The sequence below is a fragment of the Candidatus Nomurabacteria bacterium genome (genome assembly GCA_023898625.1).
In the GTDB taxonomy this organism is placed as follows: domain Bacteria; phylum Patescibacteriota; class Saccharimonadia; order Saccharimonadales; family JAGQNJ01; genus HK-STAS-PATE-36.
On the sequence record CP060231.1, the window covers coordinates 403,701 to 461,371 of the forward strand.

The 57,671-nt window shown below is 40.0% G+C and carries 56 protein-coding genes, 3 tRNA genes and 2 pseudogenes (2 of these 61 cut by a window edge); 50 read left to right on the plus strand and 11 right to left on the minus strand.

From position 1 onward, the window contains the following. A protein-coding gene (locus H6793_02095) for a DsbA family protein (GenBank protein USN95934.1) crosses the window boundary here: on the minus strand, positions 1-150 show its start. It extends 468 nt beyond the left edge of the window; 150 of the gene's 618 nt are visible here — the first part of the coding sequence; the start codon lies at positions 148-150; the stop codon falls past the left edge of the window. Positions 151-268: 118 nt separating this feature from the next. Between H6793_02095 and H6793_02100 the strand changes: the two genes are divergently transcribed. The 7 genes from H6793_02100 (at position 269) to H6793_02130 (ending at position 7,078) form a co-directional block, all read left to right on the plus strand. Then, positions 269-1,324 carry a CBS domain-containing protein gene (locus H6793_02100; protein USN95935.1) on the plus strand — a complete coding sequence of 352 codons (1,056 nt, stop codon included), beginning with the start codon at positions 269-271 and terminating at the stop codon, positions 1,322-1,324. Between the two features lie 176 nt (positions 1,325-1,500). Beyond that, positions 1,501-2,811: an aspartate--tRNA(Asn) ligase gene (gene aspS, locus H6793_02105; protein USN95936.1), complete on the plus strand. Its 1,311-nt coding sequence runs from the start codon at positions 1,501-1,503 to the stop codon at positions 2,809-2,811. Next, the gene (locus H6793_02110; protein ID USN95937.1) at positions 2,811-3,434 is read left to right on the plus strand and encodes a Type 1 glutamine amidotransferase-like domain-containing protein; all 624 of its coding nucleotides are present in this window, start codon (positions 2,811-2,813) and stop codon (positions 3,432-3,434) included. Before aspS ends, H6793_02110 begins: the two co-directional genes overlap by 1 nt. Before the next feature lie 52 nt (positions 3,435-3,486). Continuing rightward, entirely contained in the window at positions 3,487-5,226 is a 1,740-nt protein-coding gene (locus tag H6793_02115; protein ID USN95938.1) for a hypothetical protein, read from the plus strand. Between the two features lie 63 nt (positions 5,227-5,289). After that, positions 5,290-5,961 (plus strand): hypothetical protein, encoded by a 672-nt coding sequence (locus tag H6793_02120; protein ID USN95939.1) that lies wholly within the window; start codon positions 5,290-5,292, stop codon positions 5,959-5,961. After that, positions 5,948-6,466: a hypothetical protein gene (locus H6793_02125; GenBank protein USN95940.1), complete on the plus strand. Its 519-nt coding sequence runs from the start codon at positions 5,948-5,950 to the stop codon at positions 6,464-6,466. The genes H6793_02120 and H6793_02125 overlap by 14 nt, the downstream gene beginning before the upstream one ends. Positions 6,467-6,517: 51 nt before the next feature. Continuing rightward, entirely contained in the window at positions 6,518-7,078 is a 561-nt protein-coding gene (locus tag H6793_02130) for a hypothetical protein (protein USN95941.1), read from the plus strand. A 6-nt stretch (positions 7,079-7,084) separates the two neighbouring features. Here H6793_02130 and H6793_02135 read toward each other — a convergent pair whose 3' ends face one another. Further along, on the minus strand, positions 7,085-7,975 hold the full coding sequence (locus H6793_02135; GenBank protein USN95942.1) for a mechanosensitive ion channel family protein: 891 nt from the start codon (positions 7,973-7,975) through the stop codon (positions 7,085-7,087). 25 nt (positions 7,976-8,000) lie between these two features. Here H6793_02135 and H6793_02140 point away from each other — a divergent pair, with 25 nt between their 5' ends. Continuing rightward, positions 8,001-8,600 carry a threonylcarbamoyl-AMP synthase gene (locus tag H6793_02140; protein ID USN95943.1) on the plus strand — a complete coding sequence of 200 codons (600 nt, stop codon included), beginning with the start codon at positions 8,001-8,003 and terminating at the stop codon, positions 8,598-8,600. Beyond that, entirely contained in the window at positions 8,590-8,922 is a 333-nt protein-coding gene (locus H6793_02145) for a nucleoside triphosphate pyrophosphohydrolase family protein (GenBank protein ID USN95944.1), read from the plus strand. Before H6793_02140 ends, H6793_02145 begins: the two co-directional genes overlap by 11 nt. A 12-nt stretch (positions 8,923-8,934) precedes the next feature. Here H6793_02145 and H6793_02150 read toward each other — a convergent pair whose 3' ends face one another. Beyond that, a complete protein-coding gene (locus H6793_02150; GenBank protein ID USN95945.1) occupies positions 8,935-10,218 on the minus strand; it encodes a hypothetical protein in 1,284 nt (427 codons plus the stop codon). Between the two features lie 46 nt (positions 10,219-10,264). Between H6793_02150 and H6793_02155 the strand changes: the two genes are divergently transcribed. The 14 genes and pseudogenes from H6793_02155 (at position 10,265) to H6793_02220 (ending at position 30,472) form a co-directional block, all read left to right on the plus strand. Further along, positions 10,265-10,873: a hypothetical protein gene (locus H6793_02155; GenBank protein ID USN95946.1), complete on the plus strand. Its 609-nt coding sequence runs from the start codon at positions 10,265-10,267 to the stop codon at positions 10,871-10,873. A 200-nt stretch (positions 10,874-11,073) separates the two neighbouring features. After that, positions 11,074-11,268 (plus strand): hypothetical protein, encoded by a 195-nt coding sequence (locus tag H6793_02160; protein USN95947.1) that lies wholly within the window; start codon positions 11,074-11,076, stop codon positions 11,266-11,268. A 95-nt stretch (positions 11,269-11,363) separates the two neighbouring features. Further along, positions 11,364-11,663: a hypothetical protein gene (locus H6793_02165; GenBank protein USN95948.1), complete on the plus strand. Its 300-nt coding sequence runs from the start codon at positions 11,364-11,366 to the stop codon at positions 11,661-11,663. 24 nt (positions 11,664-11,687) lie between these two features. Continuing rightward, positions 11,688-12,503, plus strand: a complete 816-nt coding sequence (locus H6793_02170; GenBank protein ID USN95949.1) for a hypothetical protein — start codon at positions 11,688-11,690, stop codon at positions 12,501-12,503. Then, the gene (locus tag H6793_02175; protein USN95950.1) at positions 12,490-13,464 is read left to right on the plus strand and encodes a tRNA-dihydrouridine synthase; all 975 of its coding nucleotides are present in this window, start codon (positions 12,490-12,492) and stop codon (positions 13,462-13,464) included. The genes H6793_02170 and H6793_02175 overlap by 14 nt, the downstream gene beginning before the upstream one ends. Before the next feature lie 25 nt (positions 13,465-13,489). Beyond that, on the plus strand, positions 13,490-13,753 hold the full coding sequence (locus H6793_02180) for a hypothetical protein (GenBank protein ID USN95951.1): 264 nt from the start codon (positions 13,490-13,492) through the stop codon (positions 13,751-13,753). Positions 13,754-13,956: 203 nt separating this feature from the next. Then, a complete protein-coding gene (locus H6793_02185; GenBank protein ID USN95952.1) occupies positions 13,957-16,869 on the plus strand; it encodes a BspA family leucine-rich repeat surface protein in 2,913 nt (970 codons plus the stop codon). A 9-nt stretch (positions 16,870-16,878) separates the two neighbouring features. Next, a complete protein-coding gene (locus H6793_02190) occupies positions 16,879-24,006 on the plus strand; it encodes a BspA family leucine-rich repeat surface protein (GenBank protein ID USN95953.1) in 7,128 nt (2,375 codons plus the stop codon). An 86-nt stretch (positions 24,007-24,092) separates the two neighbouring features. Further along, positions 24,093-24,563, plus strand: a complete 471-nt coding sequence (locus H6793_02195; GenBank protein ID USN95954.1) for a hypothetical protein — start codon at positions 24,093-24,095, stop codon at positions 24,561-24,563. 46 nt (positions 24,564-24,609) lie between these two features. Next, positions 24,610-25,260 (plus strand): class F sortase, encoded by a 651-nt coding sequence (locus H6793_02200; protein ID USN95955.1) that lies wholly within the window; start codon positions 24,610-24,612, stop codon positions 25,258-25,260. A 203-nt stretch (positions 25,261-25,463) separates the two neighbouring features. Further along, positions 25,464-25,910: pseudogene (locus tag H6793_02205) on the plus strand (collagen-like protein). Positions 25,911-26,006: 96 nt separating this feature from the next. Then, complete coding sequence (locus tag H6793_02210) at positions 26,007-26,462, plus strand: hypothetical protein (protein USN95956.1); 456 nt, start codon at positions 26,007-26,009, stop codon at positions 26,460-26,462. After that, complete coding sequence (locus tag H6793_02215) at positions 26,463-29,255, plus strand: alpha/beta hydrolase (protein ID USN95957.1); 2,793 nt, start codon at positions 26,463-26,465, stop codon at positions 29,253-29,255. A 53-nt stretch (positions 29,256-29,308) separates the two neighbouring features. Then, on the plus strand, positions 29,309-30,472 hold the full coding sequence (locus H6793_02220) for a glycosyltransferase (GenBank protein USN95958.1): 1,164 nt from the start codon (positions 29,309-29,311) through the stop codon (positions 30,470-30,472). Positions 30,473-30,507: 35 nt separating this feature from the next. On the opposite strand, the gene H6793_02225 is transcribed toward H6793_02220, so the two are convergent. Further along, complete coding sequence (locus tag H6793_02225; GenBank protein ID USN95959.1) at positions 30,508-32,343, minus strand: leucine-rich repeat protein; 1,836 nt, start codon at positions 32,341-32,343, stop codon at positions 30,508-30,510. A gap of 170 nt (positions 32,344-32,513) precedes the next feature. Here H6793_02225 and H6793_02230 point away from each other — a divergent pair, with 170 nt between their 5' ends. Then, a complete protein-coding gene (locus H6793_02230) occupies positions 32,514-32,945 on the plus strand; it encodes a hypothetical protein (protein ID USN95960.1) in 432 nt (143 codons plus the stop codon). A gap of 16 nt (positions 32,946-32,961) precedes the next feature. Here H6793_02230 and H6793_02235 read toward each other — a convergent pair. After that, positions 32,962-33,037, minus strand: a tRNA-Ile gene (locus tag H6793_02235). 81 nt (positions 33,038-33,118) lie between these two features. Here H6793_02235 and H6793_02240 point away from each other — a divergent pair. Next, on the plus strand, positions 33,119-33,562 hold the full coding sequence (locus H6793_02240; protein ID USN95961.1) for a septum formation initiator family protein: 444 nt from the start codon (positions 33,119-33,121) through the stop codon (positions 33,560-33,562). A 357-nt stretch (positions 33,563-33,919) separates the two neighbouring features. Here the strand turns inward: H6793_02240 and H6793_02245 are convergent. Next, positions 33,920-33,994: transfer RNA gene (locus tag H6793_02245), tRNA-Met, on the minus strand. Positions 33,995-34,141: 147 nt separating this feature from the next. Between H6793_02245 and tatC the strand changes: the two genes are divergently transcribed. Together tatC and tatA are read left to right on the plus strand one after the other, a co-directional pair. After that, complete coding sequence (tatC, locus tag H6793_02250; GenBank protein USN95962.1) at positions 34,142-35,176, plus strand: twin-arginine translocase subunit TatC; 1,035 nt, start codon at positions 34,142-34,144, stop codon at positions 35,174-35,176. A gap of 117 nt (positions 35,177-35,293) precedes the next feature. Continuing rightward, a complete protein-coding gene (gene tatA, locus H6793_02255) occupies positions 35,294-35,467 on the plus strand; it encodes a twin-arginine translocase TatA/TatE family subunit (GenBank protein ID USN95142.1) in 174 nt (57 codons plus the stop codon). Between the two features lie 276 nt (positions 35,468-35,743). Here the strand turns inward: tatA and H6793_02260 are convergent, their stop codons facing one another. Continuing rightward, the gene (locus H6793_02260; GenBank protein ID USN95143.1) at positions 35,744-36,856 is read right to left on the minus strand and encodes an acyl-ACP desaturase; all 1,113 of its coding nucleotides are present in this window, start codon (positions 36,854-36,856) and stop codon (positions 35,744-35,746) included. A 126-nt stretch (positions 36,857-36,982) separates the two neighbouring features. Between H6793_02260 and H6793_02265 the strand changes: the two genes are divergently transcribed. Beyond that, positions 36,983-37,059 (plus strand) — tRNA-Met (locus H6793_02265). 47 nt (positions 37,060-37,106) lie between these two features. Beyond that, positions 37,107-37,697, plus strand: coding sequence for a hypothetical protein (locus H6793_02270; protein ID USN95144.1), 591 nt, complete (start codon positions 37,107-37,109; stop codon positions 37,695-37,697). Here H6793_02270 and H6793_02275 read toward each other — a convergent pair. Next, positions 37,690-38,208: a histidine phosphatase family protein gene (locus H6793_02275; protein ID USN95145.1), complete on the minus strand. Its 519-nt coding sequence runs from the start codon at positions 38,206-38,208 to the stop codon at positions 37,690-37,692. The genes H6793_02270 and H6793_02275 overlap by 8 nt on opposite strands. A gap of 18 nt (positions 38,209-38,226) precedes the next feature. Here H6793_02275 and tilS point away from each other — a divergent pair, with 18 nt between their 5' ends. The 14 genes and pseudogenes from tilS to H6793_02345 all read left to right on the plus strand — a co-directional run bounded on the left by tilS (position 38,227) and on the right by H6793_02345 (position 50,182). Beyond that, on the plus strand, positions 38,227-39,114 hold the full coding sequence (tilS, locus tag H6793_02280; GenBank protein USN95146.1) for a tRNA lysidine(34) synthetase TilS: 888 nt from the start codon (positions 38,227-38,229) through the stop codon (positions 39,112-39,114). A gap of 86 nt (positions 39,115-39,200) precedes the next feature. Next, positions 39,201-39,542, plus strand: coding sequence for a hypothetical protein (locus H6793_02285; GenBank protein ID USN95147.1), 342 nt, complete (start codon positions 39,201-39,203; stop codon positions 39,540-39,542). A 421-nt stretch (positions 39,543-39,963) separates the two neighbouring features. Further along, positions 39,964-40,326 carry a transposase gene (locus tag H6793_02290; GenBank protein ID USN95148.1) on the plus strand — a complete coding sequence of 121 codons (363 nt, stop codon included), beginning with the start codon at positions 39,964-39,966 and terminating at the stop codon, positions 40,324-40,326. 276 nt (positions 40,327-40,602) lie between these two features. Further along, positions 40,603-40,692, plus strand: a pseudogene (locus H6793_02295) (hypothetical protein). A 23-nt stretch (positions 40,693-40,715) separates the two neighbouring features. Then, a complete protein-coding gene (locus H6793_02300) occupies positions 40,716-40,835 on the plus strand; it encodes a hypothetical protein (GenBank protein USN95149.1) in 120 nt (39 codons plus the stop codon). Between the two features lie 50 nt (positions 40,836-40,885). Further along, the gene (locus H6793_02305; protein USN95967.1) at positions 40,886-41,068 is read left to right on the plus strand and encodes a hypothetical protein; all 183 of its coding nucleotides are present in this window, start codon (positions 40,886-40,888) and stop codon (positions 41,066-41,068) included. After that, complete coding sequence (locus tag H6793_02310; GenBank protein ID USN95150.1) at positions 41,001-41,270, plus strand: hypothetical protein; 270 nt, start codon at positions 41,001-41,003, stop codon at positions 41,268-41,270. Before H6793_02305 ends, H6793_02310 begins: the two co-directional genes overlap by 68 nt. After that, positions 41,258-41,374 (plus strand): hypothetical protein, encoded by a 117-nt coding sequence (locus H6793_02315; GenBank protein USN95151.1) that lies wholly within the window; start codon positions 41,258-41,260, stop codon positions 41,372-41,374. The genes H6793_02310 and H6793_02315 overlap by 13 nt, the downstream gene beginning before the upstream one ends. After that, positions 41,334-41,621 carry an SBBP repeat-containing protein gene (locus H6793_02320; GenBank protein USN95152.1) on the plus strand — a complete coding sequence of 96 codons (288 nt, stop codon included), beginning with the start codon at positions 41,334-41,336 and terminating at the stop codon, positions 41,619-41,621. The genes H6793_02315 and H6793_02320 overlap by 41 nt, the downstream gene beginning before the upstream one ends. Before the next feature lie 5 nt (positions 41,622-41,626). Beyond that, on the plus strand, positions 41,627-42,796 hold the full coding sequence (locus H6793_02325) for a hypothetical protein (protein ID USN95153.1): 1,170 nt from the start codon (positions 41,627-41,629) through the stop codon (positions 42,794-42,796). 57 nt (positions 42,797-42,853) lie between these two features. Next, a complete protein-coding gene (gene hflB, locus H6793_02330; protein USN95154.1) occupies positions 42,854-44,725 on the plus strand; it encodes an ATP-dependent zinc metalloprotease FtsH in 1,872 nt (623 codons plus the stop codon). Between the two features lie 52 nt (positions 44,726-44,777). Continuing rightward, positions 44,778-46,361: a hypothetical protein gene (locus H6793_02335; protein USN95155.1), complete on the plus strand. Its 1,584-nt coding sequence runs from the start codon at positions 44,778-44,780 to the stop codon at positions 46,359-46,361. Positions 46,362-46,407: 46 nt separating this feature from the next. Further along, on the plus strand, positions 46,408-48,183 hold the full coding sequence (lepA, locus tag H6793_02340; GenBank protein ID USN95156.1) for an elongation factor 4: 1,776 nt from the start codon (positions 46,408-46,410) through the stop codon (positions 48,181-48,183). 61 nt (positions 48,184-48,244) lie between these two features. After that, positions 48,245-50,182, plus strand: a complete 1,938-nt coding sequence (locus H6793_02345; GenBank protein USN95157.1) for an Ig-like domain-containing protein — start codon at positions 48,245-48,247, stop codon at positions 50,180-50,182. A gap of 6 nt (positions 50,183-50,188) precedes the next feature. Here the strand turns inward: H6793_02345 and bcp are convergent, their stop codons facing one another. Both bcp and H6793_02355 read right to left on the minus strand, forming a co-directional pair. After that, positions 50,189-50,656 carry a thioredoxin-dependent thiol peroxidase gene (bcp, locus tag H6793_02350; protein ID USN95158.1) on the minus strand — a complete coding sequence of 156 codons (468 nt, stop codon included), beginning with the start codon at positions 50,654-50,656 and terminating at the stop codon, positions 50,189-50,191. A gap of 11 nt (positions 50,657-50,667) precedes the next feature. After that, positions 50,668-51,282: a nucleoside monophosphate kinase gene (locus tag H6793_02355; GenBank protein ID USN95159.1), complete on the minus strand. Its 615-nt coding sequence runs from the start codon at positions 51,280-51,282 to the stop codon at positions 50,668-50,670. A gap of 95 nt (positions 51,283-51,377) precedes the next feature. Here H6793_02355 and H6793_02360 point away from each other — a divergent pair, with 95 nt between their 5' ends. The 5 genes from H6793_02360 (at position 51,378) to dnaJ (ending at position 56,011) form a co-directional block, all read left to right on the plus strand. Next, positions 51,378-52,079, plus strand: coding sequence for a transcriptional regulator (locus H6793_02360; protein USN95160.1), 702 nt, complete (start codon positions 51,378-51,380; stop codon positions 52,077-52,079). Further along, positions 52,072-52,548 (plus strand): nucleotide exchange factor GrpE, encoded by a 477-nt coding sequence (locus H6793_02365; GenBank protein ID USN95161.1) that lies wholly within the window; start codon positions 52,072-52,074, stop codon positions 52,546-52,548. Before H6793_02360 ends, H6793_02365 begins: the two co-directional genes overlap by 8 nt. A gap of 91 nt (positions 52,549-52,639) precedes the next feature. Beyond that, the gene (gene dnaK / locus H6793_02370; protein ID USN95162.1) at positions 52,640-54,550 is read left to right on the plus strand and encodes a molecular chaperone DnaK; all 1,911 of its coding nucleotides are present in this window, start codon (positions 52,640-52,642) and stop codon (positions 54,548-54,550) included. Beyond that, positions 54,550-54,888, plus strand: a complete 339-nt coding sequence (locus H6793_02375) for a hypothetical protein (GenBank protein USN95163.1) — start codon at positions 54,550-54,552, stop codon at positions 54,886-54,888. Before dnaK ends, H6793_02375 begins: the two co-directional genes overlap by 1 nt. 7 nt (positions 54,889-54,895) lie before the next feature. Next, complete coding sequence (gene dnaJ, locus H6793_02380; GenBank protein USN95164.1) at positions 54,896-56,011, plus strand: molecular chaperone DnaJ; 1,116 nt, start codon at positions 54,896-54,898, stop codon at positions 56,009-56,011. Here dnaJ and H6793_02385 read toward each other — a convergent pair. After that, positions 56,008-56,505: a hypothetical protein gene (locus H6793_02385; protein USN95165.1), complete on the minus strand. Its 498-nt coding sequence runs from the start codon at positions 56,503-56,505 to the stop codon at positions 56,008-56,010. The genes dnaJ and H6793_02385 overlap by 4 nt on opposite strands. Before the next feature lie 189 nt (positions 56,506-56,694). Here H6793_02385 and H6793_02390 point away from each other — a divergent pair, with 189 nt between their 5' ends. Beyond that, positions 56,695-57,216 (plus strand): sortase, encoded by a 522-nt coding sequence (locus tag H6793_02390; GenBank protein USN95166.1) that lies wholly within the window; start codon positions 56,695-56,697, stop codon positions 57,214-57,216. Between the two features lie 185 nt (positions 57,217-57,401). Further along, a protein-coding gene (locus tag H6793_02395) for an ATP-dependent zinc protease (GenBank protein USN95167.1) crosses the window boundary here: on the plus strand, positions 57,402-57,671 show its 5' portion. It continues 171 nt past the right edge of the window; the window shows 270 of its 441 coding nt (coding positions 1-270); the start codon lies at positions 57,402-57,404; its stop codon lies beyond the right edge, outside the window.

Here is a 57,671-nt window from a genome sequence, read left to right on the forward strand (position 1 = left end):
ATCACCATATTCAAGTAACGTTACCTTTTTTTTGCCGGCACCTGATTTGTGCTCCGTGGGCTGAACGCTAGAAGTACCTTGATTGTTTTGCTTATCCTTCTGCCCTTTAACAACAACAAAACCAACAAATATCAAGATTAAAACTGCCATTACCACCAAAAAACGTTTATTCATACTCGCGACAAATCTCCCATTACTTTTAGTAGTTTAATAATACCCTAATTTGTAGATTTTGAAAAATATCCATAACCACAGTAAGATATTAAGTATGTGGATATTTATTCTTAGCATTTTGCTGGTTATGGTTTTGTTGTATGCGATTATACTATTAAAGACTTATCGGCATATTTCTGCTAAGGAGTTAAAGAGAGAGGCACGATCTGGTGATAAACTTGCTAGTTCCTTGTATAGAGTTACGGGTTTTGGATACAGTTTGGATATTTTTCTATGGTTTGTAATTGGAGTGAGTGGAGGCTTATTGTTTGCGCTACTATCGAGTCATATTAATTTCTGGATATCCGCCGTACTCATTTCCTTAATGATATGGCTAGGATTTGCATGGTTGCCCAAGAGTCATGGATCTTATACGGGTAGACTGATAGCTCGATATAGCGCAAAACCATTACAGATAATTATTGATTTTTTGTATCCTTTGCTTTCAAGAATTGAGCGACAAATAATGAAGTTTACTCCCATTTCTTTACATACTGGATTATATGAGAGACAGGATTTGCTCGATTTACTGAGTCAACAAAAGGGCCAACTTGATAATCGTATCCCAAAAGAAGACTTAATGATTGCTCAGAACGCACTAAGATTTAGCCAGAAAACCATAACAGAAATAATGACACCAAAAAGAGTTATTAAATTTGTGAATATTGAAGAACAAGTTGGCCCTGTTCTAATGGAAGAACTGCACAAAAGTGGGTATTCTAGATTTCCGGTATACGAAGGGAAGAAAGACAATTTTGTAGGAATTTTGTACTTAAGAGATGTAATTAAGGCAAAGGCAGGCGGATCGGTACGAAGTTTGATGGTCAACAAGCTCTATTATGTTCATGACGAGAGTAGCGTTAGTGATGTTTTGCAGGCTTTCATCAAGACTCATTATCACATGTTTTTAGTGGTTAATAATTTTGAAGAAGTAGTTGGATTGGTAACTATGGAAGACGTCATAGAGCAGATTATTGGTAAGCCAATTCTTGATGAGTTTGATGATTATGAGAGTCCGCGGGCGGTCGCTACACGCTTAGCTAGTCAAGACCACAAAGCTAACAATGAAGTTGTTGACACGAAAGACAATAAATCTAGCAAAAGCAAATAACTCATTCACATAGTAACCGGCAGTAGATAATAATCTACAGAGGTGGTATAATAAATATTCTAATGAATTTGGCATTACAAAATAATAGAAATTTATGGGGTGATGGTCGCTTGTGCGGAGCGATTATCGTAGTCCCTAAGTAGCATTATGCAAGAACCTAAAAAACAGGAGGAACTGTGAGGACGTTAAGCAAAAAAATAGCTGAAAAGATAAATAAAGAGGCAACGATTTTTGGTTGGCTCCATAAAAAGCGCGCCATGGGCGGAATTAATTTTATAAACATTCGTGATCGCGCCGGTTTGGTTCAGGTGGTAGTAGAAGACAAACAAGAAGTCGAAAAGCTACGGGGTCTGCAAATAGGTACAGTTTTGGAGGTAACCGGCAAGGTTGTTAAGGAAGAGCGAGCCCCTGGAGGTGCTGAACTACATAATCCCAAGGTGAAAGTTATGGTTCCTGTTACATCAGAACCGCCAATAGAAATCGACAAGCCACTTAGTCATAAATCAGAACATCTCGATACGTTATTTGATAATCGTGAGGTTGGATTACGAAATTTACAGGAACAAGCAGTTTTTAAAATTCAATCACAGATAGCCAAAAGTATTCGCTCATATTTTGAAAAAAATGATTTTACAGAAATAAGAACACCAAAACTATTAGCCGAACCCACAGAAGGTGGTGCGGAGGTTTTTAAGTTAGATTATTTTGGAAAAACTGCCACACTTGCACAGAGTCCGCAGTTTTATAAGCAAATGCTGGTTGGGGTGTTTGAGAGAGTTTATGAAATTGCTCCCGTTTATCGAGCAGAACCTAGCGCAACTACACGACATATGACCGAATACATATCCGTTGACGGAGAGATGGGATTTATCAATCTAAATGATTTACAAGAATTTTTAAGTGGGTTAATTAATTGTGTCGTTGAAGATGTTTGGCAAATTTTTGAAACAGAACTTAAAAGATGGAATGCTAATAAGCCCACGCTAACAAAGAGCTTTCCGTCGTTGACGATGGCTGAAATTCACGAAAAATATTCTAAAGCCACCGGGGAAAACACTGTTGGCGAAAAAGATTTACGTCCTGATGAAGAGCGATGGATATGTGAGTACGCCAAGAAAAACTTAGGAAGTGAAGCGGTCTTTGTGACTGAATGGCCAGCAAACGACATGAAGTTTTATCATAAGGCCAATGAGCAAGATTCAAAAGTTGCCGATCGTGTTGACCTATTATTTAGAGGGATTGAAATTGTAACAGCCAGTATGCGCGAAAATCGTTACGAGGTTGTCGTTGAACAACTCAAGACCCTAGCTGGAGGTGACCCAAACGATCCAGGATTCAAGCCTTTATTGACTGCGATGAAAAATGGAATGCCACCGCATGGTGGATTTGGTATGGGGTTGGAGCGCTTGACGCAAAAGATTATTGGATTCAATAACGTTAAAGAAGCAAGTTTGTTCCCAAGGGATATAAATCGGTTGGCGCCGTAATGAAGCTATATTTGTCATCTTACAGGGTTCCAGTAGAAAAACCGTTATTCGAGCTGTTTGATAAAAAACCCAAAAAACTAAAAGGTGCAATAATTACTAACGCAAAAGACAGGAAAGAACCAAAAGAACGTGAACAAAAGCTTGAAGCTCTTCAGTTAGATTTGGCAAAGACAGGCTTAAAAAATACAGTCTTATTAGATTTATTGGAATATCATAATCCTCGAAAACTAGGGAACCATCTAGCTAGTTTTGATTATCTGTATGTTGCTGGTGGTAACAGTTTTGATTTACTATCGGCCATGCGAAAAAGTGGCTTCGATCATGTAGTCGAAGACCTGTTAGATGTTGGGCAAGTATATATTGGCGAAAGCGCAGGAGCCGTGGTAGCTGGTCCAAGTATGCGTGGTTTTGAGTGCGTCGATGAGGCATTTAAAAAACATCAAAATAAGGGCTTAGGATTAATAGATACAATAATTGTTCCACACAATGACAGCCCTGATCCTGCATATAACGGTATGGCTGAATACATAAAGCTTCAAAATCCCAGCCACACAATACAGCCCCTAGACGATGACCAATGCTTTGTTAAGAATGGCCGTGACGCAAAAACATATACTGCCTAACTACTAGGTTTGTCGTCTAGCAGATTTGGTATAATAAGCGCTAGAGGAATATATGCAAGATCAAAATGACGAAGATAAGATAAATCTAGAAGATGACATTGAAGACATTGAGCTTCAAGAAAATAACGAGTTACTAGATGACCAAGACAGTTTGTCAAGTGAACCAATAGAATCTAAAGATAATATCGAGGATAATACTCCTAACTCTGGCAATAAAATTACGAGGTTAATAAAAGATTTATGGAGAAACCCCAAAAAACGCTGGGGTATAATTATTGGTTCTGCTGTGATTGTTATGGTGGTGGCAATTTTGCCACAATCAAGATACTTTGTACTCAATAATGTTGGAGTACGTAGTTCGGCATCCATAAAGGTGCTGGACAGTAGTACGGGGCAACCTTTAAAAAACGTTAGTGTGAAGATTGGTAGTGTGGAATCTAAGACTGGACAAGAAGGAGTGGCCAAGCTCGATAACTTAAAACTAGGAAATACAAAACTAATAATTCACAAGCGAGCTTTTGCAGAAAGTACTTCTGATATTACTATCGGTTGGGGGAGTAATCCTTTAGGCGAGCAAAATGTAAAACCAGTTGGCCTTCAATATACTTTCGACATTAAGGACTATCTATCAGGTAAACCAATAGAAAAGGCAGAAGCTGTTAGTGGTGAATATAGTGCTTTCTCGGATGAAAATGGCAAAGCGGTATTAACCATTGATCAACCAGGAGAGGATACGATAAAAATCACAATCAATGCCGATGGTCGAAGAAGTGAAGAAATCAATCAACAAACCGAATCTAAAGAAGCCCAAGAAATTTTAATGGTTCCAGCCAGGAAGCATATCTTTGTCAGCAAACGGTCGGGTAAGTATGATGTGTATAAAGTAGATTTAGATGGTAAGAATGAAGAATTATTGCTTAGTGGTACAGGTTATGAAACAGATGACATTAGTTTAGTGCCAAATGCCGATAAAGATATGACAGCACTAGTTAGTACTCGTGAAAATACTAGAAATAAAGATGGTTTTTTGCTTAGCACCTTGACGCTGATTGATGCTACGGGTGATACAGTCTCCACTGAGCCAATTACTAAATCTGAAAAAATACAAGTGATAGGTTGGTCTGGTGATCAACTTGTTTATGTCAAAATTGCCGATGGAGCTAGTGCCTCCACTCCTGGTCGGCACAGACTGATAACTTATAATTCCGACACCGGTCAAAGCAAGGAGATTGCTCAGAGCAATTATTTTAACGATTTATTGATGATAGGTGACGACATATACTATGCCCCTTCATCCGCATTCGAAGGATCCAAAAAGGGATTTTTCAAGGTTAATAGCAAAGGTGAAGACCAGAGGGTGTTATTTGATAATGAGGTCTGGAATATTATTAGAACCGACTACGACACTCTAATGTTTTCTGTAGATAAAGACTGGTACGAGTATGATTTAACTAGTGGTAAGGTTCTTGCCTCTAACGGACCACCCGTAAGCCAAATCACAAGAGTATATATTGATGGGCCAGAGAAAAAGAAAAGTCTTTGGATAGATCAGCGCGATGGGAAGGGTACGTTGCTAACATACGACACAAATTCAAAAGAAGATAAAGTTATAAAAACACAAAGTGGTTTAACGTATCCAATTCTTTGGCTGAGCGATAAAGTTGCCATATATCGCATTAGTACTGATCAGGAATCAGCTGACTATGCTATTAGTTTAGATGGTGGAGAGGCAAAGAAAATCAGAGACGTTACCAAAACCAGTGGTATTGATCGATGGTATTATTACCGTTAAATATTCACTTGGATTTAATTAGTATGTTTGTGATACAATAGTGCTTACGGTAGCTAATATTTAATGAATAGATACTTCAAAGCACTAATTATACTCGTTGTTTTGCCAGTAGTGGTTGTTCTGCCGATGTTTTTGGCACAGACTTTAACTATCGACGCTCAAGTTGTGGCTCAACAAGATACTCTTCAACAAAGGGTTGAGCAGTACAAAGCAAAGTTGCAAACACAACCTACAAAATCAGACTTAACCAAACTAAAACTTCGTTGTGACGTTGCGCAATCTAAGCTCAAGGCTATTAGTGAAAAAGCCGGAAAGGTTCAGGAGCGACGTGTTGCTTCTTATGATAAGATCAATAAAAAACTAGAAAACTTAACAACTGCACTAAAAGCAAAGAATATTACTACTACAGATTTAGAAGCTCAAAGCAAAGAACTAAAAACCAAAACCGATACATTTGCCACAGACCTCCAAGCTTTCAAACAAGCTACAGAAGATGCATCGAATGCTGATTGTGCAAATGACCCTCTTGCAATGAAGGCATCTTTAGAGAGTGCCAGGATAAGCTACACTAAATTAATACAAGAAGTTAGCGACATAAGAGCATATATAAACAATGTAATTAAAACAACCCTCAAGCAAACTAAAGATGATTTACAGACCCAACAAAAGGCGAGCAGTGCAGCCGAGAATAGTCAAACACCTACATCAGGAGGGGCAACAAATGCAACCCAATAAAGAACAGAATAATGTCACGCCAGTAATGGATATTCAGCGACCTACACAAACGCCTCCCTCACCACAAGCCAGGCCCACGTCAGTATTTACACCCAGTAGTCAACAAACTAGACCTGCAACTATGGAGTATACTCGTCCACGCATGGACACAAGTACCGCGTTCGATCAATCTCCACAAATTAGTCAACAAGATATTGCAATGAATAAGCCTAAGAAATCAAAAAAAGGATTGATAATTAGTTTGTTCGTTCTATTATTTGTTGGTTTATCAGGAGCCGGAGCTTATTACTACATGGCTGTTTACAGGAAACCTGCTTCTCAGCCACAGCCACAACCTGTAGCTGAAACTCAACCAACTGAGACAACAACTGATTCATCTACGGTTCAGGCAACACCAGATGGTGTTGATCAAACAGTTGAAGAAATTGATCAACAATTGAATTCACAAAACGACACTCAGGATTTTCCGTCTAACGACGTCAGTGATAGTAATTTAGGATTGTAATATTCACTAAGATTATTCAAAACTTTATAATTAGGTGCTAGTATTAGCATTGTGTCATTTTACGATATAAAAATAGAAACACTCGAAGAATTGCCGTCTTTAGAAGGATCAACAGTTATAAGTGACTGTGATGGAACATTGTTTGAGCACGGTACTAGTAATGCATATCCTGACGTTCTGCCAGCTTTAGAATCAGTAGGAAGTTTAGTTTTAGTATCAGCTTGTCCAGACGCAAAATTAATGGAAGAACGACACGCTACGCTGACTGCAGACATATCAATACATACCCAAAAAGCTCGCTGGTACAAAGGCGATATGTTTAAAAAAGTAGCAGACAATATCGCCAGATCTGTAGATAAAGTGGTAATAATTGGTGATAGACCGGTTGCTGACGTAGGGGTGGCAAAATATGTATTTGGAAGAAAAGGGTATCAAACCTTGGGGGTTAGAGTCGATCGTCTCGATCAGCCTTTGCCACATAAGGTAGATTACGTACTGCATCCAAGTTTTGTTATTGGTTCAGCATTGATCAAAGTCCTTAAACGAGACGAGTTGTTTCGCCCAAGGTTTGAAGACGGACAAATTATCGCTGAAAACTTCTTAAAGCATTAAAAGAGGTCACTTGGGTATATTTTCTGAGGATGCAAGTTTAATATGATTTTTTTCCAGAGCAGGGAGTAGTTTTTTATAGAAGATTCCTCGGATTCTCCATTGTTCACCCGGGGCAGTTTTACCAAATATTTTAACTCGAACTCCGTTTGAATCAATAGCATCAACACGATCAAAATATGGTGGTTGAATAATCTTTGCTCCAATTTTTGTGTCATGAATTAATTCTTCGCCTACGTGATTGATGATGTGTTCAAGTTTGTCTATGTCTGTCTTTTTATCGACAACTATTTCTTCGTTGAATCCTGCATAATGCATAGTCATGTTAGAAGCAATCATGATGCTTCCGTTTGGTATATGATGAATCCTGCCGTCTATATCTCTCAATGTTGTGGTTCTAATAGTTATAGATTCGACAGTGCCAGACACTTTTGCGGCACCAATATTTGTAGTAATTTCGATTGTATCGCCGACTCGATATTGATTTTCTGTGATGATGAAGAATCCACTCATAAAATCTCGAATCAAATTTTGGGCACCAAAACCCAAGGCAACACCAATTACTCCTGCGCTTGCAATAAGTGGAGCAGTATTTATGCCTAGCTCACTAATAATCATAACTGTAGCAATAATAAAGATACCCAACCTTAGGCTGGCGTTGATTAGGCTGTCCAGAGTTTTGAGTCTTTTTTTACGGTCCCCATCTGTTGGGAATAGGTCTGGGCGGTATGTTAGTTTATGAAGAACCTTGCTTACCGCTTTGTTTAAAACGCGCAATAATATTTCAGAACCAATAACAATAATCAATATTTGTATTAAGTGTGCCGAAGCCCAGTCAATTAACAAATGCCAGACTTCATTAATTCTTGTTCCTAAATTATTAATTGCTGTTTCCCACATTGTCTTATATGTATAATACACTAAAGTGTCAAAAGATTTTATATCAATTGAAGAAGCTTATAAAACGATCCTGAATGGAGGTGTGGGAGTGCTACCAACAGACACGTTGTATGGGCTTGTAGCCAAAGCTAATAATGCTGATGCGGTTAGCAGGCTATATAAACTAAAGGACAGAGAAAATAAGCCGGGTACTGTAATAGCTCAAAATATTGATCAGCTGGTTGAATTGGGTCTAAAAAGAAGATATCTACAGGCGGTTAATAAGTATTGGCCGGGGTCGGTGAGTGTGGTCATTCCTACCGGCCCAAATTTGCCGTATTTGCACCAAGGTAAGTTTTCATTGGCTGTAAGAATACCTAACGACCCTAACCTTACAAAACTATTAAGTGTAACAGGGCCTTTATTAACAACAAGCGCCAACGCGCCTGGAAAACCTCCAGCTACTAATATTGACGAGGCGAAACAATATTTTGGTAATAAAGTTGATTTTTATGTCGATGGTGGGCCAAATAATGGCCAACCATCAACGGTGATTCGGGTAGTTGATGACGTCATAGAGATATTGCGCCAAGGCAAGACTAGGATAAATGAACAAACAGGAGAGGTTATAGATCATGACATTTGATGAATATCAAAAGCGAGCACTAACAACAGCAATATTCAATAAAGATCCATTGATGGATAAAACTATATGGGCAATGGGTATTGCTGGCGAGGCGGGTGAGGTTATTGAGAAATGGAAGAAAATAGTTGCTTATAATGATGGCGAGATTACAGATGATGATAGGCTAGAAATAAAAAAGGAGCTTGGTGATGTTGTGTGGTATGTAGCTTTATTGGCTCACAGCTTAGGGCTGTCACTTAACGAAGTTATGGAATTGAACGTTGCTAAACTAGCTGATCGCAAAAAACGTGGAGTGACTAAAGGGTCAGGTGATAATCGATAAGACCACTCAAACTTAAAATTCTCGGCGTAGCCATTCGTCAAGCGATCCACCGCCTCCAGCACTGAGACAAAGTACCAAATCACCATTTTTTGCATGTTGAGAAATCATAGTTTTGAGATCATCATTTAATTCTGAGGGTACTGCATTATCTGGATTTGCTAGATGTTTTGCGAGTTTTTGTGGAGTAAGAAGCTCAAGTGACTCATCTTCTCGTGCTAGGTAACTAGGGACAATGTAGGTAATTTTAGCATCATCAAAAAGATGCTTTAGTTCTTGTTTGATAAAGTGCTGTCTGGTGTTGTGTAACCCTTCGTAAACTACCACAAAGTTATTACCTGCCAATTCTTGAGCTATTTGGATTGCACCTCGTATTTTTTCTGGGGTGTGGGCGTAATCGCTATAAATATTTTGTGATATTTTTTCAAAACGGCGTGATACACCAGGAAACTCATTGAGCACATCAGACAACTGTTTTATGTCATGTGAATCTTCGATGCGAGACAATGCGTTGGCTACAATTTGAGCATCTTCTCGATTAACCTTTCCAGGTAACCTTTGAGCTATACTTGCGCAATTTTCTTTGTTGAGGACAAATAATTTATCTGAAGGATTAATATTTAGTTTTGTTGCATCTTCTTTCCAAATATAAGTGGTAGAAGATTGGTTTATAAATTGCCTGAATGCTTGATAATATTCATCACGCGTAGGATAGATATCAGGATGGTCGTAGTCAATCCCGCTGATAATACTAATATGAGGCTTAAAGTTCAAAAAATTACGATCAAATTCGTCTGCTTCATACACAAAATATTTAGCATCGGGGTTAAATTCACCCATTTCACCAAAGCCTATTTTAGCGCCAACAGAGTAGCTGACTGGGATTTTTAGTTGTTTTAGTACCCAAATAGTCATAGCTGTGGTGGTGGTTTTCCCGTGAGTACCAGCAATAGCAATTAGTTTGAGGTTTTTTTCTTTAATAATATGATTCAATAATTGATCACGCTTAGTAGACTTAATATGTTTTTCTTTTACGAATTGAAATTCTGGTGAATTTGGATTTTCGATAGCTACTGCCGACGAATAAACATACCAATCAATTGGATTTTTTGAGTTAACTTGGTCTATTTGGTCTTTACTTTGTCCGATATTAATATTATCAATGCCATGACTTCTTAGGTATTTAATATAATCAGAATCTTGTTTATCTGACCCAGAAACCTGATAGCCAGCCTGTTTTGCGATTAAGGCTAGTGGGCCAATTGCTGTTCCACCAATAGCAGAAAAGAAAATATGCATACATTTAGTCTACCAGGTTAGACCAAAAAGGTTTAACATAAGAGATATGAATAAACGTCATCTTAAGCAAATCTGGAGACGTATTGAGCTAGTTAATACATGGTATTTTTTTGGTCTGTTTGTGATATTTTTAATAATTGGTGCAACAGCTGTTAGACAAAATAACCTAAAGTCAATTGAGTTAAGAGAAGCAGTTGTCGAGAAAGATAAGCAAAATGGTGATGTCGAGTCTGCTCTTCGCATACTTCGTAAGCATATTTATTCCCATATGAATGCTGGACTTTCAAATGGAGCCACTCAACAGCCTATACAGCTAAAATATCGATACGAGCGGTTAGTAGAAGCAGAGAAGAAAAAGTCTGCCGACAGTAATCAAGTCTATTCTGACGCTCAAGCATACTGCGAACAACGTTTTGGCCAGGGGTCATTGCGAGAAGGTAGAGTGCCGTGCGTTCAGCAATACATAGCTGATCATAGTGCAAACAATGAAGTATCTAAAATTCCTGACGCACTGTTTAAGTTTGATTTTGTGAGCCCTGCATGGTCACCAGATTTAGCTGGCTGGAGCTTACTACTGTCGGGAATATTTTTGGCATTATTTTTGATTCGCTTCTTAACAGAACGCTGGTTTAAGGCCATGGTTAAAGATATTTAGATAAGCGTAAACGTTGTATAAATTATACATAGTACGACTTCATTTTTTAGGGAAAAATTATAGCCACCTCTGTTTATTCCTGATTATGGCCTTTAGTCGCTGTAGTATGTACAGTTTTAGATGAAAAAATAGTTGACAACACCAAAGGTAACAGAGTATGTTAGGGGTACTAATGTAAACCTAAAGAGGGAGAAGAATAAATGGCTTACAAGCACACGAACAGCAAAGGTGTAACATACTACCTAAACACTAAAGAAGTTACATTGCGTGGTGGCAAACAACAACGAATTTACTACTTTAGCAAAGACGAACGACCAGAAGGCACAGATTTGCCAGACGGATACACAGTTAATGAAAACCCACGAAATGGTTTCTTGACTGTTAAAAAAGGCTAAGAAGCAAACTTAAGTGTTACAAATAACACCCTTTTTACTAAGGGTGTTATTTGTATATTGTGCAAAATATTTGAAAGCATGGTATAATATTTGTTATGAGCGAAGAGTATAATGGTGGCCCTGGTTGGGTGGAAAACGAAGACGGTGACGTTGTTGTCCCACAGGGAGAGCCAGAACTAGACCCAAGAGCACCCTATATCAATGAAAGTGACCTGAGAGATACTCATTTACATTTTGATACAGATGAAGTCGATCCACGTGCTCCAATATCCAGAAAAGAAGCCCGGCGATTGAACCAAGAAGCTGAGGATGATAGGGGGTATTCGGTTACACCTAAGCCTAGTGATGTCAGAGAACTGCCTGGCAAAGATGGGCGTCCAACTAATTGGAAATAAAGACGAAGATAAATTGATTAGCTTATGACCCAAATTCCAGGACAAGGTTCGTTTGAGTTCGAACCAACACCACAACCACCAGAAGTAGAAGGACTTGACCTTGAAAGGCGAATTTCTACCAGTGGACTTATAAAGTATTTTGCTGAAGCAAGAAATTTAAGTGAAGCAGGGGTAAACCCAGACTTTATCGAGTATCTAAAACCCTTAACTCTTGAAGCGGGATTGTATGTCCCAGAAGGCAAGACAGATCGTGATATCGATACAGCTCGAGGCCCTGTGATATTCCCGGCTGCGGAGTACAAGGTATTAACAAAGAGTCCGATTCATATCGCCAGTACTGCTTCAGTTGGAGTAAAGAAAGCTCGCCAAAATGATATGGATAAAGAAGCTGTTGATTTGGCATCAAAAAGAGCGTCTGGGCATGCATTGACAAGCCAGCTTAAGAGGGCTAGTGGGTTATTTGACCAACTAAAAACAAAGGAAACAGCACTTAAGATGATAGAGTCTGAGATATATAGTGCTCGTGGCACCGGTTATTATGCTCACTATTCTATTGGGGTAATGTCACCGTTGATACTTACTGCGGAAGAAGCAATTTTTGATGCACTTGATGTTGTAGCTACAACGGGTGGATGGACTGAAGAACAATTTTCCGATGCCCAGAAAGCACTAAAGTATCAACTTTTTGGGCAACACAAAGACCGATATAGTTATTGGCGTGGTTACGTTCCGGTGGCACGACGTTATGCGCGCAAAAGGCGGTTAGTGGTGCAAAGTTCGATAGGATTAATAGAGCGTGAGTTGACAAAGTACCAGCAATTTTTGGATGATGAACAGTAAAATTGCCAACTTACCAAAACCATTCTTTGTTCTTGCCCCCATGGATGATGTTACAGATACTGTTTTTAGGCAGATTGTGGCAGATTTAGCTCCTCCAGATTTATTTTTCACAGAATTTGTCAATGTTGATGGTCTTCAGAGTCCTGGCAGAGGTAAACTATTACCAAAGTTAAGGTTTGCAGATAAAGAACATCCAATCATTGCTCAAATTTGGGGAAAAAACCCTAAAAATTATTACAAAACCACAAAGGATATTATTGCTATGGGGTATGACGGCGTTGATATCAATATGGGGTGCCCTGACAAGGCAGTAGTCAAAAATGGTTGCTGTAGTGCATTGATTGAGAATCGAGAATTGGCAGGGCAGATTATCGAGTCAGTTAAGCAGGCTTCACAAGACTCCTTCCCTGTTTCCGTTAAAACACGTGTAGGATTTACAACGATAGACATGAGCTGGATAGAGTTTCTGCTATCACAAAAACTTAACATGTTAACAGTTCATCTAAGGACTACAAAAGAAATGTCTAAGGTACCAGCACATTGGGAGTTAATGGACGAAATAGTGGCTTTGCGGGATGCAATCTCCCCTTCTACGTTGTTGGTTGGAAACGGAGATGTTTTATCACGGGAACAAGGTCTTGTACTCGCTAAATCACATAAGTTAGATGGAGTAATGATTGGTCGAGGTGTATTTAGCGACCCAAAAGTATTTATGGATAATTCTGATTGGAGTCAAGCAACAAAACAGGTGAGAATAGATTTGTATCGCAAACATGTGGAACTGTTCGCAAGCACTTGGCAAAATAACGAGAGGCGCATTCCTACCCTGAATAAATTTTGTAAAGTATATATTCAAGGTTTTGACGGAGCGAAAGAGTTACGAGAACGGCTAATGAATGCAAAAACTACAATAGAATTGACCTCAATATTAAACTCATGTCAAGAAACCGAGAAATTGTGAATAAAAACAGGTATAGTTAGTGTTGATGACATTGCCTAACATACAAATACTAGCTCAGGTACAAGAAGACGGTAGCTTTTCTGTTGGTGTGTTGACTGTTACGGCTCTTATTATTGGCTTGCCTATTCTATTATTGATTGTTTGGTTGAAAGTCGATCAAATCAGACATAAAAGGCCTTTGCAAGAAATTGATCCGAATGTTAAATACACCTTTTGGCATCACATCAAGGTTGTTACAATACCAATGTTCTCTTATCGCATAACCTTCATGGTTCAAAAACGTAAATAGCCTCTTCCAATCCCTAACCATAACCAGTACAATAATACTCAGTACATTAAGTAGTTGAGTGGTACCAACAAGTCGTAGTAAGTCATACTTACATACATCATATGTAACACCCTGTATTCATCACGAATACCTTATCTCAACAACTAATTAACGAATTAGTAGTATATAACAACTAATCTATAGATAAATACGAATTCATTAATATGAAACTAAACCCCAAAGCCCTACTATCCAAACTACCACTACCTTTTTGGGCCTCCTTCTATCTCTTCCTCATCATACTCACCATACCAGTACTAGCTTATATAGGAACACTCAGTAAAGCAGACCCCGGAACCCTAACAGTAACCATCAATCAAAAAACAGGAACAACAGATCCTAACCCTTCCTACACTTCTGTATTCACTGTAGTATTCAGTGAAGCCATAGACAGTAATACCTTCACTAATACAGACATTACATTAGGTGGTACAGCCCCAGGTCAAACTATCCAATCCATCACCGAAGCTGGAACCTTCAACAAAACTACCTATGAAGTCAGAATCCAAGCTACTGGAGCCGGGACCATCGTACCGAGTATTGGACAGGAGTTAGTCAGTGCGGTCAATGGTGGGAGTGGGACCAATCAAGCCAGCACGAGTACGGATAATAGCGTGACGTATGATGGGACGTATAGTCCGAATGAGTTTGTGTTTAAAATTAATATGGTTAGTTCAGGAAAATTTTATATACATAATTCAGATCACCCTGATATTCCTGGAAGCTTTACTGTAGATTGTAATAACGACGGCACGAATGAATTTATAAATGTATCAGTACTTGCGGATTGTAATTATGTTTCTTCGGGTGAGTATGTAGTGAGCATAACTGGTTATTTGCCTCACACGATATTTAGTGGTGGGACAGCGCAAGATCAGCCTACCCCCATGGATATTATTCAATGGGGTAATATGCAATGGAATAGCATGGTTTATATGTTTAATAATTCTTATGATGTGACCATATCCGCTATTGATGCACCAAATTTGAGTAATGTTACAGATATGAGTTATATGTTTTCTGGTGCAAACCTATGCCACGGTTTTAATATGTTACTTCAACCATGCGCGTCTGGATTTAATTCAAACATCAATCATTGGAATGTTAGCAATGTTACGAATATGAGCTATATGTTTAATGCTTCAACAGCCTTCAATAAACCACTCAATAATTGGGACACAAGTAGTGTTACAAATATGACTGGTATGTTCAGTCATGCGAATTCCTTTAATCAGCCACTTAATAATTGGAATGTCAGTAATGTCACAGACATGAGCTATATGTTCGGTAAAAAACCACTAACATTAAATCCACAATGGTCGTTTGCGCCCAATTCCTTCAATCAACCACTCAATAATTGGGACACAAGTAGTGTTACAAATATGACTGGTATGTTTGAGGATTCGACAGTTTTTAACCAACCATTAAATAATTGGAATACTGGAAACGTTACTAATATGCAGGATATGTTTAGGGAGTCAGCCGCCTTCAATGCGGACATCAGCACTTGGAATACTAGCAATGTTACTAACATGAGTTATATGTTTGGATGGGAGCGGGAACGAGATACGCCACCAATAGGGCCAACTGGTCACGTACCTTTCAATCAACCACTAAATAATTGGAATGTCAGCAATGTTACGAATATGAGCAATATGTTCAGACTAACAAGCCAATTCAATCAACCACTCAATAATTGGGACACAAGTAGTGTTACAAATATGACTGGTATGTTTCAGAGGAACCCTATTTTTAACCAACCATTAAGCGATTGGAATACTAGCAACGTTACGTCTATGAGAAATATGTTTGCTAATGCATCCTCATTCAATCAGTCGTTGAATAGTTGGAGTGTTAATAACGTTTCAGATATGGGATTTATGTTTGATAGTGCTACAACTTTCAATCAACCCCTAAATAATTGGAATGTCAGCAATGTTACGAATATGGGTTATATGTTCAGGGCTACTACTCAATTTAACCAACCATTAAGCGATTGGAATACTGGAAACGTTACTAATATGGGTGCAATGTTCTTAGGGGCTAGTAGTTTTAACCAATCTTTAGGTGAGTGGAATATAGGTAGTGTTACTAGTATTGGCCTATTTGGCAATACTTCTGGCCTTTCTGTTTCCAACTACGACAATACATTAATAGGATGGTCGTCTCAATCTCTTCATAACTATCTAACCTTTGATGCTGGTACTAGTAAGTATTGTAACTCAGAAACACAAAGACAGAGTATTATCACTAACCACTCCTGGACTATTAATGATAGTGGTAAAGATTGTAGCTCTATTGGTTCAACTGAATTCATCACTACCTGGAAGACAGACAATCCAGGAGTCAGCGGAAGCAACCAAATAACTATACCTACCTTTTCAGGAGAAACCTACAACTATAACGTAGACTGGGGAGACTCCACCACCAGCTCTAACCAAACCGGAAATTCAACCCACACCTACTCATCACCAGGAACCTACACAGTTAAGATAACCGGAACCTTCCCTAGGATATACTTCAATGGAACAACCGACCATGACAAAATCCTAACTATTGAACAATGGGGAACAAACCCTTGGACGTCAATGGCTCATGCATTTGAAGGGGCATCTAATTTAACAATTCCTGCTACTGATGCACCGAATCTATCTGGTGTAACAGATATGAGCTATATGTTCTCTAGCGCCTCCAACTTCAACTCCGATCTCAGCTCTTGGGATACCAGTAATGTTACGAATATGAGCTATATGTTCTCTAGCGCCTCCAGCTTCAACTCCGATCTCAGCTCTTGGAATACTAGTAATGTTACGAATATGAGCTATATGTTCTCTAGCGCCTCCAGCTTCAACTCCGATCTCAGCTCTTGGAATACTAGCAATGTTACGGATATGAGCTATATGTTCTCTAGCGCCTCCAACTTCAACTCCGATCTTAGCTCTTGGAATACTCAATGTTACTATGAGCGGTATGTTCTAGCGCCCAGCTTCAACTCCGATCTTAGCTCTTGGAATACTAGCAATGTTACGGATATGATGGTATGTTCTCAGCGCCTCCAGCTTCAGCTCCGATCTTAGCTCTTGGATATGAGCGGTATGTTCTCCAGCTTCAACTCCGATCTTAGCTCTTGGAATACTAGCAATGTTACGGATATGAGCGGTATGTTCTCTAGCGCCTCCAGCTTCAACTCCGATCTCAGCTCTTGGAATACTAGCAATGTTACGGATATGAGCGGTATGTTCTCTAGCGCCTCCAACTTCAACTCCGATCTCAGCTCTTGGGATACCAGTAATGTTACGGATATGAGCTGGATGTTCGGTGGCGCCTCCTCTTTTGATCAATCACTTGCCTCTTGGAATATGGGGTCTGTTACATCTGCTGAGAGTATGTTTGGTGATCCAGTGGAATATTACATCACTATGCTAGAGGCTATGGCTGGTGTTCCTGCCAGTGAATGGGATAATAGCGTAGCAGAAAGCGTAATGGGCCCAGGTGCAACGGTAGATGATTTGTTTGCATACCTAAGCTCAATAGTTGGGGCTGAAGTAACCCAAGCTAACTACACAGACTTTATGAACATAGAAATGGGTCTCTCCACCGTCAACTACGATGCCACCCTAACAGGCTGGTCTTCTCAGTCTCTTCAGAGTGGAGTAACCTTTGGTGCTGGAGATAGTAATTACTGTAACTCCGAAACCCAAAGACAAAATATTATCACTAACTACTCATGGACTATTAATGATAGTGGTAAAGACTGTAATTTTGAACTAAGTGCTCCCCGTAATTTGACAGCAGAAGTTACAAGTAGCACATCAATACTTCTAGCATGGCAGGCACCAGAGTATGATGGAGGTTCGTCAATTTCAGATTATACAATTCAGTATAAACCTACCAATGACAGTGCATGGATAGTACTTAATGACGGCATTAGCACAAATCTTAATGCGACAGTAACTAGTTTGAGTCCTGGACAAAGTTATGATTTTCGTGTGTCAGCAGTAAACTCAAATGGAGCTGGACCTTATGCTGAAACAACTAAATTGTTAAGTATGCAAACCTTGCCTGGGGTTCCAGAAGGATTTTCTGCTACTGCCTACAATTATGTTGACGATGAAGTTAACACAACAATATATGCATTGCCAAGTTTGTCCTGGCAAGAACCACAACAGGGTAGCCCAATAGACTATTACACGTTACAGTTTAGGAAGAGTGGGGAGTCTGCTTGGCGTAATTATGTAGATGCCTCTATCGTCACTACAAATATAAACTTTGATTTTAGTTTTAGTAGTATGGATTTGCAGGATGTTAACAATAATACTCAAGAACAAATTGATTTATTAAATGAACTAAATCAAGCAATGATTCTTGGAGAAAGTTATGAATTTCGTGTTGCCGCAAATAATAACTTAGGACAGGGTTTATTTACTGATCCAATTAGCTTTGTTCCATCATTCACAACGAATGATTGCAGTGTTCTTCATGACCTACTTCAGATGTATGGTATAAAAGATCGAGATTCAGATGTGGCGCTGAATGCTCATTTTGTTTTATTACAAAACATAGACTGTTCTGATACGATTAATTGGAATAGTGGCGATGGATGGAGCCCTATCCCTAATGACCCGCAGTACGTATTTAATGGTGAATTTGATGGAAATGACCATTCGATTAACAATATGTATATCAATAATAGTACAGATATTGGTGTAGGTATGTTTGGTATTTTAAAAGATACAAATATAACTAATCTTTCGCTAATTAATAGTAACGTTAGTGGCCATATATATTATGACTCGGATGAAGGTGGTTCTGGATCGTATGTTGGCATTCTTTCAGGAATTGCAAGTTCAGATACTACGATTACGAACGTTACAGTTAGCGGTTCTGTATATTCCGAATGGTCTGCGGGTGGGGTTGTTGGGTATAGTGATAGCGATAATGCAGGCAACATAATGATTAATTGGGTAACATCGCACGCCAATGTAAGTGCTGCGAAAGGAACTTTTTCGGGTGGACCAGTTGGTGGTCTTGTTGGAATAAACTACGGCGGTGATAGAAGTCAAGGTCAATTTACGCAAGGTAAATTTGTTGTTGATACACAAGGAAATATTTACACCATTAATTCATCAAATTATAACAATAAAGTACTAAAATTTGATACATCGGGAAATCTAATAGACTCTTGGGGTAATGAAGGAAACGATCTTGATGAGTTTAATCAGTTTGCCCCAAATGATATTTCAATTGATGCACAGAATAACATATATTTCTCAGGGGTAAAAAAATTCAATAGTAATGGAGGATTTGAAGGTCAATATGGCAATTACTTAGGTTATGTATATGTTGATAATAGCGACAATATTTATGTGGTTGGTGAAACTGATTATTATAATGGAACACCACAAGCTATTCATAAAATCAATGCAGAGGGCACTTTGTTAGCATCTTTCTTTACCAAAGAAGAAGTTGTGGGCAGAGAAAATGCAAGCCCCAGTGATATAGTCGTTGGTCAAAACGGGGATATTTACGTAGCAGAGAGATATAGCAATCAAGTACGTCGATATGATAGTAATGGTATATATATTGGAAGTATTGAATTGGTTAATGGGAACAATGAGTTAATGATTACTAACGATAATCATTTATATGCACTAGGCAACGGCAGTATTAGCCAATATGATTTGCTCGGTAATCTTACATTGTCTATACCTTCATATTCATTGCCATCATATATGACAGCGGATGAAGATAGTAATATATACGTATCAAACAATTCAACACATGAATTGACAAAATATTCTCCTAGTGGGATTGAAGTTGGTTCGCTTGATGCTGGTTATAAAGCAGATGAAATTTACGCCCCTGGAAAGATTGTTATCCATGGAGAATATATGTATGTCGCTTCAGATTACGGGAAAGCAATAAAAATATTCAACAAAGATACCTTTTCATATATAAATAAGATTGATGGGAAAAAAGACGATAATCCTTACAAGACATTAATAGTAGATAGTTCTGCTAACGGGCAATTAAATGCTAAATATTCAGGTGGATTAGTGGGAGCTAATACCGGTAATGCAATAGAAGATGTATTTGAAGTGCCAGGCTTGGAATTACAACATACAAATGCTTCAGTTACAATTAATGATGCTTGTACTTTTGCTGGGGGGTTGATCGGACTCACCTTGGTCGGAACGCGTATTGAGGATTCTAGCTCAGGAGGTAATGTGTCGTGTAAGGGCGGAGATTTTCTTGATAGTTCAACATCAGTCGATATTTCCACAGGTGGATTGGTTGGAAGACAGCATAATTCTTCTTTGTTAAATATTGCAAATTCATCATTTAATGGGAATGTCTCCTCAAGAGCGTATAATTATTCTGATAATTTATCATACTCGGGTGGACTAGTTGGATATTCATACTCAACAGGAATGGAATATATCGATAGGTGGTCTCTTTTAATTCCCTCGAACTATTTAGGAATTTCGGGGGTATCAATTACAAATAGCTCCGCGAATGCTACTGTTCATACTGAATTAGCTAGATTTGGTGGCGGAGCAGGTGGCTTAGTAGGAAGGGCAACTGTTATCAATGTGGTTGGCTCAAGTGCTCACGGTAATACTCTAGTCGATCAAATATATGCAGATAATCTAACAGGTCCAACGTATAGCGCGGGTGGTGTAGTTGGAGAATCAGGAATATCTTCGATAACCTCATCTGATAGCGACAACCAGGTCACTGTTAATGCTACCGGAATGCAAGATCAGTCATACGCTATGCTATATGCAGGAGGTTATATTGGCCTTGGTGATATATATCAACATTTCAATCAATTAAATAGGGATGGAGATATTGTGATACATGGACGTAATGAATTACCGACAGATAATAATTCTTATGGCATAATAGCGGCAGGTGGCTTAGCTGGTCTTGCCATGAGTTACAAAGAGTCAACTATCGAAAACAGTACGTCTTTGAGCGATATATCTATAGATGGAGTCAGAGGTTCCACAAATATAAATATGAGTAAGTTTATTGGCGGTTTTGTGGGTGGCTTAGTTGGATTTGCTCAGAGTGACACAAACTATGTAATTAAGAATAGTTCTACTAGTGGTAATCTTGTGGGTACTGGCAACTCATCAAGTACACCAACCGATTTCATGCATTATTTAACCTCAGCAGGAGGTTTAATAGGACAATATCTTGGCTCAACTCTTAATCATAATACTACTATCACAGGTAGTTTGAATATTCAAAATTCGCAAAGTAGCTCTAATGTATCTGGAAAATCTCTTCCTATGAGCAGAGCGTATGCGAGCTATAGTGGAGGGGTTGGAGGTTTGGTCGGATCATTTACCTCAAGTGGGGGCAGTATTGAGCGTTCATTTTCACAAGGCGATGTCAACGGCACAAACGTAGGTGGCTTAGTCGGAAAGGCTGCATCTTATGGTGAGAGCTCGTTTTCAATCAATGATACGTACTCCACAAGTAACGTTGTTAGTTCTAATTTGATAGTCGATGCAGAAATTGATGATCAGTTAAAAAAGATTGGTTTTAGTGGATCTGCGGGAGGTTTGGTTGGGACAATAGCTGGCGTAGACATCAATAGTTCTTATGCATCTGGAAGGGTTGAGGCGTCTGGATCAGTTGATATGATTGGTCTTGGTGTGAATAATGTTATGGTTAGTCAATCATCAGATACTTCATTATCAAGAGTAATTTATGCTTTTAATAGCGTTGCTGGGGGGCTCGTAGGACGTTATATTCAGAATACACCAGTCGCCCAAGACGCATTATCTGGTAGTTATATAACAAAAAGTTTCGCGACCAGTAAACTAGTCAGCCCAAATGGTAGTGAGCAAGGTGCTATTATTGGCGAATATTTTGATTACGCAACAATAGCTAGTGTGATTAATCCTGAGTTTAATATTGATAATTTAGATATTGTTAGTACACAGGATTCGTTAAGTCATGTATATCATGATCGATTTGTAACAGATTCAAATATTTGTGGTAATGAGATCTATATAACGAGCTATACGCCAGCCATTCCTGAAAATAATATACCTGAAATTGTGACTTCTGACTTTCGTGATTCTTTTAGCTGTCACCCCATCAACACCGACGGCTCTCAACCTAACTACTTCAAGAACAATTCTACCAACCCCCCCTTGAATCAATGGAACTTCTCTACTATATGGAAGACTAACTGTACTAACTATCCAGACTTTGTAGGCTCAACCAACTGTAATCCATCCAACCCTCCAGAAAACCCAGGTAACGGCAATCCTCCAACCACCCCTACAACTCCAACCACCCCTACAACCCCAACCAATCCTCCAAAGACTCCTAGTACCACTAAACCACCTACTCCCACAGAATCAGACACCCCTTCATCTTCATCCAATAATCAGTACTACTCCAACCCTCAATCTACAGCACTACCAGCTCCCCTATCTAAAGTAGTCAAAGGTTCCTTCATGCAATCTCTAGTGAACTATACTGCTAACAATATACCTAAACCCGTAGCTAAAGCCATTCCATACAGCCTACTCATACTTCTACTAGCTCTCTCAGCCCTCTATGGCTATTCTAGCTATCTAGAAAACAAAAGAAGACAAGCTCTCCAAGCTCTCATCACTCGCTTTAAATCTCTACTATCGGCTAGAGCTACCTTCCTACGTATTACCTCCCACTACATCAATACACCGATCACTAAGATCCAAGGAACCATAGAACTACTAGCTATGGGTACTACTTCAACCACAACTGCTAATACCACAACAGCAAGTACCAACACCACAAACAATAACTCAAGTACTAACAATAACTCTACAGGCTCTAATACCAACCCTCCTACTAATACCAGCTCTACTCCTCCAAGTAACACTACTAGCTCTACCAGTAATCCAGGCACTACCTACACCCCTAACTCTAGCTCTCAGTCTGGTTCAGCTTCCGTAAACAGCTCTAGCAATCAGGCTAGTACCACCAGCTCCATCAGTTCTACTCCTAGCTCCCCTAATAGCATTAGTATACCTATTAATACTAACTCTAGCTCTCAGTCTGGTTCAGCTTCCGTGTTCACCTCAACCCTAGCCACTACAGCTACCACTCTAACTATCCCAGAAGCCTCTATCGTAGCCTCTAAGTCAGCCATCAAGAGTCTCACTAACCATGCCAATGAACTACTAGATGAAGGACAATCCCTCACCGGAAGACAACAAGCTAACATCAGAAACCTAGAACAAAGAAAAGGACTTAGCTTCCTAACCCATCCTTTCTTCTGGCTCCCAGTAGTAGTTATCTCTACCTTAGTAGTACTACTCAACATCATCTTCATTCAAGCTGAACGCTATACCCCTACAGCTATTACTATTGCTTCTCAACTTATCCTAGGCTTCGTTGGTGTTATAGCTTTAGGTGTCAGCTACTACTTCTACCGTTCCTTCCAGTCCCAAAGACAAGCTCTACTAACCGAACAAGAAATAGAACAAGAGTTCAATGCTCGCCAAGCTAACTTCATAGCTGATGCCTACAACAAGCTCAACGATGACATCATAATCCTAGAAGGTGTCAGCCAAGACCTAGCTAAGTATCCTAAAGTCCGTAACTTCAACCAAGGCCTCAATGAACTAAAAGACATAGTCTCCCAACTAGAAAAACTCAGCAACCTATCTAAGCATGTCCCAGGACTGCAATACCACACCAACCTAAGCAGTACTATATCTACTACCCTAACTAACCTCAGATCCCTAGCTGACCAACAGAACATCACTATAACTACCAACAACATCAAACCCAACCAAAACGTCAACATAGAAGCTAATGCCCTAACCCATCTACTGTCAGCTCCACTCAAGAACGCCATCTCAGCTAGTACTGCTGGCTCTAATATAGAACTATCCCAATCTATCCACAAAGCTAACAAATCTAGCCAGATAAATAAACCTAACACAGTAACCACTAACCCTAACAATACCAACCTACCTATCCAAATAACTATTACCGATCATGGCAAAGGCATACCCCCAGAACAACTAAACAATATCTTTACCCCATTCAACTCAGCCCATAGCCTAGAACACTTCACTGATACCGGACTAGGACTAGACCTCTACCTATGCAAAGTAATTACAGAACAATACAACGCCAACCTAACCATCACCAGCCAACCAGGAGAAGGCACAACAGTGATAGTGGGGATGGGGTGAGAGGTAAAATCTAATAATAAATTTACATGTTTTCATTCGACTTGTGATAAAATAATCGTTAGCACGTTAAGGAGGTATAGGTAATAATGGATATTTCATCAGGTAGCAATGAAAAAGTTAAAGAATCAAAATCAGCATCACCTTCAAAGAAGAAGCTGACACCAAAGCAAAGAAAGATAATCTTCTCAATAATTGTTGTTTTGTTATTAGTTTTTGCTGGCATAGGAATTTATAAGTATGCTTACGATAAAGGATATGATAAGGGCATGGAAGCGGGTAAGAAGGCTAGCGCTTCAAAGAGTCCAACTGATTTATTTAGCAATCTCCAAAATCCATTTAAAACACTTACTGGTTCTGTAGAAAAATTAGAAGGTGAAAAACTTACGATTACGACAAGTAAAGGTGAAGTAAAAACACTTAAAATAACTGACAAGACCAAGATAACCAAAAAGACAGAGACGTTGAACAAGGATTCTTTAACTAAGGGTGCTAAGGTTACTATCTTTACTACGGGCGAAGGTGATAGTTTGAGTGCTACTAGAATAGTAGTAAGATAGACGGTGTTTTCCGTGCTGTTGTCGGAGAAAATTATTATATTTACAAATGAAGAAGAAATCATCTAGGCTTTCAAAAAAATATAAGATTATTATATTTACGATAATGGTTTTATTTATTGTTGGTATTTTTATTGTTACGAAAAGACATAAGAATACTGAAAAACCAAACGCACCAGAGACCGTTACATATTCTACCGATACCCCAGATGAATCTAAGGCTAATGCTGATACGTATAGTTGGAAGGGTGCCGAAAACGATCCAAAGAAATTGCGTATTCAGTCGATTGGTGTCGATGCCTATGTACAACGTATGGGGGTTGATCAGAATAATAAGATTGCTGTACCAAACAATATTCACCTCACAGGATGGTTTACTAATAGTCAACAACCTGGACAGGATGGTCTTTCAATAATCGCTGGTCACGTTACTGGGAAAAAAGGCGACGGGGTATTTAAGCATTTGGGTGATATGAAAGCAGGGGATTTATTTGAGGTAGAAACCGGCAGTGGCGCAATCAAACACTACAAAGTGATTGAAGTGAAACAGATGAAAGAATCTGAGTCAGCAGATTTTTTATTTTCTCAAAAACCTAACACTAAGAGCCAGCTTAATTTGATAACTTGTGGTGGTAGATTTGACTCATCAGCCCACATGTATGATGATAGGGTTATTGTGGTTGGTGAATTGCAAGAGTGATTTACTGCAAGTTACTTGATGTAGCCTATAATTTTTATTATACTAAAGCTTATATAAGTATTTATCGAAAAACAGGGTAACAAACTAATATGCCAAGACTACCAATACCAGGGTCAGATAGAGGTCAGTGGGGCGATGTGCTCAATGAATACTTGAGGGTTTCCCATAATGAAGACGGTACCCTGAAGGGATCGTTAATTTCAGGTCCTGGCGCTACCGGTGCCACCGGCCCACAAGGCCCAGCTGGTTCACAAGGCGCAACGGGTGCTACTGGCGCTGGTTCTACCGGTGCCACCGGCGCCACTGGACCGCAAGGTGTAGCTGGTTCTCAAGGCGCCACCGGAGCTGGATCTACAGGTGCCACCGGGCCACAAGGAATAGCTGGTGTAGCTGGAGGTGCTGGTGCTACCGGCGCCACTGGACCGCAAGGTGTAGCTGGTTCTCAAGGCGCCACCGGAGCTACTGGCGCTGGCGTTACGGGAGCCACCGGACCACAAGGGCCAGCTGGTTCTGCTGGTACTCAAGGTGCAACGGGCGCTACCGGAGCTGGTGCTACAGGTGCCACCGGACCACAAGGAATAGCTGGTGTAGCTGGAGGTGCTGGCGCCACCGGCGCTACTGGCCCGCAAGGCGTAGCCGGTAATTCGGGTGAAGGTGTTATTGTAGTGGCTTCAAACTGGGTTACAACTGATGGATTGCCTTCAGGAACTCCAACAGGAACAATTATTCTTAGGAGAAAGCCATAAATGGGGTTGGTTCTCGGGAAAGATGGTAAAACTCGATCTGTTGAAATTAACACAGGCTCAGCTGTGTCTCAAATTTCTACTCTTTATGTCGGGTTGCTACAGTCTGCCCCAGCAAATATGGACGGTATGGATTTAGCGACTTTAATATCTTCTGGTCAAGGAAATGAGTTTACGATAGGTGCTTCGTTTTATACTGGTAGAAAATCAATAACAGTAGGTTCTATTAGTGCCGATGAAAATGGTGCAATTTGCTATAACAATAACGGTAGTCCTGTTGAGTGGACAAATACAACCGGCTCTGACGTTAATGTGCTAGCTTTTTTTATTACGGACGTTGCTAGTGGTGGATCTGGCAAAGTTTTATGGGTTGGAACACCAGACGCTGGCACTGCAACAATCGGCAACACATATAAGGCAAGTATTTCTGCAAACGATTTAATGCTCAAGGTAGACTAAGTGGCAACTAACGTATCAGTATCAGTTGCTCAGTCTACTCATGATGGGTTCCAAGCATGGAATCAGCGAGGAAATGCAAGTGGCGTAGACTTTACTACGGCTCTAAAGTATCCAATTATTGGGCCACACTATGATGATTCTTTATTTCTTGCAACATTCTATATTTTTAAGTTTGATAATGTTCCACAGGGGTCTCAAATTAGTTCATGCACATTAAGCCTAAGAACAAACAACGCATATACCGGTGGATTAACAAATCACATTTATGTCGCGGTTGAAAATAATTTGGATGTTAATGGCTCAGGAGCGGTGGTCAATGGAACTTTAGGCTCAATGCCGTGGCAGAGGCTGGGTCGACAGACTGCCTCAACAACACTGTTCGGTAACAGATGTGGTCCAACTCACAATAAGGCTGGTTTTGATCTATCGAATTATGGTGCTCATGTGCGTGATTCTAGCGCACTAATATATAAGGCGTTTTGCACAAATCAAAGTAGTGGTTCGGCGCTTGGTAGAGATTTGAGTGCGGGGAGTTGGGTGGATACTGAAAATTTTGCATCTGCCATTCAGCCATTAGTTAATGATTCTGGATGGAATAGTACTACTCAGTATGTCATGGTCTATTTATTCGCTGATGATGATTCTGGTACAACTTATAATGTCGGTAATCTAGGAAGCTTTACTTGGGATAACGGTACGGTTGGTGCGACTGGATATGGCAATGGTAACGGCCAAAACTACTTTTACGACCAAAGTGCTGGTTTATATGCGCCAAAGATTAATTTAACATACACATCTGCGTCACTAAAGGCAGTTAATTCGGGCTCTTTAAGTTCAGGCAATGTTCGATTAAGACCAGCATTATGTTTGGGGAGTGCAAGCGGAACTAGGGTAGAGCTTTTATTAGGCAATGGAGTAATACCAAAAATGACAGCTGGTGCGGGAGATAAATTATTCACCTGGATGGATTCTTATAATCCGAATGGTACGGCTTGGGGTGCTTCAGGAGGGAATCCTCCTGGTGCCAGAATAAAATGGGATGGTATTCGGCCAGGTCGTGTAGATGGAACATCAATATTCTTAGAAGATTATCCAGGGGATACTCCAAGGTTAAGTTGGCAGATTGGTGAATATCAATCTGAATATTCTAGCAGAAATGTATATTCATTACGTTTTTATCATCGTTACGAGGGTAATTCTGGTACTGTAACAGATAATGGGGTTGTAGAAATTCTCAATGGAGGAGCAGGACAATTCCGGATTGAGCACAAGCATTATGATGGATCAACCCTTATGCAATTAAGAATTGCTTGGTCTGGCAACGCAACCGCTTGGACTAGTTATCAATTTACTCCACCTGCTGGCAATGGATACTACAGATATGAAATACAGGTTGATTCAACTCAAACCCCAAAGGTCAGACTACGCGTATATTTAAATGATAACACCACGCCAATCGAAACATTAACTGCAAGTCCACCAAATGTTGAGATGGATGAAGTTCGTTTTGGAGGATTCGATACTGATACTACGCCACTAATGAGCTCTAGGCTTTCAGACGTTGAAATCTGGACTGATTATTTGCTTAACAGGAGGTATCCAGACTCTCTGACTAATACGGTTGGAACACCATATGAGCCACAGAAATGGGCATGGTTTGAATATGATGGTACTACATCAAAGCAATTGGATGATCTAGGTGAAGTTAGCTCAATTGATGGTGGTGGTGGCAGTGTTGTTTTGGATTCCTCAAAAGCACTGACTTATGAAGATATAAAGGCGGAGCTTTGGACGGGCGCGACACCCAACTATACCCTGTATTCAGATTTAAGTTATGGCGCAGGAAATTATCGTAAACTTGATCTATACATACCTACAGGCACGCCTCCTGCAAATGGTTGGCCAGTAATATTATGGGCGCATGGAGGCTACTGGTCATCTGGAAACAAGACCACAATCCCTAATCAGTTTGTCCGAAACTGTTGCCTTAAAGGCTATGCGGTTGCGTCACTAGAGTATGTGTTGCACACAGTGATAACATCAGGTGCAGGTAGTTACCCCGCCTGGGATCCAAATACTGCCTCTGGGCGTTATCCAACTATGATATTGAACTACAAAGAAGCAACATATTGGCTAAAAACTAAATCTTCAACAAATAGCGGAGGAGATGGTACGTATAATATTGATGCAGGTAAGTTCATTGCATCTGGTCATTCAGCTGGAGGATACAATGCACTCGGTGCTGTAGTAAGTAAAGGCTTGACTAATGATGGTGGTGGACGTGATCTTACTTTAGCCGGAAACGTGGGCTCTTTTGGTTGCCCAAACGTAGCAGATCCAACATATCTGGGCGCATATATTGTGGCTGGACCAATCAATTTAAATTATCTTAAATCTTGGGATCCTACACATCCAGACTGGCCATATTTAGATGCTGGGGCAGGAAGTATCTATGCGACATGTCGCGTGTTTCGGGGTGAGAATTACAATAATGGTGTTGGGGATGTTAACAACTGTGGCATTGACGACATGGTCTTACTTAATCCTTCTGTCATACCAAGCATTGCATATGCTTGGGCCCCCTCTGATAATGTCGTTGTCAGTAATCCGCGGACTCCTTATTCTCAAGAGAAAAGGCTTTCTGATGTAATGACAACCGTGGCGGGCTCGCTACCTCCAACTACTACTTATGAAGGATATGAGGTCTATGACGCCTTGCATCACACGATACACGACGTAGATTTTGATTTTCAACATTTTTTCAGATGGCTAGAATCATTACCAGGACTATAGGTGTGATTCTTTTACAACAGCTTGCTTTCCGCAGTAAGTGCTAGTATTTAATTATGAAAAAGAGTAGCCAAATGACATTTCATGTAGTTTCGCTTCCACACACTCAAACGACAATGGAATATGAAGCGTGTGCCTATACATCTAAAACCAGAAAGTTCTGTAATATGATGAAATCACTAGGGCATAAAGTGTATCTATACGCATCTGAGGAGAATGAGGCAAATGTTGACGAGTTGATTACGATTGCGCCAAAAGATGATCAGCAAAAATGGTTCGGCGACAACGACTTTAAGCAAAATTTTTTCAACTTAACCTGGAATATTGAGGATGAGCATTGGCAGAATACTAACAGACGTGCAATCAGCCAAATAAAAAAACGAATTAATAAAAAGGATTTTATTTGCATTATTGGTGGCGTTTGTCAAAAGCAAATTGCCGATGCATTCCCAGCGCACATGTCTGTTGAGTATGGTATTGGTTACGAGGGGGTTTTTGCACCATTTAGGGTATACGAATCGTATTCTCATATGCACTATGTGCAAGGAAAATTAAATGATGACAACGGAAGGTTCTACGACGCAGTCATCCCAAACTACTTCGAGCCAGAAAACTTTCAGTTCAAGAATAAAAAAGAAGATTATTTTTTGTTTCTAGGGCGATTTATACCTCGAAAAGGTGTAGAGATTGCTGTAGAAGTTACAAGAAGATTAGGTAAACGACTGGTGTTGGCAGGGCAAGGAGTTAGTAAGGTAGAAGGAAATACTATTTATGGCGATGACTTTTCGGTTAGTGGGGATCATATTTTGCATGTCGGGCATGCAAATGTTGCTCAGCGGTCGGCTTTGCTTCGTAACGCAACCGCAACTTTTATGGCGACGACCTATATTGAACCTTTTGGTGGGGTGGCAATCGAAAGCCTGCTTTGTGGAACCCCAGTAATAGCTACGGATTTTGGGGCATTTGCCGAGAATATCCAGCATGGAGTTCACGGCTATAGGTTTAGGACAATTGGTGAGGCAGTATGGGGTGCTAAGAATGTCCACAAGTTAAATAACAAAGTAATCCATGAGTATGCCGTAGAAAACTTTAGCGTAGAACGGGTTAAGTATCTATACCAAGCATATTTTGAGCAACTGCAAACATTGTGGGAAGAAGGATTCTATTCAAACTGGGATAAAGGTGTCGCTAAATATCAAAGATATAAAAAGTTCTCGTAGATATCACTATCGTGAATGTTTTAATATAGTTACTTTTACCTCACCCCAGTATTCGGACTCCCCACAGCTAACGTAGCTAAGCCTACAGGGTCTTTGATAATGCCAGTTGTTTTGTCTAAGTCTAAATCACCATTGTCAGTAATAGTATAGGTTAGTAGTAGAGCATGCTGGTTATTATGAGTAGTTTCAGTAATAGTAGCATTGTCTAATGTAGTATAGCCCTTAGTGCTAGGATCATACTTTTTAGCTATTACCTGATTTGGTTTTAAGTCGGTAACAAATAGTAACGACACTGTGTTGTCTGTAGTAGATGTACTAAAGCTAAAGTCTATTAAGCCTAATGGATAATTATAGCCAGAGTCTTGAACTGCTAGTGATGATTCTTTAACAGCCACAAAGTTAGATAGTGTAGTACTAGTCGGAAGATCTAGAACTACAGTCTTACTATCTTCTGCATTAGGTATAGAGTTACTACCCCCTGTTTTATAGGTATAGATAATCTCATTAGCTCCAGTAGTAGATAAGGCTAGAGTAGTAGGAGGAGTAGATACTAGACTATAGCCAGAGATATTAGGAGCAGAAGGCAAATCTACTGTATCTCCTACCTTGTAGTAAGCATTAATATCTTTAGAAGGATTATCCTTGAGTAGATAGTTAGTTAGTGTAGTACTAGAACCAGTGTCATAACCAGTGATAGTAGATGATGGCAATAAATCATTACCAGACCCATCCTGATACTTAACTACAGCACGGGAGGGGTTGATGAGAGTCATAAGAAGAATATCGCTAGTATCACCATTGCCATTAGAATCTGGCATGCCAAAGTCTGCCTCTGTCATTGCTAGATCAGCCAGTCCTAAAATTGTAGCTTGGCTTGGGTCGATATAAACGTTGCAAGTCTTCGTCCCATCTATCAAAGCTTGAAAAACTGACGGGCTATATCCCGAATTTGCATAATCTATATATGTAGGAGTATCCGGAACTGTCTGCCCTCCGATTGATGTACTGCTCATTGTTGTAACAGAACTAGGGATAAAGACCTCACTTAATTGATCGGCGTTAAATACAAAAGAGCCCAAACTTGTTACTGAGTTAGGTATGTTTATGCTTGTGAGCTGATTAAACATGAATGCATGGTCACCAATACTTGTTACTGAGTTAGGTATGGTTACGCTAGTGAGTTGATTGTCCTGGAACGCAGCGTTGCCAATACTTGTTACTGAGTTAGGTATAGTTACGCTGGTGAGTTGATTGTCCTGGAACGCAGCGTTGCCAATACTTGTTACTGAGTTAGGTATAGTTACGCTGGTGAGTTGATTATAAGCAAACAACCCTGTATTCATAGATGTCACCGAATTTGGTATTGTGACATTTGTGAGCAGATTGTTCTCAAACGAACTTTCACCCATATATATCACCGAATTGGGTATTGTCACGTTAGTTAGTTGGTTGGCATAAAAAGCAGAGTTGCCGATAGTAGTAACAGAACCAGGGATAGTTACGCTAGTTAGTTGCTCGTTGTCCATAGCATAGTCTCCTATCACGTTCACCGCTACACCACCAATAGTACTAGGTATATCTACAGCCTTAGGGCAAGCTGGATCACTTGGATTGTTGTTTTCGTGCTCGTAGTAACCTGTAATAGTATTAGTACCAGCATTAAAGTTAAAACAGCTATCCGGAGGAGTTATAGCATAGGCTTTATTAGTAGGTATTAAGGCTAATGTAGTAGATAAAGCTAACACTAAACTAATAGCTATTAATGATGCAGAAACAGAAGCAGGCTTTAGATAAGCCATAAACTTATTAGTACCCTCAATTGTTTTGTTATCTTTATAACAACCAAACATAGAAACACTAAACTTTTGCATTAACGACTTCAATTCCCATTCCTTCTAAAGTTACTACTATTTACAAGCATAAGAATAACATAAGATGTTAACCTTGTGCAATGGCGACAGACGGGTTTCGTGTTGCTAAATGAACTTGCATATTTTGATAAAGGATTGTGTTAGTTCTTGACCGATGGTACTATTATATTATGTTATCGGTTTTTGAGAGATATCCACTTCCAGACATCACCCCTTTTGATAATAACCAAATAGAGGCTGACCTGCTTGCAGATATTGAGTCAAGAAAGCGCGCAATGCTCAACCAAATTGACTACTCAATAGTAAATGATGATTTTTCTCCAACAAGGCTGGCTTGTATCGAGAATAATCTGAATCCCAAAATATCATTTGCTGTGCATTCAGCAGTATTAAGTCTACTAGATGATAGGGGCTTGCTAGATGAGTATTATGACGAGGACAATGTTATTTATGCCAAAAATAACGTATGGGAGATAAGACTCGAACGCGATATTCCGAACGCCAAATATAAAGAACAGTTTAGGTTCATCAGTTCAGATTTAAGTGATGATAACTATAATTCTGAACATCGGTTTACGTTTTGGCACAGAATATGCCGATAAATGTAATCGAAAAAAGTGGTGGGGGTGGTTGGAATTGAACCAACGACCAATCGGTTATGAGCCGACTGCTCTAACCACTGAGCTACACCCCCTTGCAATTAGTGTATCTCAGTAATGAGTAACAGAGTGGATTATATCAGAAATTACTTTCGTTATATAATGATTATGTATTTATGTTGCAAAAAATAAAAACTACCAGTACTCATTTTATTAAACGATTAAGTGATGTTCGCTTTTCTGGGCAGGTTATATTTGTAATTATTGTCTTGTTGGTAAGTTGGAGTACAGTAAAGGCCATTCAGTCTAACTACGATGTTCAAAAACAAGTTGTCGCTAAACAAAAAGAAAATGAGATTCAAGAGTTAAAAAATAACAATCTCAAAATAAAGAACCAATACCTGGAAACTGATGAATATCTAGAGCTCGCCGCGCGAGAACAACTAGGCAAGGCAGGACCCGGAGAGACAGTAGTAATTATTCCTAAAGACGTTGCAATGAAACACACTGTTGAGAGCTCAATCCAATCAAGCGAACAAGCACAAAAAAAAGTAGATGATTCAAAGCCAACATATCAAAAGAACCTTGAGTCATGGGGAAGATTCTTCTTTCATCACTAATACCTTAGAACACTATATGTAGAATGTTGTCGCGAAGTATATAAACAATAACAAGACCAATGCAAAACGCAACAAAAAAACCAATAATTAAAGCATATAGAGTACTAAACCTAGAGTCCCGATCATGCTTGTTCATGTATTTATCATACAACAATAACAAAAAAGACCCATAAACTGGGTCACTTTTGTTGGTTGCGGGACCAGGGGCGGTCTCATTAATTCGACCCATTTCCTCACATGCTCGATGCAAGCATCTGTGCTTGTTCGTCATGAGCGAACCTGTGGCAAATTGCGCATCCAGGTTCTCGTCTTTACTTTACAATAACAAAAAAGACCCATAAACTGGGTCACTTTTGTTGGTTGCGGGACCAGGACTCGAACCTGGGACCTCGTGGTTATGAGCCACGCGAGCTGCCGCTGCTCCATCCCGCGATGATAAATATAGCACCTTGCAACAAAAAACTTTTGTATCTGTGAGCAATATCAGCTGTAATTATATCAAACAGAGGTGAGGAGGTCAACATTAACTATACAAACATTTTACTTATGTTTCTATAGATACTATGCTATAAGTAGATTATGAAAAAGGAGTCTCCAAGAAGGTCTGTTAGTGGTGATATAGTTCCGGCAAAACGCACTAAAAAAAATACATCGCGTAACTTTGTAGCAGTAAACGCAAGCAGAGAAGATGGTAATAAAAAGATTATTGCAGATTCTGCATCAAAAAATATTGGCAGATCAGCGATAAAAAAAGTGTTGCTTGGTGATAGTTACGCCAAACTAAGGCAAACCAATTACAAAGAGCTATTAGAAATAGACGAAGAAACACTAGATGACGTGTCTAGTAGAATGTATAAACCAACCTATTTCAGGCACGCACACAAATCGCCACTTGCTGATCATATTGGTGAATTTAGAAGAAGAACACTATGGTGTGTGTTGGCGCTAGTATTCGGAGGTGTTTTAGGTTATAAGTACCAGGACCAAATTATTGCCTGGTTAGTTAAGCCACTTGGCCAGCAATTATTCTATACAAGCCCAACAGGTGGGTTTGATTTCCTGATAAAGATCTGTCTGTTTTTTGGGTTTATATTGGCGGTTCCGGTCATCATATACAACATTTTTAAGTTTATATCTCCAGCAATTCCTCCTCATATCTCGTATAGTTTTATCAAGATTATTATCATTTCAATATTGCTAGCATTAGGTGGGGTAGCTTTTGCGTATTTTGTGAGCTTGCCAGCTGCATTACATTTCTTGAATAACTTCACCAATCAGCAAGTTTCTTCTTTAATTAGTGCTCAAGAATACTTTAATTTTGTTATGATTTATATGGCTGGATTTGCTTTATTATTTCAGATGCCATTGGTGTTTTCGTTTATCAACAAGGTTAAGCCCCTCAAGCCAGCACGACTACTAAAGCAACAACGTATTGTAATTTTGGTTAGCTTTATTGTTGCCGCAATTCTGACCCCCACGCCAGATCCAATAAACCAAGCACTCATGGCTGCACCGATCATTGCCCTTTATCAAACATCAATTGGTGTAGTATGGCGTGATAATCGTCGGATTAAGCCAAAGAATAGAAATAGTACTCAGTTAGGAATGGCGTAGGATAATTGTATTGCATAGATACATTACCAATATATGACTACAGCTTTTATCTTGCTATACACGGTTTTTTTAGTTATGATTACAAAGTAAATATAAGCAAGAGAGGGAGAATTTATAATGTTTGGTTTGGGTGTCCCAGAACTATTAATTATACTGCTAATTCTATTATTGTTGTTTGGCGCAAGTCGATTGCCAAAATTATCACGGTCTATCGGCGAGTCTGCACGAGAGCTTCGCAAGGGGCTTAATGAAGAACCTGAAGACAACGACAATAAGAAAAAAGCTAAATAGCCTAAGCTATCCAATAAAATAGGCATCAATATGTGCCTATTTTTTTGTTGACAGATCTATTTGATAGTAGGTAAACTATAAAGGTCTTAACAGACAAACAAAAACCTCACAAATATAAAACTAAACCAGAAAGGCGTTGTCACTATGGCTACGCAAGTATTAGGTGGGCTAGTATACGAGCTAACGCCCACTGCAGATCAAGCTTTACTTGATTTCGATGAGTTATTCGAAGATTAAGATAGAGCTGTTGTCGCCTAGTATTACTAGGCGACAATTTTATTGCTGGGCTCTAATAGGTACAATGCCAGTTGGTCTTTTGTGGTTAGAGTGACCTTTGTATGTATACTCTACGGTTTTTCCTAACACGAATGGCGCTAATCCATTATCAGTGGAAGTTGGTTGTTGATCCCTAAGGCTTTCCATAAGAATTCGTTGCTCACTAACAGCTTCATTGCTTGTTCTAGCTAGCAAAGACTCTTTGGCGTCTTTGCCTTCATCTGTCTTTGGTTTAGCATTAGCGATGTTTAGTTTTTTCGCGACAGTTTGCATAGATTGCGTAATTGTTTCAAGATCAAAAATTCCTGACAAACCAATTATCAGGGCGAGTTTATCAAAATTAGGAATGCCCAGCCTGCCTGGCATCGAAAATTCTTTATATACGCGGTTCATAGCAGTTAACGTTCCATCTGGATCTACATCAAGCGATGCTTGGCTTGCCTTGCGGTAAAACTCATAATGATTCTGTTCATCTCCTGCTACTGGGTTCATTATTTTTCTACCGGTTGGTGGCAAAATCCAACCTTCTTTTTTGTGAGCTTCTTTAGTGAGGTGTTCTTGTAGTGTGAGATAAGAAAATGCAACTTGTAGATCCTGTGGATCAATCTCTGTCCCGGTACGTAATTGTTGCACTCGGCCTTGGTGGTAGCTTGATTGAGATATTGCAGATAGTTCATTTTCGCCAATCATCCCAGACAACAACGCGTAATCACGCATTATTACACCGTGAGTATCTTCTTCGGCTGTCCATTCATTGGCAAAAGCCGATAAGGCTGGACTTTCATGAACTTTGCTATGGATACGGCTAGTGTAGTGGGGCAGATTGTCTTCGGTCAGCAAATTTACCAGAAACGAAGCACCCATAATAGCCCGTATATCAATAGCGTATTTTTCTGCAAAAACAGATACATGTGCATTGTAATCTTCACGAAGAACCACGCCGTATTCTAAGGGGTCAGGTCCAGTATTTGCAGATCTAGCTAATTGTTCCATTGGCGAAAACGGGCGCTTATCTGGCAGTCCGTCTTGCTTGCTAGCAATGGATTGCATATGCTCATCGTAAGCTTGTTCTAGGCTTGGTTCTATTTCACGAAGTAGGTTGCTATCTTTCATAATATAAGTATAGCGCAGTAAGGCTCTCAATATTATGTTTACAGCTAGTAGATATATAAATGTGCGAAATATCACAGATTCATAGTCAAAATTATTTAGATATGCTACAATCTCATCTGTTAGTTTGTCGGTGTAGCTCAGTTGGTTAGAGCGCAGGACTCATAAGCCTGAGGTCGTAGGTTCGATCCCCACCACCGACACCAATTAAATTTGAAAAATATATAGTTATGGTGTAAAATAGAATTCTAGTATGAAGATGCTGGACAATAATTTAGAACATGAACCCGGGCAGGGTTCTTTTTTTATTCGTGAGCTGGACGAGGAAGTTATTCGTCAAAATGATCAACATTTCGAATTAGTACAGTTTGCAGATACCGAAATATTAATCAGATCGATAAACGACACCGCAAGCTATTTATCGAACAAGCCCAACCCTATGCTTAAATCAATTGAAGAACTAAACCTAGATCAAAAGCTCGCGGAGCTTAAAGATGAAATTCTAAACGCTCAGGTTGTAGAGATAGCCTTTCCTAAAATTACAACTAGATACACATCAAATTACGATTTATTGATTAGAGCATATTCTGTGCCAAGCAAAATTATCGAAAGCCACAAAACAATGCTTTATAAAGATAGAATAAAATCTGTAGTTGTTTTACCGGGTCAAGAAAGCGAAAGTTTGTTTGTTCCAAGAGTTGTTTTGCAAGTAGAAACAGGGCTTGAGCCTGCAATCAATAGTATCAAAGATGGTGAAGTAATAGAGATGCCTGGTCAGCCAAGATGGTATGATTTTTCGCTAGATAGAAGCCGTATTCGGACTTTCGATATAAAACCTAAGTAATTATCCATTCCACAAGTTCAGCATTTGAATATCTCTCTGGAAAGTCAAATGGTTTGTCTTTATCCAGGTGATGTCTAAGAGCGCGCCCAGTGGCTCCATGGCTGACTACTAAGATTTTGCCATAGGGCAGAGTATGTAGGTATGCTATGGCTTGTTTAGCGCGAGCCAAAAATACATCAAGTTTTTCGGCATCGGCAATCCCATCATAATCAGTATCTGGTGTGTATGGTTGATTTTCCATAGCACCAAAATTACGTTCAATAAACAATGGGTTTACTTCTATTTTATCGATCGGATACCCTATTTCTTTGGCAATTATCTTAGCAGTGTCATAAGCACGCGAAAGTGGAGAAGATATTATATGTTCAATGCCAAGATTTTTTGATTTTTCTCCAGTTATTTTAGCCTGTAGTTTTCCTTCTTTGGTTAGAGGTGTTTCTGTGATGCCAGCTACTCGTCTTTCTTTGTTTAATTGACTTAAGCCGTGTCTAACGAAGTATAAATGAGTCATTGTTATATAATATAACAAATGGAAGTTCAAATTAAGCCCGGAAAATATATTATTGCTGTTTCTGGCGGGGTTGATTCGGTGGTTTTATTGGATATATTAGCCAAACAGCACAACAATGAATTGATTGTGGCGCACTTTGATCATGGTATTCGGAGTGATTCAGAACAAGACAGAAAGTTTGTTGAAGATTTAGCTAAAAAATACAATTTGGAGTTTGAGTTTACAGAAGGAAATTTGGGCGCAAAAGCCAGCGAAGAATTAGCACGTAATGCTCGATATTCATATCTACAAGCAGTCAAGAAAAAGCACAACGCTCAGGCTATTATTACAGCGCATCACCAAGATGACGTACTAGAAACAGTTATTATTAATATGTTACGAGGTACCGGCAGAAAAGGTATAAGTTCACTACAGAGCAGTAGCGAGATTATCAGACCATTAGTGTCTATTCCAAAAACAAAAATTTTAGAATATGCGAAAATTAGCAATCTAAAATGGCGAGAAGATTCTACAAATAGTGATGATGGATATTTACGCAATTGGGTGAGACACAATATTATCCCAAAACTAACCGTAAGTCAGAAACAATACCTTTTAGCTGAACAACAGAAGTTTGTGAATATAAATAAAGAGATAGACGCAATCCTGAGTGCGCTTGTAGGTAAGGATAATTGCTTAAATCGTCATCTGGTGATAATGCTACCACATAATCTTTCAAAGGAGCTGGTGGCGTATTGGCTAAGACGCAACAATATTGATTTTGACTCAAAATTAATAGAAAAAATTGTTATTAACGCAAAAACTCTTACTCCTGGAAAGAAAACAAACATCAGCAAAGAATTAAGTGTTAATCTTTGTGAAGATCGTTTATGTCTAGTATCCACGATTCGGAAAGATACTCTGTAGTATATAGCACAACAAGTACTGCATAAGTTCAGAAACATATTGGACTCCTGAAGGCTAGCGATAGCTAGCTGGGAAGGAGTCTTTTTATGCAACAGATATATACTGAATCATTCTTGAGGGGTTATGCTCGTAAGACTATGAGATCTATACAAGACATAACCCAACACCCATATAAACATGTAATTGAGCAAAGACTCAAGATAATTCAGTTCTATGATGATTTCGGGGAACAAGCCACCAGACAAGCTTTTAGCGTAAGTAGGAGCACTGTGTTCAGCTGGAAGAGGCGTCTAAAGGATAACAATGGCTCACTCAGATGTTTAGCTCCAAAGAGCACTGCACCAAAACACAAACGCAAGCGAATGGTAGATATGCGTATTACTAACTTTATTCTAGAACAAAGAAGCTTACACCCTAAGCTAAAGTAAAGATAAGCTGAAGCCGTATTACTCAAAGATGAGTGTACAGCTTGGAATCTAAAACCACCTTCGGCATCTACCGTAGGTAGAATCCTCAAAGACTTAAGTTTCAAGGCCTATTACCAAAATATACCAGGTTAACCGTTTCAGGTGCTACCGGCAAACTACTTGAGAAACAAAAGTCGTAAGCCAAGACTCAATAAACAACCGCAGGAATGGTTATCAGCCTGAGCAACCAGGAGATATGCTACAGATGAGACACTATTGTTAAGTTTATAAACGGTATACGCCGTTATGTACTTACAGCAGTAGATTACAAAAGGTAGATTCGGCTTTGCCTATGGCTATACTAGCCCCAGTAGTACCAACGCAGCAGACTTCCTGAACAAACTGCAAGCTGTTACCCCATTTGAGATCAGACGAGTGCATCATGAGCAATGGTAGTGAGTTCTACAAACACTTCATAAGAGCCTGTGATGAACGAAACATTGAACAGCTCTGGAACTATCCCAAAAGACCTAAGAATAACGGAATGGTTGAAAGATTTAACCGTAGCATCCAAGAAGAGTTTATAGACTGGAACCTAGATAATCTAGCCTATGACCTTGAGGATTTCAATAATTCATTGATGGACTGGTGTATATGGTATAACACAAAAAGACCACATTATGGACTTGGTTTAAAAAGTCCAATGCAGTACTTACTAGAAGTGTTACAATTAAGCCAACAGGAGTCCAGAATGTTATGGACGGATACACCTCCTTGCACTCTCCCCTTATATCATCTATCATAAGCACTATAAGAAATAATTTCTTATATAACATTAAATTAATAAAAAAGAGGGTGTAATAAATAAACTAACCATGAAAGACCTACTAACTAAGCTATCTATAACAAAACAAAGTAAAAATTATAAACTATCTAAGTACTATCCCTACTATTCACTATAACCACCCTCATACCATTAACCACCAATACAGCCAATGCTACACCACTACCTACTGAGTGTGCCTGAGCATGCCTGGACCGTTGGCACGAACGATGGTATTAAACTCAATATCCCTAAGACGTAACCACCGACGCCTCTGGCAATGTCTATGTCGCAGATTCTGACAACAATCGCATCCAAGTTCGACTCTTCTGGAACCTTCCTAGCTAAGTGGGGAACATATGGCTCAGCAGATGAGTGAGTTTGACTCTCCCCAAGGCATAACCACCGACGCCTCTGGCAATGTCTATGTCGTAGATACCTACAACTACCGTATCCAGAAGTTCACCTCCACCGGCACCTTCCCTAGCTAAGTGGGGAGACATCTGGCTCAGCAGATGGTGAGTTTGACTCTCCCCAAGGCATAACCACCGACGCCTCTGGCAATGTCTATGTCGTAGATACCTACAACTACCGTATCCAGAAGTTCACCTCCACCGGCACCTTCCTAGCTAAGTGGGGAACATCTGGCTCGGCAGATGGGAGTTTGCTATCCTCTGCCGGCAACCACCGACTCCTCCGGCAATGTCTATGTTGCAGATTCTAGCAACAACCGTATCCAAAAGTTCGACTCCACCGGCACCTTCCTAGCTAAGTGGGGAACATATGGCACAGCAGATGGTGAGTTTAATACACCTCGTGGCATAACCACCGACACCTCCTGGCAATGTCTACGTGGCAGATACAACAACAACCGCATCCAAAAGTTCGACCCATCCGGCACTTTCCTAACCAAATGGGAGCAGTAACGGCTCGGCAGATGGTGAGTTTAATACTCCTCGGCGCAACCACCGACACCTCCGGCAATGTCTATGTTGCAGATTCTAGCAACAACCGTATCCAAAAAGTTTGACTCCTCTGGAACTTTCCTACTTAAATTTGGTATGCCTAGCAGTGAAAACGGTAAATTCTACTTCCCATATAGCATCGCCACCGACTCCTCCGGCAATGTCTACGTCGCCGATACAGCAACAACCGCATCCAAAAGTTCATGCTCCACTGGCACCTTCCTAGCCAAATGGGGCAGTAATGGCTCAGCTGATGGGGAGTTTAATGCACCCCTAGCATCACCACCGACTCCTCCGGCAATGTCTATGTGACTGATATGGGCAACAACCGAATCCAAAAGTTCACCTCCACCGGCACCTTCCTCACCAAGTGGGGAGCTACTGGCTCGGCAGATGGTGAGTTTAATCACCCTCGTGGCATCACCACCGACTCCTCCGGCAATGTCTATGTGACTGATATGGGCAACCGCCGCATCCAAAAGTTCAACTCCACCGGCACCTTCCTAGCCAAATGGGGCAGTAGTGGTTCAGCCGATGGAGAATTTAATGATCCTTTTGGCATTACCACCGACTCCTCTGGCAATGTCTATGTAGCCGATATGGGCAACAACCGCATCCAGAAGTTCGATGCTAACGGCACCTTCCTCACCAAGTGGGGAGCATCTGGCTCGGCTGATGGGGAGTTTAGCTATCCTGCCAGCATCACCACCGACTCCTCCGGCAATGTCTATGTGACTGATATGGGCAACAACCGAATCCAAAAGTTCACCTCCACCGGCACCTTCCTCACCAAGTGGGGAGCTTCTGGCTCGGCTGATGGGGAGTTTAATTCACCCGTAGGCATCACCACCGACTCCTCCGGCAATGTCTATGTAGCTGATTCTGGCAACAACCGCATCCAAAAGTTCGCCTACCCTAGCGAAGAACCTGAAACCCCAGAAGAACCTTCCTCCGACTCTGATGGTATCCCCGACACCATCGAAAACTCTTCCCCCAACTCTGGCGATGCTAACAACGATGGCATAGCCGATAGCACTCAAGCTAATGTAGCTAGCTATGTTAACCCAGTAACAAATAGCTATGTAGTACTCCAAACATCTAGTGAATGTAGTATCACTGCCACTACTACAACTAGTGAAGATAACCTAACTATAAAAGACTCTGGCTATAACTATCCAGTAGGACTAACTAACTTCACTACTGACTGTAACACCCCAGGCTTTACTGCTACCATAAATCTCTACTACTACAACCTAGATAGTACTAACTACACTCTAAGAAAACATAACCCTAACAATAACTCTTTCCTTACTATAGCTAACCCTACACTAACTAACCTAACTATAGACAATAAACCAGTAACCAAAGTAACCTACCAAGTTACTGACGGACAACAACTAGACATAGACAACACCACTAACGGAACCATAGTAGACCCAGTAGGCCTAGCTACACTAGCTGTAGGAAGTCCTAATACGGGGTTGTAAGCTATCTTAGTTTTTAGTAGCCACATTTAAGACAACTCTGTATAATGTTGCAAGTATATGGATAAAAAAGCATTTAAACGTAAAGGTGGAAATAAAGATTATAACCGTAATCGTGGGTTTAAGAGCGTTGGTTTTATTGCTCTTATAATATTGTTTGGTTTAATAGTTTTTGCTGCCTATAATCAACCTAGTAAACTGAAAGAAGTTCCCTTATCTGAGGTTGTTGAACAAGCAAACAAGGGTGAAGTAGAGCACATAACTATTACCGGTAATGAACTAGAAGTTACAAAGAAGGGTGAATCTTCTGCAACAATACAGTCTCGCAAAGAACCAGGGTCTAGTATTTATGAACAAGGCCTAGAGCAAGGCAAGACAACAGTCGAGGTTAAACAAGAGTCAAATAGTGGTAGCACTTGGGCTAACTTAGGTATCTCTATACTACCGGTACTAATAATAACGGCAGTTTTGTTCTTTATGCTAAGGAGTGCGCAGGGTCAAGGCAATCAGGCAATGAGCTTTGGTAAAAGCAAAGCTAGGTTGTACGGTAACGAAAAGGACAAAGTTATATTCAAGGATATTGCCGGAACTGAAGAAGCAAAAGAAGATCTAGAAGAAGTTGTCGAATTTTTGAAGTATCCCAAAAAGTTCGAATCAGTCGGCGCTAAGATTCCAAAAGGTGTTTTATTGGTTGGGCCTCCAGGAACAGGAAAAACCATGTTAGCTCGTGCGGTAGCCGGTGAAGCTAACGTGCCATTTTTTAGTATTTCTGGTTCAGAATTTGTAGAAATGTTTGTGGGAGTTGGTGCATCAAGGGTGCGAGATTTGTTTGCCAAAGCCAAAAAGAATGCACCGTGCATAATTTTTGTTGACGAAATTGACGCTGTTGGGCGAAAACGTGGTAGTGGTATGGGTGGTGGACATGATGAGCGAGAGCAGACACTAAACCAGATTTTAGTTGAAATGGATGGATTTGAGCAGGGTCAGAATGTAATAATATTGGCGGCAACTAACCGGGCAGATGTGCTCGACCCAGCATTATTACGTCCTGGTCGTTTTGATAGAAGGGTAAATATTGGATTGCCTGACAGAAAAGACAGAGAAGCAATCTTAAAGGTTCATTTTGCCAAAAAACCACTGGCTCACAATGTAGATTTAGATGCCTTGGCTGCTAAAACTGCTGGATCTTCAGGGGCTGATTTATCGAATATAGCAAATGAGTCGGCAATAATTGCGGCACGTCATGACCGCAAAGAAATAACCCAGAACGATGTTACGTCTGCCTTTGAGAAAGTTGCAATTGGGCCAGAGCGCAAGAGTAAAATTATGAACGACAAAGATAAAGAGATGACTGCCTATCACGAAGCCGGACATGCGATCGTTGGGCATGTATTACCAGATAGCGATATGGTACACAAGGTTACGATTATTCCTCGTGGTGGAACAGGTGGTGTAACATGGTTTATCCCCCCTGAAGACAAAAGCTACCATAGTATTATCGAATACAAAGATGTATTGGCGAGAGCATTGGGTGGACGTATTGCCGAAGAGATTGTTTATGGCACCGAACGGGTAACAACTGGAGCCGGAAACGACCTTCAAAAAGCCGCGGAGCTTGCCAGAGACATGGTGATAAATCAAGGCATGGGGCGTAAATTACGCAACCAAGTTTTTCATGTTGAGGATGGTATGATGCTTGATAAATTGGTGCATGAAAGAGAATACTCTGACCAAACCGCCAAAGTTATTGATGACGAAGTAGAGCACCTAATTACAGAAGCTGCTCATAGAGCTAGAGAAGTCATCAAGGCCAACAAACATAAACTAGAAGAATTAAAGCAAGCGTTATTACTCAAAGAAACCGTTGAGGCAGAAGAAGTTGAAGAAATTCTTAAAGGCTCACATATGCCTTCATCCGCTGCACTGTATTAAAACCTGATTTTTTACTAGCCGTCTGCGATTTACATCGCTATAATTAATACAAATGAATAGAATATTAAGTCGCGCTAATAAGAAAATATCACTTGGTAGCGCAGCAACGTTACTTGTTGTTGTGGCAATGATTGGTCAGCTACTAGGATTTATGCGTAATAGGTTGATTAGCACCAACTTTACGGTGGTGAATCCAGGTTCATCTGATGCATTCTTTTCTGCCTTTGTGATACCAGATTTCTTTTATTTCACGATTGCTGCGGGGGCTTTAGGAGTAGCATTTATGCCGGTATTGGCAGATAAAATCGCATCCGGCAACAAAAAAGCAGTGCAGGATATCACTAACAGTTTACTTAACGTAACGATTATTGCGATGTTTGCGGTGGCGGTTATTATATTTGCCTTTGCAGAACCTCTAATGCATGCGCTTGCCCCTAATTTGCCTGCTGAAAACTTTAACCAAGCCGTAACTATCATGAGATTATTAGCTCTAAATCCAATGTTTTTTGCAATCGGAGGTATAGTTACCTCTTTGCAACAGACTTACGGAAGGTTTTTCTTTTATGCGATTTCTTCTCTCTTTTATAATGTATCGATAATAATTTCGGTTTTTTTATTTAAGGATAATATTGGTGTAGTTGGCTTAGGTATTGGGGCTCTAGTTGGTGGAATATTGCAAATGTTAGTTTCTTTACTCGGCTTAACAGGATTAGGATATAGGTACTCTCCTAAAATAAACTGGAAGAGTGCTGACTTTAGGTTTGTGCTAAGACAAATACCTCCAAGATCACTAGACCAAGGAATAGATCAGATAAACAGCGTCGTAGAAATCAACAGAGCCCAAGCGCTGGGTGTTGGTCCGGTTAGCTATTACACCTATGCCACAACACTACATAATGTGCCTATAATGTTAATTGGTAACTCAATTGCAACGGCGGCTTTTCCAAGACTCATCGAGAGACTTTCGCAAAATAGACCAGATTTGTTTAGACGTGATTTTGTTAAAGTGCTTCTGACTATGTTATGGTTAGTAACTCCGGTGGCGATTGTCGGGTATTTTACTCGTGGGTATCTTGCTCGCGTTATTTTTGGTGATGTGGCGCCTGAAGTTGCACTGATATTTGGGTATTTAATTGCTGCGATTGTTGGTAGGATAATCTACTCGATGTTATCAAGATACTTCTATGCATATAAAGATACGTTGACTCCACTTTATGTATCAATTTTTGCTATCGGGCTTAATATCTACTTGGCTTTCACATTGGCCAAATCAGATTCGTATGGAGTCGCTGGTCTTGCATTGGCTCAGTCGATTGTGGCGTTGAGTGAGGTCGGTATTTTAATGATAGTTATGATGATTCGTGATCGAAAAATTTTCAATATGTATTTTTGGTCTAATATACTCAAGTTGATATCAGTAGCAGGGTTTAGTGTTCTTTCTGCTTTTGTTGCTATTTCTTTGTTTCCACTTAATCTTTCAGACAAAGGAATTGTCGCATTGGGGAGTAAGTTATTTATAGTTGGCGGAATAACATTTACCACTCATTTGATTGTTTCATTTATTTTTGGTTTAGATCAAGCAAAAATCGTAGTAGCCAAAACCAAAGAAATTATCCTAAAACCAATAAGGGTTTAAGCTCAACTAGTCGTTTATTCGTACCTCTGTTATACTAGATACAATTATGCAGGAAAAAATTAGGAACTTTTGCATTATTGCGCATATTGATCACGGAAAATCAACTTTAGCCGACAGGCTTTTAGAGTTGACCGATACTGTAAAAAAACGTGATATGAAAGCTCAACTACTGGATAGAATGGATCTTGAGCGAGAAAAAGGAATAACAATCAAACTGCAACCTGTACGCATGGAGTATAAAGGACATCAGTTAAACCTTATTGATACCCCGGGGCATGTAGACTTTAGTTATGAAGTTTCCCGAAGTTTGCAGGCATGTGAGGGTGCTATTTTGGTTGTTGATGCTTCTCAAGGTATCCAAGCACAGACCTTAGCGAATGTGTATTTGGCTATCGCTAGCGATTTAAAGATCATACCGGTACTTAATAAGATTGATTTGCCTGCTTCGAACCCCGATAAGGTCAGTGACGAAATAATTTCCTTGTTGGGATGTAAAAAAGAAGAAATCTTACACATATCTGCAAAAACCGGACAAGGCGTCGATGCTGTATTAGAAAAAGTCGTTTCTGACATACCTCCACCTACCGGAACTAGCAAAGATCGGGCAAGGGCACTAATATTTGATAGCTACTATGATGATTATCGTGGGGTTATTTTGTATGTTCGTTTGGTGGATGGTGCGCTGAAAAAGAATGACGAGATCGTTATGATAGCTACTGGTGCTCAGGGAATTGCCCTTGAAGTAGGAGCCCTAAAACCAGACATGTCATCATTACCACAAATTGAAACTGGCGAAATCGGCTACATAGTGACAAATCTTAAAAGTACAAGAGAGGCAAAAGTTGGTGACACTATCACTATAGCAAAGAACCCGGCCGTATCACCCCTACCCGGATATAAAGATGTTAAGCCATTTGTATATGCCGGGTTTTTCCCGACTAGCAACGAATTTTACGCCACTCTCAAAGAAGCGATCGAGAAGTTGTCTTTGTCTGACTCTGCATTACAGTTTAGTCCTGAAAATTCACCAGTTTTAGGATTTGGAATGCGTATTGGATTTTTGGGTTTATTGCACATGGACATCATCAAAGAACGGCTAGAACGTGAGTATGACCTAGAATTAATCGTTACCAATCCATCGACTGATTATCAAATTATTTTGAATAGTGGGGAAGAAGTTGAGATAAGATCCGCCTCGGAACTACCAGACGTAACTAATATTGCCGAAATAAAAGAGCCGTGGATTTCAGGAGAAGTTGTCGTGCCGCAAAAGTATGTAGGAGCTGTTATACAGCTAGTTGCTAGCAAACGAGGTTTGCAAAAAAATATATCATATGTCGACGATCTGACTGTCATAAATTTTGAAGCGCCGTTAGCTAATTTATTAACAGATTTTTACGATCAGCTTAAAACCGTGACTAGTGGATATGGTACTTTTAACTACGAACTAGCAGAATATCGTGCTGAAGATTTGGTTAAGGTTGACTTTTATGTGGCGGGCGATATGGTTGAGGCATTATCTGTTATCGTGCATCGATCTGAAGCGCAAAGCCTTGGGCGAGAGATAGTTAAAAAATTAAAAGATGTTATTCCGCGACAGCAGTTTAAGGTTGCGCTACAAGCAGGAATTGGTGGTAAGTTTATTGCGCGTGAAGACGTTAGTTCTTATCGTAAAGACGTTACTGCAAAACTATATGGCGGTGATGTGACACGGCGAAAAAAATTACTTGAAAAACAGAAGCGTGGCAAAGAACGGATGAAACGGTTCGGTTCAGTTGACATACCTGCTGAGGCATTCACCGTACTTCTGAAAAGAGACTAGCTTGGCGTTTGCATAACCATTGTTTTGTTGTTAAAGTACCTATAATGATTATGTAAAAATTATGGGTAAAAAGAAGAGCAATAGACAGAAACGAAAGATGTTGGCGAAAGTAAAAGTAGAATTACACAAAAGACGGAGACTTGTCTTAATTATCGGGATATTAATTTTTGCACTTGTGGGGGCATGGGTATTGAATAATAGTAAGGCAGCAACGCCTACTGCGTCTGCCTCTTGTGGGGCAACGGTTTCAAATTATAGTTACCAGGTTCCTTTTGGCAATGCTGTTTGGAATCAGCCTGTTTGTAACTTGCCTCGATATGCAAAATCAGCGGATTATGCCAATAGATTTATTGAATGGGGACACTTGAATGATGGTAGTGCGTCTGCAGATGTCATGAATGGTATTGTTGGTGCATCGCCCGGATTCCCTGGACCACCAACATTATTTGATCCAGATGGACTAGCTGGATTATTTACTAGGGAAGTTTATTTGGCCAGTAAATCCACCACAAACGTAAAAATCATGATAGCGGCAACGGGTGGGTCTGTTCCATCAAATCTTGATGGCGTAAAATGGAATAGTGATCCATTAGTGGCAAAACCAGGATACGAAAGTAGTTATCCTGATACACCGATTCCCTGGAACCCAGCATGGAAAACTGGAATGGGTGGAGATAATGAAATGATTATCTTAGACGACAGACCGGGACCCACCATGGGACGAATATATACTATTTGGGGATATAATGCAGGGGGTTGTTTACTTCTTTCGGGTGACCGTATATGTGGTATGTCAATTAATGTTAACCGTGATCGTAATGGCAATTACGTTGATTATAGAACATATGAAGGGTCGGTGGGCGATCGAGGGGTAGGTATATCATACTATGCTGGTGTTGTAATGCCAGATGAAGTTAAGGCTAAAGAAATCCGTCATGCTATAGGTATCTCTATGCCGAATACTTCTTATGGGTCAATTTGTACTAAAGCTCAGCTTGGCACTAATGCGGAGGGTAAGACGTGTGGCACTGCCGTCGCACCGGCTAGTAAATTTGAATGGGGTGGTGTTTCACAGGAGTCTCGTTTTGCTGAACCATATCGTTCAATCTACTCAATAGACAAAACAATTCCGGAAGGTATGCGATTTGCGATTGATTTATCATACGATGATATTGAGTCATGGATACGCTCTAGGCCCGACTTAGTACAGAACCCAACCAGAGCCGACACCGCGAGAACATTCGCTAAAGCTATACGTGATTATGGGATGATTGTTGTAGATACTAACGGGGCAAGGCCGGATATACAGATGGCTGGTGGCGTGAATCCAGAGAACGCACAGAAGTGGAAAGACTTAGGGATGGGGCCTGATCTAGGGGGTAACGACTTATTAAAGGGACTAATAACAAAAGACAATCTTTATGTTGTCGATCCTCCAACTGTTACCTGTGAGGATGGGTCTACATCAAAAAACTTCTGTAAGTGGACAACTGCAAGTTATGGATCTATAGTTAGTCCTCCGGCAGATACTATCAAACCAACAATTTCCATAACGTCTCCAGCAAATAATTCTCAACAAAATGGTCAGTTTGTGGTTGCTTTTAACGCATCTGACAATGTCGGGGTTGTACATGCTGAGATATTCGTTGATGGAGTGTCAAAAAAAGTATTCAACGCGCAACCTTACGAGTTGTCGCTAAACACATCATCTCTTGGAAGTGGCTTACATAACATAACAGTAGAGGCCAAAGATTCGGCCGGTAATATAGCAAGCTCTAGTGTTAGTATAACTGTTCCAAGCACTACACCTGCATCAAAACCGTGTGATTTTGATAATAACGGTCTAGTTTACCTGCCAGATCTGTCTAAACTATTAGCAAACTGGAAGAAGACAGTTGTAGTTGGTAAAGATGGCGATTGTAATGGTGCGAACGGAGTGCCTGATGGTAAAGTTCTAATTGACGATCTTGGAAAATTACTGGCATTATGGAAGAAGTAACTATCTCTAGTTAGTTTGTTGCAGGGTCTTTAGATCCCGAATGATCTCTGAGCTATGTTGTTTGGGGTTGACGCCCAGATATTCTTTCACAATAAGTCCCTCTGGACTTATCAAGAAGGTGTTTCTTAGGGTTCCAGTAAATTCTCTTCCCATGAATTTCTTTTTCCCCCAGGAATTGTATGTTTCTATAATTTTGTGATCTGGGTCACTCAGTAGCTTGAAATTTAGCCCATACTTCTTAGCGAATTTTGCATGACTTGCAACAGAGTCCTTACTGATACCAATTATAACCGTGTCGTTTAGTTTTACTATGTCATCTCTAGCATCTCTAAAATTACAGGCCTCTGTGGTACAGCCTGGGGTGTCATCTTTTGGATAGAAGTAAAGCACCACCCATTTACCCAAATAGCTTTTCAAACTGACTGTTTCATCGTTTTGATCTTTAAGGTTAAAATCTGTAGCAACTTTATTCATATTATGACCTCCTATTTTGTCGAAAACTCTTGTAGTTTGTTTAAAATATCACTTGTTACCTTTGATTTTTCTTGAGATCCATCAACTTCTATTAGAAGATTACGTTTCTTGTAATAGTTAATTACTGGCAAGGTTTTGGATTTAAATTCTGACAATCGAACATTTATAGAGTCTTGATTATCATCATCACGATTCCCCCTATCGCCTAATTTTATGGCATTTCTCCATCTTGCTATTACTTCTTCCTCACTGATATTTAAATGAATCACAGCTTTCAGTGGGTGTGATGCTTCTGTCGCAGATTTACAGATTGGCTCTTCTTCTCCGTGCCATCTACCGAGTGAGCTGAAAATCAAGGGTCTATCACTATATTCTACACGTTTTAAGTATGGTAAAACCATGGCAAGATATTCTTTTTGTGGCGCTAGTTTACCAGTTGCAATGTGTGATTTTATTTGTTCGTGAGTAGATGCGCGAATAATATCTCCACCTCCGATAATAGGGGCGTTAAATACGTTTGACAATATGCGTGCTTGGGTGTCTTTGCCGGAGAAGGGTCGTCCGAATATATTAATTGACCCAGTTGATAACCATGTACGAATGATTTCTAGTTCAGTTTCTTGCATGGATTGATTATACAACCGATAGGGATAAAGTAAAAGATTAGCACTCTTGACCATTAAGTGCTAAAAGGGTAGAATTACTACTATAGGAGATAACCATGACAGATAGACAGCAACGAATTTTGCAGGCCATTGTTGAGCAGTATGCCGAAGTAGCGAGCCCAGTAGGCTCGAGTTTATTGGCGAAGGTGTTTGATGTTTCGTCTGCGACAATTCGTGCAGAAATGGCAGAGCTGGAAAAACATGGTTACATTACACACCCACACACAAGTGCTGGTAGGATACCCACTGATAAGGGGTATCGATTTTATGTGAATAGTATAGATAATTCAGAGGTATCCAAATCTGTTCCTCGTGCCGAGAAAGCTTTGACAACGCGAGCACATGGAGGTGTACCAGAAAAAGCCATTCGTAATACCGTAGACACCTTAGTAGAATTAACGCACAATTTAGGGTTAGCTACAATAGGAGACCAATTATACATGAGTGGGCTTTCAAATTTGTTTGGGCAACCAGAATTTATCAATAGCAGTCAAGTCCGTGAGGTAGCTAGGTTGTTGGATAATCTAGAGCCATGGCTATATGAAGCGGCTCCCAATGAGCCACTTAGTGTTTATATTGGTAAAGAAAACCCAGTTGGACGAAGCGCGGGATGCACACTAATAGTTAGTCGTTTCACTAGTCCATTTTCAGACCGTAGTTATATTGGAGTGCTTGGCCCAACAAGGCAAAGCTATCGAGATGTTATGACATTAGTTCGACGTGCAGGCAAAACACTAGAGGAGGCAATGTATGGCTAAGAAATCATCACCAACAACCAACGATGAATTACAAATTTTGCAACAACAAGTAGCAGATTTGACTGACGCACTACAAAGAGAACGTGCAGATATTATCAACGTGCGCCGTCGTCACGATGAGCAATTGTCAAGTGTTAAAAAGGTGGTGAAAATTCAGGTTGTAGAAGAGCTATTGCCGGTTATCGATAATTTTGAAAGAGCTCTTAGGCATGTCCCTAAAGATATTGAAAATAATGATTTTGTGAAAGGTGTTAGCGGGATTGTTAAGCAATTTGAAAAGACACTTACAGATTTAGGCGTGGCAAAAATACCAACAATTGGTCAACGGTTTGATCCAAACCTGCATGAAGCAGTTGGCGCAGAAGACGGAGTAGGCGAGAAAGAGATTATTATAGGAGAGTTACAGTCTGGATATATGCTCGAAGATGCTGTTTTACGCCACGCAATGGTTAAGGTCCAAAAACAATAAACTAGCACTCTTGACTTGCGAGTGCCAATTTGTGTATGATACAATTGTTTTAGCACTCTAATAGGTAAATTGCTAACGAAAGGATAATCAAATGGGTAAGATAATAGGAATAGACTTAGGAACAACAAACTCAGCTATGGCTGTAATGCAGGCCGGAAAGCCAGAAATTATTACAAATTCTGAAGGGAATCGCACTACCCCAAGCGTGGTAGCTATTAACAAAAATAATGAACGCTTAGTGGGTCAGGTTGCCAACCGACAGAGAGTTATTAATCCAAAGAACACTATCTTTGGCGTAAAGCGATTAATTGGCCGTAATTTCAACGATAAAGAAGTTCAAAAAGACATAGAACTAATGCCTTATGATATCGTAAAGAGTGGATCTGGCGTAAAAGTTAAGATGGCCGATAAAGAGTACAGCCCAGAAGAAGTAAGCGCAATGATTCTGAGTAAACTTAAGGCTGACGCAGAAGCGTTCTTGGGTGAGCCAGTTTCAGAAGCTGTAATTACTGTTCCTGCATATTTTGATGATTCTCAACGACAAGCCACAAAAGACGCAGGTAAGATTGCTGGCCTAGAAGTGAAGCGTATTATTAACGAACCAACTGCTGCAGCACTTGCTTATGGAATTGATAAGAAAGGTAAAGAAGAAAAGGTTGTTGTCTTTGACCTTGGTGGTGGAACTTTCGATGTTTCTATTCTGCACTTGGGTGATGGTGTCTTTGAGGTGTTATCAACCAATGGAGATACTCACTTAGGCGGAGAGGATTTTGATCTTAGGATTGTCAATCACTTTGTTGACGAATTCAAGAAAGAAAGCGGTATTGACATAAAAAACGACAAGGCCGCCATGCAACGACTTAAAGAGGAAGCTGAAAAAGCCAAGAAGGAGCTATCTACCACAGAAGTCACAGACATTAATTTGCCATTCTTGACTGCTGATGCCGAGGGTCCAAAACACTTTGAATACAAGCTAACTAGAGCAAAATTAATAGATTTAGTTCAGGAGCTAATCGACCAAACTGCGGTTCCATGTGAAAAAGCCCTAAAAGATGCGAAGCTGACTGCCAAAGATATCGATGAAATTATTTTGGTTGGTGGTATGACGCGAATGCCAGCAGTTGTCGAAAAAGTTAAAAGTATTTTTGGGAAAGACCCAATGCAAGGAGTTAATCCCGATGAAGTGGTGGCAGTGGGCGCTGCGATTCAGGGTGGAGTTTTGCAAGGTGACGTTAAGGATGTGTTGCTTCTTGATGTAACTCCGCTATCACTAGGTATTGAAACACTTGGAGGTGTCGCCACAAAACTAATCGAGCGTAATACAACAATTCCTACAAGTAAAAGTGAGGTTTTTAGCACAGCAGCCGATAATCAGCCACAGGTTGAGATCCATGTTGTTCAAGGTGAGCGTGAAATGGTTGCCGACAACAAAAGTTTAGGACGATTTGTTCTTGATGGTATTCCGTCCGCGCCACGGGGTGTTCCGCAAATCGAAGTCACCTTTAATATTGATGCCAATGGTATTTTAAACGTTACAGCAAAAGATAAGGGATCTGGTAAAGAGCAATCAATTACCATCCAGAACAGTGGTAATCTTGATAAAGCAGATGTCGAAAAGGCAGCAAAAGAGGCGGAGGCTCATGCAGAAGAAGACAAGAAAAAGCGTGAAGCGGTAGAAGCAAGAAATCATCTTGACAGCGCAATATATCAGGCAGAGAAGATGAAATCGGACAATAAAGATAAGCTAAGCGAAGAAGATGCCAAAGCACTTGAAGAGGCAGTTGAAAAAGCCAAAAAAGTCGCAAGTGATGAAAAAGCTGAAAAAGATGCCCTGGAAGAGGCTGGCAAAGAACTATCTGACAAGTTGATGCCAATAGGCGCCAAAATGTATGAGCAGGCTCAGAAGGAAGAATCTGAAAGTAAAGACGCCAAGTCAGAAGATAAAGAATCCAGTAAAGACGAACCAGTTGAAGGCGAAGTCGTCGACAACAAGGAAGACTAATGCCAGAAAAAGAACCATTTTTGTGTGATGGTTGTCCTGGAAAGGGTAATCCTTACGTTGACTTTGATGTTAACGGGAGTTGTTATTTCAGAAGTGTTGATTCGTTCCTCCAAACTAGAAGATATCGTATAGAATGTCCAGAACAGTATTCTTCGAACAAAGAGCTGGCAGAATTGAGTTCTGCATATCTTAGATATTTTGATGAGGAAGCAGGAGAGTATTACGAAGAGCAAGGTAGAATTGAGGAGGCATATTTAGGGATTCTGTGCGCAGAGCGTTTTTTGGCCGGTCACTGTACCAAGACAAGAAATCAAATCTTGAAGGAAAGTGAGATATAGTTAATATATGGCAAAAAGGGATTACTATGAGGTATTGGGTGTTGGCAAGAACGCTAGTGACGACGAGCTAAAAAAGGCTTTTCGAAAAAAGGCAATACAATATCACCCAGATAAAGGTGGCGATGAAGCTAAATTTAAAGAGGTCAATGAAGCTTACGAGGTTTTAAAAGACAGTAAAAAACGCCAACGTTATGATCAATTCGGTCATGCGGGTGTTGGGAGTAGTGCGGCGAGTGACGGATCTGCTGGCGGTAACCCATTCGGTGGTGGTTTTGGAGGATTTCAAGGGCAAAATATCAATATAGATTTTGATGATTTAGGTTTGGGTGATATTTTTGGTAGCTTTTTTGGTGGTGGCGGTAATGGAGAGAAGCACAGAAAGGCACGTGGTAATGACGTCCAAACTAGGCTTGATTTGTCATTCGAACAGGCAATATTTGGAACAAATATCGACCTAGACTTGAACCTGAATGATACTTGCGAGCACTGCAAAGGTAGTACTGTTGAGCCCGGACATCAGATGAAGACATGCCCAACATGTAATGGCGCAGGTCAAACGGTGAGAGTAATGCGAACAGTGCTTGGAAATATCCAACAAGCAGCAGTTTGTGATTCTTGTAAGGGTTCGGGTAAGGTCCCTGAAAAGATATGTACAGTATGTCGAGGATCAGGCGTAGAGCGTAAAAACCAAAAAATCAAACTCAAGGTGCCAGCAGGTGTAGATGACGGAGCTACAATACGCTTGAGTGGTCATGGTGAGGCTGTGGCAAATGGGCCAAAAGGAGATCTGTATGTGTCTATCCATGTAAAGGCGCATAAAAAATTCACCAGAGAAGGTGACCTAGTGCTAAGCGAAGAAGTTGTTGATATGGTTGATGCAGCTTTAGGTACAGAAATAGATGTTGAAACGGTTGATGGTGTAGTGCGAATGAAGATTCCAGCCGGAACCCAAAGTGGCACAGACTTTAAGTTAAGTGGCCATGGAGTTCCGCACATTCAGTCAAAGGGTAGAGGCGCACATATCGTAACAGTCACCGTTAAAACTCCAACCAAGCTCAGCAAAAAACAACAAGAATTACTTAAACAGTTTAAGTCTTCGCACAAAAAAGGATTTTTTGGTTAATCTTTTTGATCGTCGATTACTTGTATTTGGTCCTTGTAGTATTCTAACTGTTCGTTAATAATCGGTTCCCATGCATCAAAGTTGGCGCGATGTTCAAAGGCCGTTTGCGTATAGTCATCCATAGTTCCTAATATCGATTGCGCTATAGCAAGCTTTGAGCCAGGGCTTCTACCTAGATATATATCTAGCAGTTTGTCTTTACCTTCAGGAATTTCTTCAAGATTACTACCAAAAGGATTACTCACCTTGACATCGTGGTTATCGATGCTTGCTTTTATGAAATCACATACCGAATCAAACGCTACAGATGCTTGGTCTTTCGAATAATATATAGCGTTAATTTTGCTCAGTCTAAGAGCTGGATTAATGAAGAGGCCATCAGCATTAAGTGTTAGTAAAGGGTCATTTTGATCTCTGTCTGAAGGTAAGACTTTGTCGATAATATCCATCCACTGAGGCTGGTTATCGATTGGTGAAGCTTCTTTATCTGGCATGTTGCAAGTATACATTAATGATCGGTATAATAACAATCACACGTGTCGAGAAAACATAGTCACTATCACTTTGATCAGCAACCCATAAAAAGGCGAAGTAATAAAAGAACACTTCTACTGCTCTTTGGAATATTTTTACTTATTGTTATAGGAATATATTTATTCGTAATAATTCAGTCGCCAGACATTATGTTAGACAGTAGTGAGTCTGCAAAATCAAAAGAAACCACCTTAGTTAGTCAAAAAAGAGATTTTGTGAAGGTAGACAAGCTTAATTTGGTTGTTCCTATCGAAGCAGACCCAGATAAAGCTTATGCTTCTGGGGAAATAGTCTGGAAGAATCCCGAAACAGATGACAATAACCAAAGTAGAGGATTTATTCTATGTGCAACTAGGTTTAAATTAGGGACTACTCCACAAGCAACAAAAACACAATCACCCTTTTATCATATTGAAAAATTAAGCAAGGACGATGAGATTGATGTCTATTTTCAAGATCAATGGTATTCATATAAAGTATCAGACGTTCGTAGAGATTCACCAGTTGAGTCATCGAGTAGCAAAGGAAATTTCAATCAAGCATCCATAAAGATGTATACCTGCTCTAATACTGACGACTCAGATAGCCAATTCGTCGTTACTGGTGAACCAATTGTTACTCAAAAAGAAACACAGAAAGCTACTAGTGATAGCGGTAGTAGTTTACTTTAGTTGAATATATGGTTATGCTTATATTATGTTAAGATTGCGTCAAATTATGTCTAGGCAAGAAGGCCTAATTCCACTATTGATTTTCATATTTGCGGTTGTTGTCGGACTAATTGTCCTAGTTTACTTAAGGGTTCAGAACGCTCAGTAGTATTGCAAAAAATCTATAAATATAGTACAATATGAAAATGGCAGATATAAAAACTAGCTCTATTGCCACAAAAGATGCACAGTCCACTACTTTAGGTGTTTTTGAAACAGCGTATTTTCCGGAGTTTAGCGATAACATCGTAAGTATTAAAATTGATACTGGTGCATACACCGGAGCAATGCATGCAACTAAAATTAGAGTTGCAACTATTAATGGCAATACAAAGTTAGAATTTGCGCCATTTGGCGGGGATAAGCTAGTAAGGGTATCAGATTTTAGAAGAAGTTCAGTAACGAGTTCTAATGGC

What these genes read in the sequence shown, in the direction of transcription:
- H6793_02160 (USN95947.1), top strand. Translation starts at nt 11,074, where the DNA reads ATGGCTTACAAGCACACGAACAGCAAAGGTGTAACATACTACCTAAAC.
- H6793_02135 (USN95942.1), bottom strand. Translation starts at nt 7,975, where the DNA reads ATGTGGGAAACAGCAATTAATAATTTAGGAACAAGAATTAATGAAGTC.
- H6793_02175 (USN95950.1), top strand. Translation starts at nt 12,490, where the DNA reads ATGATGAACAGTAAAATTGCCAACTTACCAAAACCATTCTTTGTTCTT.
- H6793_02270 (USN95144.1), top strand. Translation starts at nt 37,107, where the DNA reads ATGAAGATGCTGGACAATAATTTAGAACATGAACCCGGGCAGGGTTCT.
- bcp (USN95158.1), bottom strand. Translation starts at nt 50,656, where the DNA reads ATGAATAAAGTTGCTACAGATTTTAACCTTAAAGATCAAAACGATGAA.
- tatA (USN95142.1), top strand. Translation starts at nt 35,294, where the DNA reads ATGTTTGGTTTGGGTGTCCCAGAACTATTAATTATACTGCTAATTCTA.
- H6793_02225 (USN95959.1), bottom strand. Translation starts at nt 32,343, where the DNA reads ATGCAAAAGTTTAGTGTTTCTATGTTTGGTTGTTATAAAGATAACAAA.
- H6793_02310 (USN95150.1), top strand. Translation starts at nt 41,001, where the DNA reads ATGGGAGTTTGCTATCCTCTGCCGGCAACCACCGACTCCTCCGGCAAT.
- H6793_02155 (USN95946.1), top strand. Translation starts at nt 10,265, where the DNA reads ATGAATAAACGTCATCTTAAGCAAATCTGGAGACGTATTGAGCTAGTT.
- H6793_02180 (USN95951.1), top strand. Translation starts at nt 13,490, where the DNA reads ATGACATTGCCTAACATACAAATACTAGCTCAGGTACAAGAAGACGGT.
- H6793_02240 (USN95961.1), top strand. Translation starts at nt 33,119, where the DNA reads ATGTTGCAAAAAATAAAAACTACCAGTACTCATTTTATTAAACGATTA.
- H6793_02230 (USN95960.1), top strand. Translation starts at nt 32,514, where the DNA reads ATGTTATCGGTTTTTGAGAGATATCCACTTCCAGACATCACCCCTTTT.
- H6793_02315 (USN95151.1), top strand. Translation starts at nt 41,258, where the DNA reads ATGGGAGCAGTAACGGCTCGGCAGATGGTGAGTTTAATACTCCTCGGC.
- dnaK (USN95162.1), top strand. Translation starts at nt 52,640, where the DNA reads ATGGGTAAGATAATAGGAATAGACTTAGGAACAACAAACTCAGCTATG.
- H6793_02220 (USN95958.1), top strand. Translation starts at nt 29,309, where the DNA reads ATGAAAAAGAGTAGCCAAATGACATTTCATGTAGTTTCGCTTCCACAC.
- H6793_02110 (USN95937.1), top strand. Translation starts at nt 2,811, where the DNA reads ATGAAGCTATATTTGTCATCTTACAGGGTTCCAGTAGAAAAACCGTTA.
- H6793_02360 (USN95160.1), top strand. Translation starts at nt 51,378, where the DNA reads ATGACAGATAGACAGCAACGAATTTTGCAGGCCATTGTTGAGCAGTAT.
- H6793_02115 (USN95938.1), top strand. Translation starts at nt 3,487, where the DNA reads ATGCAAGATCAAAATGACGAAGATAAGATAAATCTAGAAGATGACATT.
- H6793_02275 (USN95145.1), bottom strand. Translation starts at nt 38,208, where the DNA reads ATGACTCATTTATACTTCGTTAGACACGGCTTAAGTCAATTAAACAAA.
- H6793_02300 (USN95149.1), top strand. Translation starts at nt 40,716, where the DNA reads ATGAGTGAGTTTGACTCTCCCCAAGGCATAACCACCGACGCCTCTGGC.
- H6793_02345 (USN95157.1), top strand. Translation starts at nt 48,245, where the DNA reads ATGGGTAAAAAGAAGAGCAATAGACAGAAACGAAAGATGTTGGCGAAA.
- H6793_02385 (USN95165.1), bottom strand. Translation starts at nt 56,505, where the DNA reads ATGCCAGATAAAGAAGCTTCACCAATCGATAACCAGCCTCAGTGGATG.
- dnaJ (USN95164.1), top strand. Translation starts at nt 54,896, where the DNA reads ATGGCAAAAAGGGATTACTATGAGGTATTGGGTGTTGGCAAGAACGCT.
- tatC (USN95962.1), top strand. Translation starts at nt 34,142, where the DNA reads ATGAAAAAGGAGTCTCCAAGAAGGTCTGTTAGTGGTGATATAGTTCCG.
- H6793_02125 (USN95940.1), top strand. Translation starts at nt 5,948, where the DNA reads ATGCAACCCAATAAAGAACAGAATAATGTCACGCCAGTAATGGATATT.
- H6793_02120 (USN95939.1), top strand. Translation starts at nt 5,290, where the DNA reads ATGAATAGATACTTCAAAGCACTAATTATACTCGTTGTTTTGCCAGTA.
- lepA (USN95156.1), top strand. Translation starts at nt 46,408, where the DNA reads ATGCAGGAAAAAATTAGGAACTTTTGCATTATTGCGCATATTGATCAC.
- H6793_02320 (USN95152.1), top strand. Translation starts at nt 41,334, where the DNA reads ATGTTGCAGATTCTAGCAACAACCGTATCCAAAAAGTTTGACTCCTCT.
- hflB (USN95154.1), top strand. Translation starts at nt 42,854, where the DNA reads ATGGATAAAAAAGCATTTAAACGTAAAGGTGGAAATAAAGATTATAAC.
- H6793_02195 (USN95954.1), top strand. Translation starts at nt 24,093, where the DNA reads ATGGATATTTCATCAGGTAGCAATGAAAAAGTTAAAGAATCAAAATCA.
- H6793_02185 (USN95952.1), top strand. Translation starts at nt 13,957, where the DNA reads ATGAAACTAAACCCCAAAGCCCTACTATCCAAACTACCACTACCTTTT.
- H6793_02375 (USN95163.1), top strand. Translation starts at nt 54,550, where the DNA reads ATGCCAGAAAAAGAACCATTTTTGTGTGATGGTTGTCCTGGAAAGGGT.
- H6793_02190 (USN95953.1), top strand. Translation starts at nt 16,879, where the DNA reads ATGAGCGGTATGTTCTCCAGCTTCAACTCCGATCTTAGCTCTTGGAAT.
- H6793_02335 (USN95155.1), top strand. Translation starts at nt 44,778, where the DNA reads ATGAATAGAATATTAAGTCGCGCTAATAAGAAAATATCACTTGGTAGC.
- H6793_02365 (USN95161.1), top strand. Translation starts at nt 52,072, where the DNA reads ATGGCTAAGAAATCATCACCAACAACCAACGATGAATTACAAATTTTG.
- tilS (USN95146.1), top strand. Translation starts at nt 38,227, where the DNA reads ATGGAAGTTCAAATTAAGCCCGGAAAATATATTATTGCTGTTTCTGGC.
- H6793_02260 (USN95143.1), bottom strand. Translation starts at nt 36,856, where the DNA reads ATGAAAGATAGCAACCTACTTCGTGAAATAGAACCAAGCCTAGAACAA.
- H6793_02200 (USN95955.1), top strand. Translation starts at nt 24,610, where the DNA reads ATGAAGAAGAAATCATCTAGGCTTTCAAAAAAATATAAGATTATTATA.
- H6793_02290 (USN95148.1), top strand. Translation starts at nt 39,964, where the DNA reads ATGAGCAATGGTAGTGAGTTCTACAAACACTTCATAAGAGCCTGTGAT.
- H6793_02355 (USN95159.1), bottom strand. Translation starts at nt 51,282, where the DNA reads ATGCAAGAAACTGAACTAGAAATCATTCGTACATGGTTATCAACTGGG.
- H6793_02170 (USN95949.1), top strand. Translation starts at nt 11,688, where the DNA reads ATGACCCAAATTCCAGGACAAGGTTCGTTTGAGTTCGAACCAACACCA.
- H6793_02150 (USN95945.1), bottom strand. Translation starts at nt 10,218, where the DNA reads ATGCATATTTTCTTTTCTGCTATTGGTGGAACAGCAATTGGCCCACTA.
- H6793_02210 (USN95956.1), top strand. Translation starts at nt 26,007, where the DNA reads ATGGGGTTGGTTCTCGGGAAAGATGGTAAAACTCGATCTGTTGAAATT.
- H6793_02325 (USN95153.1), top strand. Translation starts at nt 41,627, where the DNA reads ATGGGCAACAACCGAATCCAAAAGTTCACCTCCACCGGCACCTTCCTC.
- H6793_02390 (USN95166.1), top strand. Translation starts at nt 56,695, where the DNA reads ATGTTAGACAGTAGTGAGTCTGCAAAATCAAAAGAAACCACCTTAGTT.
- H6793_02165 (USN95948.1), top strand. Translation starts at nt 11,364, where the DNA reads ATGAGCGAAGAGTATAATGGTGGCCCTGGTTGGGTGGAAAACGAAGAC.
- H6793_02285 (USN95147.1), top strand. Translation starts at nt 39,201, where the DNA reads ATGCAACAGATATATACTGAATCATTCTTGAGGGGTTATGCTCGTAAG.
- H6793_02145 (USN95944.1), top strand. Translation starts at nt 8,590, where the DNA reads ATGACATTTGATGAATATCAAAAGCGAGCACTAACAACAGCAATATTC.
- H6793_02100 (USN95935.1), top strand. Translation starts at nt 269, where the DNA reads ATGTGGATATTTATTCTTAGCATTTTGCTGGTTATGGTTTTGTTGTAT.